Source organism: Marinovum sp., from assembly GCF_034669705.1.
GTDB lineage: Bacteria > Pseudomonadota > Alphaproteobacteria > Rhodobacterales > Rhodobacteraceae > Marinovum.
Genome location: NZ_JAXMOR010000014.1, coordinates 57,672 through 114,132, shown reverse-complemented (window position 1 = coordinate 114,132; position 56,461 = coordinate 57,672). Strand labels below are relative to the sequence as shown.

The 56,461-nt window shown below is 66.8% G+C and carries 52 protein-coding genes and 1 tRNA gene (2 of these 53 only partly in view); 35 read left to right on the top strand and 18 right to left on the bottom strand.

Features of this window, described 5'->3' with window-relative positions:
• The 5 genes in view from VOI27_RS11930 to VOI27_RS11910 are tightly spaced (at most 52 nt apart) and all read left to right on the top strand, a layout consistent with a single transcriptional unit that may run on beyond the window.
• On the top strand, positions 1–1,058 hold the 3' portion of the coding sequence (locus tag VOI27_RS11930; protein WP_323765573.1) for a peptide ABC transporter substrate-binding protein. Its footprint begins 565 nt before the window's first position; 1,058 of the gene's 1,623 nt are visible here — the last part of the coding sequence; the start codon falls outside the window, past its left edge; the stop codon is at positions 1,056–1,058.
• Positions 1,059–1,110: 52 nt separating this feature from the next.
• Positions 1,111–2,034 (top strand): oligopeptide ABC transporter permease OppB, encoded by a 924-nt coding sequence (gene oppB, locus VOI27_RS11925; RefSeq protein WP_323765572.1) that lies wholly within the window; start codon positions 1,111–1,113, stop codon positions 2,032–2,034.
• 4 nt (positions 2,035–2,038) lie between these two features.
• On the top strand, positions 2,039–2,992 hold the full coding sequence (locus tag VOI27_RS11920; RefSeq protein WP_323765571.1) for an ABC transporter permease subunit: 954 nt from the start codon (positions 2,039–2,041) through the stop codon (positions 2,990–2,992).
• Between the two features lies 1 nt (position 2,993).
• Entirely contained in the window at positions 2,994–3,971 is a 978-nt protein-coding gene (locus tag VOI27_RS11915) for an oligopeptide/dipeptide ABC transporter ATP-binding protein (RefSeq protein ID WP_323765570.1), read from the top strand.
• On the top strand, positions 3,968–4,984 hold the full coding sequence (locus VOI27_RS11910) for an oligopeptide/dipeptide ABC transporter ATP-binding protein (RefSeq protein ID WP_323765569.1): 1,017 nt from the start codon (positions 3,968–3,970) through the stop codon (positions 4,982–4,984). Before VOI27_RS11915 ends, VOI27_RS11910 begins: the two co-directional genes overlap by 4 nt.
• On the opposite strand, the gene VOI27_RS11905 is transcribed toward VOI27_RS11910, so the two are convergent.
• A complete protein-coding gene (locus VOI27_RS11905; protein WP_323765568.1) occupies positions 4,981–6,150 on the bottom strand; it encodes a pyridoxal phosphate-dependent aminotransferase in 1,170 nt (389 codons plus the stop codon). The genes VOI27_RS11910 and VOI27_RS11905 overlap by 4 nt on opposite strands.
• Positions 6,151–6,356: 206 nt before the next feature.
• On the opposite strand from VOI27_RS11905, the gene VOI27_RS11900 reads away from it, so the two are divergent.
• The 4 genes from VOI27_RS11900 to VOI27_RS11885 all read left to right on the top strand — a co-directional run bounded on the left by VOI27_RS11900 (position 6,357) and on the right by VOI27_RS11885 (position 10,827).
• Complete coding sequence (locus tag VOI27_RS11900) at positions 6,357–7,514, top strand: CoA transferase (protein WP_323765567.1); 1,158 nt, start codon at positions 6,357–6,359, stop codon at positions 7,512–7,514.
• Between the two features lie 89 nt (positions 7,515–7,603).
• On the top strand, positions 7,604–9,649 hold the full coding sequence (locus tag VOI27_RS11895; protein ID WP_323765566.1) for an ASKHA domain-containing protein: 2,046 nt from the start codon (positions 7,604–7,606) through the stop codon (positions 9,647–9,649).
• Between the two features lie 241 nt (positions 9,650–9,890).
• Positions 9,891–10,643 carry an outer membrane protein gene (locus VOI27_RS11890; protein ID WP_323765565.1) on the top strand — a complete coding sequence of 251 codons (753 nt, stop codon included), beginning with the start codon at positions 9,891–9,893 and terminating at the stop codon, positions 10,641–10,643.
• A gap of 110 nt (positions 10,644–10,753) precedes the next feature.
• Positions 10,754–10,827 (top strand) — tRNA-Gly (locus VOI27_RS11885).
• Here the strand turns inward: VOI27_RS11885 and VOI27_RS11880 are convergent.
• Complete coding sequence (locus VOI27_RS11880) at positions 10,816–11,940, bottom strand: acetoin utilization protein AcuC (RefSeq protein WP_323765564.1); 1,125 nt, start codon at positions 11,938–11,940, stop codon at positions 10,816–10,818. The two genes, VOI27_RS11885 and VOI27_RS11880, sit on opposite strands and share 12 nt — an antisense overlap.
• A 99-nt stretch (positions 11,941–12,039) precedes the next feature.
• Here VOI27_RS11880 and VOI27_RS11875 point away from each other — a divergent pair, with 99 nt between their 5' ends.
• Positions 12,040–13,116 (top strand): AbrB family transcriptional regulator, encoded by a 1,077-nt coding sequence (locus tag VOI27_RS11875; RefSeq protein ID WP_323765563.1) that lies wholly within the window; start codon positions 12,040–12,042, stop codon positions 13,114–13,116.
• A gap of 54 nt (positions 13,117–13,170) precedes the next feature.
• Here the strand turns inward: VOI27_RS11875 and VOI27_RS11870 are convergent, their stop codons facing one another.
• From VOI27_RS11870 to VOI27_RS11860, 3 genes are all read right to left on the bottom strand, one after another.
• Positions 13,171–14,979 (bottom strand): ABC-F family ATP-binding cassette domain-containing protein, encoded by a 1,809-nt coding sequence (locus VOI27_RS11870; protein WP_323765562.1) that lies wholly within the window; start codon positions 14,977–14,979, stop codon positions 13,171–13,173.
• A 142-nt stretch (positions 14,980–15,121) separates the two neighbouring features.
• Positions 15,122–15,853 carry a GNAT family N-acetyltransferase gene (locus VOI27_RS11865; protein ID WP_323765561.1) on the bottom strand — a complete coding sequence of 244 codons (732 nt, stop codon included), beginning with the start codon at positions 15,851–15,853 and terminating at the stop codon, positions 15,122–15,124.
• Positions 15,854–15,977: 124 nt separating this feature from the next.
• Positions 15,978–16,436, bottom strand: a complete 459-nt coding sequence (locus VOI27_RS11860) for an outer membrane protein assembly factor BamE (protein WP_323765560.1) — start codon at positions 16,434–16,436, stop codon at positions 15,978–15,980.
• 88 nt (positions 16,437–16,524) lie between these two features.
• Here VOI27_RS11860 and VOI27_RS11855 point away from each other — a divergent pair, with 88 nt between their 5' ends.
• Positions 16,525–17,094 (top strand): DUF177 domain-containing protein, encoded by a 570-nt coding sequence (locus tag VOI27_RS11855; protein ID WP_323765559.1) that lies wholly within the window; start codon positions 16,525–16,527, stop codon positions 17,092–17,094.
• Positions 17,095–17,441: 347 nt separating this feature from the next.
• Here VOI27_RS11855 and VOI27_RS11850 read toward each other — a convergent pair whose 3' ends face one another.
• A complete protein-coding gene (locus VOI27_RS11850; RefSeq protein ID WP_323765558.1) occupies positions 17,442–17,840 on the bottom strand; it encodes a cell division protein ZapA in 399 nt (132 codons plus the stop codon).
• On the bottom strand, positions 17,840–18,355 hold the full coding sequence (locus tag VOI27_RS11845; protein WP_323765557.1) for a hypothetical protein: 516 nt from the start codon (positions 18,353–18,355) through the stop codon (positions 17,840–17,842). Before VOI27_RS11845 ends, VOI27_RS11850 begins: the two co-directional genes overlap by 1 nt.
• 249 nt (positions 18,356–18,604) lie before the next feature.
• On the opposite strand from VOI27_RS11845, the gene tkt reads away from it, so the two are divergent.
• Entirely contained in the window at positions 18,605–20,626 is a 2,022-nt protein-coding gene (gene tkt, locus VOI27_RS11840; protein ID WP_323765556.1) for a transketolase, read from the top strand.
• Between the two features lie 122 nt (positions 20,627–20,748).
• Positions 20,749–22,011 carry a cation:proton antiporter gene (locus VOI27_RS11835; protein WP_323765555.1) on the top strand — a complete coding sequence of 421 codons (1,263 nt, stop codon included), beginning with the start codon at positions 20,749–20,751 and terminating at the stop codon, positions 22,009–22,011.
• 4 nt (positions 22,012–22,015) lie between these two features.
• Here VOI27_RS11835 and VOI27_RS11830 read toward each other — a convergent pair whose 3' ends face one another.
• Together VOI27_RS11830 and VOI27_RS11825 are read right to left on the bottom strand one after the other, a co-directional pair.
• Entirely contained in the window at positions 22,016–22,981 is a 966-nt protein-coding gene (locus VOI27_RS11830; RefSeq protein WP_323765554.1) for a DUF808 domain-containing protein, read from the bottom strand.
• A 1-nt stretch (position 22,982) separates the two neighbouring features.
• Positions 22,983–23,399: a DoxX family protein gene (locus VOI27_RS11825; protein WP_323765553.1), complete on the bottom strand. Its 417-nt coding sequence runs from the start codon at positions 23,397–23,399 to the stop codon at positions 22,983–22,985.
• A gap of 202 nt (positions 23,400–23,601) precedes the next feature.
• Here VOI27_RS11825 and gap (VOI27_RS11820) point away from each other — a divergent pair, with 202 nt between their 5' ends.
• The 3 genes from gap (VOI27_RS11820) to VOI27_RS11810 all read left to right on the top strand — a co-directional run bounded on the left by gap (VOI27_RS11820) (position 23,602) and on the right by VOI27_RS11810 (position 25,967).
• The gene (gap, locus tag VOI27_RS11820; RefSeq protein WP_323765552.1) at positions 23,602–24,606 is read left to right on the top strand and encodes a type I glyceraldehyde-3-phosphate dehydrogenase; all 1,005 of its coding nucleotides are present in this window, start codon (positions 23,602–23,604) and stop codon (positions 24,604–24,606) included.
• Positions 24,607–24,811: 205 nt separating this feature from the next.
• Entirely contained in the window at positions 24,812–25,432 is a 621-nt protein-coding gene (locus VOI27_RS11815) for a cytochrome b/b6 domain-containing protein (protein ID WP_323765551.1), read from the top strand.
• Positions 25,368–25,967 (top strand): helix-turn-helix transcriptional regulator, encoded by a 600-nt coding sequence (locus VOI27_RS11810; RefSeq protein WP_323765550.1) that lies wholly within the window; start codon positions 25,368–25,370, stop codon positions 25,965–25,967. Before VOI27_RS11815 ends, VOI27_RS11810 begins: the two co-directional genes overlap by 65 nt.
• Here VOI27_RS11810 and ggt read toward each other — a convergent pair.
• Complete coding sequence (gene ggt / locus VOI27_RS11805) at positions 25,879–27,669, bottom strand: gamma-glutamyltransferase (RefSeq protein ID WP_323765549.1); 1,791 nt, start codon at positions 27,667–27,669, stop codon at positions 25,879–25,881. The two genes, VOI27_RS11810 and ggt, sit on opposite strands and share 89 nt — an antisense overlap.
• On the opposite strand from ggt, the gene VOI27_RS11800 reads away from it, so the two are divergent.
• The 3 genes from VOI27_RS11800 (at position 27,668) to VOI27_RS11790 (ending at position 29,437) form a co-directional block, all read left to right on the top strand.
• Positions 27,668–27,943 (top strand): hypothetical protein, encoded by a 276-nt coding sequence (locus tag VOI27_RS11800; RefSeq protein WP_323765548.1) that lies wholly within the window; start codon positions 27,668–27,670, stop codon positions 27,941–27,943. The genes ggt and VOI27_RS11800 overlap by 2 nt on opposite strands.
• Before the next feature lie 108 nt (positions 27,944–28,051).
• Positions 28,052–29,053, top strand: a complete 1,002-nt coding sequence (gene gap / locus VOI27_RS11795; RefSeq protein WP_323765547.1) for a type I glyceraldehyde-3-phosphate dehydrogenase — start codon at positions 28,052–28,054, stop codon at positions 29,051–29,053.
• A gap of 219 nt (positions 29,054–29,272) precedes the next feature.
• Entirely contained in the window at positions 29,273–29,437 is a 165-nt protein-coding gene (locus VOI27_RS11790; protein ID WP_323765546.1) for a hypothetical protein, read from the top strand.
• A gap of 57 nt (positions 29,438–29,494) precedes the next feature.
• On the opposite strand, the gene coaD is transcribed toward VOI27_RS11790, so the two are convergent.
• The 3 genes from coaD to VOI27_RS11775 all read right to left on the bottom strand — a co-directional run bounded on the left by coaD (position 29,495) and on the right by VOI27_RS11775 (position 31,631).
• On the bottom strand, positions 29,495–29,989 hold the full coding sequence (gene coaD, locus VOI27_RS11785; RefSeq protein WP_323765545.1) for a pantetheine-phosphate adenylyltransferase: 495 nt from the start codon (positions 29,987–29,989) through the stop codon (positions 29,495–29,497).
• Between the two features lie 234 nt (positions 29,990–30,223).
• Positions 30,224–30,661 (bottom strand): CBS domain-containing protein, encoded by a 438-nt coding sequence (locus VOI27_RS11780; RefSeq protein WP_323765544.1) that lies wholly within the window; start codon positions 30,659–30,661, stop codon positions 30,224–30,226.
• A gap of 73 nt (positions 30,662–30,734) precedes the next feature.
• Positions 30,735–31,631 (bottom strand): LysR family transcriptional regulator, encoded by an 897-nt coding sequence (locus VOI27_RS11775; protein ID WP_323765543.1) that lies wholly within the window; start codon positions 31,629–31,631, stop codon positions 30,735–30,737.
• Between the two features lie 105 nt (positions 31,632–31,736).
• Between VOI27_RS11775 and VOI27_RS11770 the strand changes: the two genes are divergently transcribed.
• The 9 genes from VOI27_RS11770 (at position 31,737) to VOI27_RS11730 (ending at position 40,728) form a co-directional block, all read left to right on the top strand.
• A complete protein-coding gene (locus VOI27_RS11770; RefSeq protein WP_323765542.1) occupies positions 31,737–33,236 on the top strand; it encodes a CoA-acylating methylmalonate-semialdehyde dehydrogenase in 1,500 nt (499 codons plus the stop codon).
• 286 nt (positions 33,237–33,522) lie between these two features.
• Positions 33,523–33,924, top strand: a complete 402-nt coding sequence (locus VOI27_RS11765; protein WP_323765541.1) for a hypothetical protein — start codon at positions 33,523–33,525, stop codon at positions 33,922–33,924.
• 88 nt (positions 33,925–34,012) lie between these two features.
• Positions 34,013–35,140, top strand: a complete 1,128-nt coding sequence (locus VOI27_RS11760; RefSeq protein ID WP_323765540.1) for a carboxylate-amine ligase — start codon at positions 34,013–34,015, stop codon at positions 35,138–35,140.
• Positions 35,137–35,787 carry a DUF2161 domain-containing phosphodiesterase gene (locus tag VOI27_RS11755; RefSeq protein ID WP_323765539.1) on the top strand — a complete coding sequence of 217 codons (651 nt, stop codon included), beginning with the start codon at positions 35,137–35,139 and terminating at the stop codon, positions 35,785–35,787. The genes VOI27_RS11760 and VOI27_RS11755 overlap by 4 nt, the downstream gene beginning before the upstream one ends.
• Positions 35,788–36,130: 343 nt before the next feature.
• Positions 36,131–37,273, top strand: a complete 1,143-nt coding sequence (locus tag VOI27_RS11750; protein ID WP_323765538.1) for an acyl-CoA dehydrogenase family protein — start codon at positions 36,131–36,133, stop codon at positions 37,271–37,273.
• The gene (locus tag VOI27_RS11745) at positions 37,270–38,310 is read left to right on the top strand and encodes an enoyl-CoA hydratase/isomerase family protein (RefSeq protein ID WP_323765537.1); all 1,041 of its coding nucleotides are present in this window, start codon (positions 37,270–37,272) and stop codon (positions 38,308–38,310) included. Before VOI27_RS11750 ends, VOI27_RS11745 begins: the two co-directional genes overlap by 4 nt.
• Positions 38,310–39,182 (top strand): 3-hydroxyisobutyrate dehydrogenase, encoded by an 873-nt coding sequence (gene mmsB, locus VOI27_RS11740; RefSeq protein WP_323765536.1) that lies wholly within the window; start codon positions 38,310–38,312, stop codon positions 39,180–39,182. Before VOI27_RS11745 ends, mmsB begins: the two co-directional genes overlap by 1 nt.
• A gap of 99 nt (positions 39,183–39,281) precedes the next feature.
• Positions 39,282–40,382, top strand: a complete 1,101-nt coding sequence (locus VOI27_RS11735; protein WP_323765535.1) for a hypothetical protein — start codon at positions 39,282–39,284, stop codon at positions 40,380–40,382.
• Position 40,383: 1 nt separating this feature from the next.
• A complete protein-coding gene (locus VOI27_RS11730; RefSeq protein ID WP_323765534.1) occupies positions 40,384–40,728 on the top strand; it encodes a hypothetical protein in 345 nt (114 codons plus the stop codon).
• Here VOI27_RS11730 and uvrA read toward each other — a convergent pair whose 3' ends face one another.
• Positions 40,729–43,605 carry an excinuclease ABC subunit UvrA gene (uvrA, locus tag VOI27_RS11725; RefSeq protein WP_323765533.1) on the bottom strand — a complete coding sequence of 959 codons (2,877 nt, stop codon included), beginning with the start codon at positions 43,603–43,605 and terminating at the stop codon, positions 40,729–40,731. It lies immediately after the preceding gene.
• Positions 43,606–43,770: 165 nt separating this feature from the next.
• Here uvrA and VOI27_RS11720 point away from each other — a divergent pair, with 165 nt between their 5' ends.
• On the top strand, positions 43,771–46,212 hold the full coding sequence (locus VOI27_RS11720) for a vWA domain-containing protein (protein WP_323765532.1): 2,442 nt from the start codon (positions 43,771–43,773) through the stop codon (positions 46,210–46,212).
• A gap of 22 nt (positions 46,213–46,234) precedes the next feature.
• On the opposite strand, the gene VOI27_RS11715 is transcribed toward VOI27_RS11720, so the two are convergent.
• Positions 46,235–47,407, bottom strand: a complete 1,173-nt coding sequence (locus tag VOI27_RS11715; RefSeq protein ID WP_323765531.1) for an FAD-dependent monooxygenase — start codon at positions 47,405–47,407, stop codon at positions 46,235–46,237.
• A gap of 90 nt (positions 47,408–47,497) precedes the next feature.
• The gene (gene dksA, locus VOI27_RS11710) at positions 47,498–47,920 is read right to left on the bottom strand and encodes an RNA polymerase-binding protein DksA (RefSeq protein ID WP_323765530.1); all 423 of its coding nucleotides are present in this window, start codon (positions 47,918–47,920) and stop codon (positions 47,498–47,500) included.
• Positions 47,921–48,102: 182 nt separating this feature from the next.
• Between dksA and VOI27_RS11705 the strand changes: the two genes are divergently transcribed.
• The 5 genes from VOI27_RS11705 (at position 48,103) to VOI27_RS11685 (ending at position 52,495) form a co-directional block, all read left to right on the top strand.
• Positions 48,103–48,942, top strand: coding sequence for a MoxR family ATPase (locus VOI27_RS11705; protein WP_323765529.1), 840 nt, complete (start codon positions 48,103–48,105; stop codon positions 48,940–48,942).
• A 310-nt stretch (positions 48,943–49,252) separates the two neighbouring features.
• Complete coding sequence (locus tag VOI27_RS11700; RefSeq protein ID WP_323765528.1) at positions 49,253–49,717, top strand: GNAT family N-acetyltransferase; 465 nt, start codon at positions 49,253–49,255, stop codon at positions 49,715–49,717.
• Between the two features lie 3 nt (positions 49,718–49,720).
• Entirely contained in the window at positions 49,721–51,094 is a 1,374-nt protein-coding gene (locus VOI27_RS11695) for a DUF2927 domain-containing protein (protein ID WP_323765527.1), read from the top strand.
• 38 nt (positions 51,095–51,132) lie between these two features.
• A complete protein-coding gene (locus tag VOI27_RS11690) occupies positions 51,133–51,300 on the top strand; it encodes an apolipoprotein acyltransferase (protein ID WP_323765526.1) in 168 nt (55 codons plus the stop codon).
• Between the two features lie 10 nt (positions 51,301–51,310).
• Entirely contained in the window at positions 51,311–52,495 is a 1,185-nt protein-coding gene (locus VOI27_RS11685) for a VWA domain-containing protein (RefSeq protein WP_323765525.1), read from the top strand.
• Here the strand turns inward: VOI27_RS11685 and VOI27_RS11680 are convergent.
• Together VOI27_RS11680 and VOI27_RS11675 are read right to left on the bottom strand one after the other, a co-directional pair.
• Entirely contained in the window at positions 52,492–53,718 is a 1,227-nt protein-coding gene (locus VOI27_RS11680) for a sigma-54 dependent transcriptional regulator (RefSeq protein ID WP_323765524.1), read from the bottom strand. The genes VOI27_RS11685 and VOI27_RS11680 overlap by 4 nt on opposite strands.
• Entirely contained in the window at positions 53,715–55,403 is a 1,689-nt protein-coding gene (locus VOI27_RS11675) for a sensor histidine kinase (RefSeq protein WP_323765523.1), read from the bottom strand. Before VOI27_RS11675 ends, VOI27_RS11680 begins: the two co-directional genes overlap by 4 nt.
• Before the next feature lie 121 nt (positions 55,404–55,524).
• Between VOI27_RS11675 and VOI27_RS11670 the strand changes: the two genes are divergently transcribed.
• Positions 55,525–56,461 carry the 5' portion of a cytochrome P450 gene (locus VOI27_RS11670; RefSeq protein ID WP_323765522.1) on the top strand. The gene runs 248 nt beyond the window's last position, so only the first 937 of its 1,185 coding nucleotides appear in the window; it begins with the start codon at positions 55,525–55,527; its stop codon lies off the right edge, out of view.

The window sequence follows — 56,461 nt, the reverse complement described above, 5'->3', positions numbered from 1 at the left end:
TGATGCCGACCCACCAGGCCACCATCGAGGAACACGGCAACGACTGGACCGACCCCGAGAACATCGTCGTCAACGGCGCCTACAAGCTGGCCGAGATCGCGGTAAACGAGTTCTTCCGGCTCGAGAAGAACCCGGAGTACTGGGGCGCCGAGGATGTCATCATCGAAGAGGTGGTGGGCTATGTCATCAATGACGCCAACCAGGCGCTGAGCCGTTTCCAGGCCGGCGAATTCGACATGATGGACGACCTGCCGGTCGGCTCCTACCCCGACCTCGAGGAAGAGAGCCCCGAGACCGCCCACGCGGTGCCGCGGCTCTGCTCGTACTACTATACCGTCAACCAGTCCGAGAGCGGCCATGAGGCGCTGAAGGATCCGAACGTCCGCAAGGCGCTCTCCTACGCGGTGCGCCGCGAGGTGATCGTCGACCAGATCCTGCAGGCCGGACAGGCGCCCGCCTACAGCTTTACCCATTGGGCGACCGCCGATTTCGAACTGCCGACCATCGACTATTCCGAGTGGTCGCAGGACGAACGGATGCAAAAAGCGATGGAGTTGATGAAAGAGGCGGGCTACGGCCCGGACAACCCGCTCGATCTCGACCTGATCTACAACACCTCGGAAAACCACAAGCAGATCGCCATCGCGGTCAGCCAGATGTGGAAGCCGCTGGGCGTCAACATCACCCTGTCGAACTACGAATGGCAAAGCTATCTCGACATCCGCGGCAACCAGCAGTTCGACCTCGCGCGCTCGGCCTGGTGTGCGGATTACAACGAGGCCTCGACCTTCCTCGACCTGCTGTCCTCGAACAACGCCAACAATGACGGCAAGTACGTCTCGGAAGAATTCGACACGCTGCTGGACGAGGCGGCCAAGGCCGACGATCCGCAGCCGCTCTATACCCAGGCCGAAGAGGTGCTCGCCCGCGACATGGCGATCATCCCGATCTATCACTACACCCAGAACTTCGTGCTGGACCCGACGATCAAGAACTGGTCGATGGAGAACGCCGAGAACAATTGGTACGTGAAAGACATCTACCGGGTTGCCGAGTAATCGGGGCTTTCGGGGCGGGTGACTTTGCCCGCCCCGGCGCTACATCCATATCATGATAGCCTTCATCCTTCGCAGACTGCTGTTCGCGATCCCGGTCCTGCTGATCCTGATCGTGCTCACCTTCGTCCTGATGTACACCGCGCCGGGCAGCCCCTTTGCCTCCGATCGCGGCGTGCCGCCCGCCGTGCTGGCCAACCTCGAGCGGGAATACGGGCTCGACCGTCCCTTCCTTGCCCAGATCGGCACCTATATCTGGAACATCGTCACCCAGTTCGATTTCGGCCCCTCCTTTCAGTACCGCGACCAGGACGTGAACGACCTGATCGAACAGGGTTTTCCGGTCACGCTGACCTATGGCTTCTGGAGCTTTCTCGTCGCCGTCGTTGCCGGTGGCACCCTCGGCATCGTCGCGGCGATCCGGCAGAACACCTGGCTCGATTACTTTGCCGTCGGCATCTCGATCGGCGCGCAGGTGCTGCCCAACTTCGTGATGGCGCCGATCCTCGTGCTGATCTTTACCGTCTGGCTCGGCTGGCTGCCCGGTGGCGGCTGGCAGGGCGGGCAGATCGAATACCTGATCATGCCGGTGATCGCGCTCTCGACCTCCTTCATGGCCTCGATCGCGCGGATCGCCCGCGCCTCGATGCTGGAGGTGATGACCTCGAACTTCATCCGCACCGCGCGGGCCAAGGGCCTGCCCGGCCGCACCATCGTGCTGCGCCACGCGCTGAAACCGGCGCTCTTGCCGGTGATCTCCTATCTCGGGCCGGCGTTTGTCGGCATGATCACCGGCTCGGTGGTGATCGATCTCTATTTCTCCACCGGCGGCATCGGCCAGTTCTTTGTCGCCTCGGCGCTGAACCGCGATTACGGCGTGATGATGGGGATCACGGTGTTGCTTGGCGCGCTCACCATCCTGTTCAACCTGCTGGTCGATATCCTCTACGCGTGGATCGACCCCAAGATCCGGTACTGACGCGATGGTTGTTTCCCGTTCCCAATCCGCCGCCCTCGCCGCCTCGGCGCCGATGGGCCCGCCACGCTCGCTCTGGGCCGATGCCCGGGCCCGCTTCTTCCGCAACCGCGCCGCCGTCGGCGGGCTGGTGGTGCTCGGCCTCGTCGCCGCCTTTGCCATCTTCGGCCCGCTGGTGGCGCAGCATTCGATCGAGGAAATCAACTGGAACCTCCTCGGCAAGGTCGATGACGCCGGCGGCCCCTGTTTCCTCTCCGGTCCGTCGAACGAGATCCCGCCCTGCTCGGAAACCGGCCATTGGTTCGGCACCGACGCCCAGGCCCGCGACCTCTTTGCCCGCACCGTGCAAGGCACGCAGATCAGCCTGATGGTCGGCGTCGTCGGCGCGCTGATCGCGGTGCTTGTCGGCACCATCTATGGCGCGGTCTCGGGCTATTTCGGCGGCAGGCTCGACAACGTGATGATGCGCGTGGTCGATGTGCTGATGTCCGTTCCCTACATGTTCGTGCTGATCCTGCTGCTGGTCGTCTTCGGCCGGTCGATCCTGATGCTCTTCATTGGCATCGGGTTGATCTCCTGGCTCGACATGGCGCGGATCGCCCGTGGCCAGACCCTCTCGCTCCGAGGTCGCGACTTCATCGAGGCCGCCATTGCCACCGGCGTGCACCCGTTCCGCATCATCCTGCGCCACATCGTGCCCAACCTTTTGGGCGTGGTGATCGTCTATGCGACGCTCCTGGTGCCCTCGATGATCATCTACGAAAGCTTCATCTCCTTCCTCGGGCTCGGCGTGCAGGAGCCGCTGACCTCCTGGGGGGCGCTGATCAACGAAGGCGCGGACCAGATGCGCCAGGGACTTTGGATGCTTCTGATACCGCTCTTCTTCTTTGTCGTCTCGCTCTTCGGCTTCTTCTTTGTCGGCGACGGGCTGCGCGATGCGCTCGACCCGAAGGATCGCTGAGATGACCGGCCCGCTTCTCTCTGTCAGTGACCTGACGGTCAGCTTCGACACGCCAGACGGCACCGTGCGCGCGGTCAACGGCATCTCCTTCGACCTCGACCCGCGCGAGACGCTGGCCATCGTCGGCGAAAGCGGCTCTGGCAAGACCCAGCTGGCCTTTGCCATGCTCGGCCTGCTGGCCCGCAATGGCCGCTCCGAGGGCTCGGTGAAGATCGAGGGTCAGGAAATCCTCAACCTGCCGGAGGCCAAGCTCAACAAGGTGCGCGCCGAACGGGTGGCGATGATCTTCCAGGACCCGATGACCTCGCTCAACCCGTACCTCAAGATCGGCACGCAGATGGCTGAAGTGCTTCAACTTCACCTTGGCAAGTCGAAACGCGAGGCGATGAAGGACGCGGCCCGCATGCTCGACGCGGTGCGCATCCCCGATGCCGAGCGGCGGCTGGGGATGTACCCGCATGAATTCTCCGGCGGCATGCGGCAGCGGATCATGATCGCCATGGCGCTGCTTTGTCGTCCGGCGCTCTTGATCGCCGACGAGCCGACCACCGCGCTCGACGTCACCGTGCAGGCGCAGATCATGGAACTGCTGACCGAGGTGCGCGAGGAGTTCGGCACCGCGATCATCCTGATCACCCATGACCTTGGCATTGTCGCCGACAGCTGCGAACGCACCATGGTGATGTACGGCGGCCGGGTGATGGAGACCGGTCCGACCGAGAAGCTCTTCGAAGAACCGTCGCATCCCTATACCCTCGGCCTGCTGGCCGCGGTGCCCCGGCTCGACATCCCGCAGGAGGACCTGCTGACCATCCCCGGCGACCCGCCCGACCTTCTGGGCCTGCCCGCCGGCTGTCCATTCACGCCGCGCTGTCCGCTGGCGCATGAGCCCTGCCCGCTGCGGATGCCGGAGCTGGTGCAATTCGACGGCGACCGCCACCGCGCCTGCCATGCCGCAAGGGAGGATGTGCACCGATGAGCGACGTATTGCTGGAAACCCGCGATCTCGATGTCACCTTCGACATCGCCAAACGCGGCGCAATGCCCTGGACCGCGCCGGACAAGCTGCAGGCGGTGTCAAAGGCCAACCTCACGGTCAACCGCGGCGAGACGCTGGGCCTTGTCGGCGAAAGCGGCTCTGGCAAGTCGACGATGGCGCGCGCCATCGTCGGCACGGTGAAGCCCACCGGTGGCCAGGTTCTGTGGAAGGGCAAGGACATCACCGGGCTGCGCCCGGCCGAACGCCGCGCCCATGGCCGCCATGTGCAGATGGTGTTTCAGGATCCGCTGGCCGCACTCGACCCGCGGATGAACGTCGGTCAGATCATCGCCGAGCCGCTGAAGACCCATCGCGGCGACCTTGACGTCAAGGAACAGCGCCGCCGCGTCGGCGAGATGATGGAACGCGTGGGGCTCTTGCCCAACCTGCAGAACCGATATCCCCACGAGTTCTCGGGCGGCCAGTGCCAGCGCATCGGCATCGCCCGCGCGCTGATCACCGAGCCCGAGCTGGTGATCTGCGACGAGCCGGTCTCCGCGCTTGACGTATCGGTTCAGGCTCAGGTGGTAAACCTTTTGAAAGGCTTGCAAAAGGACATGGGGCTGAGCCTGATGTTCATCGCCCATGACCTCTCGGTCGTGCGCCATATCTCGACCCGGATCGACGTGCTTTACCTTGGCCGGATCGTCGAGACCGGCACCGCCGCCGAGGTCACCGGCGACCCCAAGCATCCCTATACCCGGGCGCTGATCTCGTCCGTACCGATCCCCGATCCCAAGCTCGAGAAGCGGCGCAACCGGCCGGTGCTCAAGGGCGAGTTGCCCTCGCCGATGGACCCGCCCTCGGGCTGCGTCTTTCGCACCCGCTGCCCGATCGCCCGCGAGGTCTGCGCCGAGGCACGCCCGCCGCTGCTCGAGGCGGCGCCGGGGCATTGCGTCGCCTGCCCGTTTCACGAGGAAGCGACAGAGATGGGCGGCGCGGTGACCGCCTAGAGAATGGCGCGGATGCGGTCGATGGCCTTGTGGATGTTCTCCTCGGAATTGGCGTAGGAGAACCGCAGGTAGCCTTCGCCCATCGCGCCGAAGGAGGTGCCGGCAACCGTGGCCACCCCGGCCTCGTCGAGAAAGCGGTTCTGCGCCTCCATCGCGCTCATGCCGGTGCCCTCGATGTTGGGGAACGCATAGAACGCCCCGCCCGGATCGCTGCAGCGCACGCCGGGCAGATCGTTCAGCGCCTCGACGATCACCGCGCGGCGGCTGTCGAACTCGGCCACCATCGCCGTGACCGCATCCTGCGGTCCGGTCAGCGCGGCGAGACCGGCATATTGCGCCGACGCGTTGACGCAGGAGTGGTCGTTGATGCAGAGCCGCGTGACATGGTCGACCGCCGCGTCTGGCCAGACCGCAAAGCCCAACCGCCAGCCGGTCATCGCATAGGTCTTGGACCAGCCGTCGAGCAGGATCAGCCGGTCGCGGATCTCGGGATATTGCAGCAGGCTGACATGTTCCTGACCGTGGTAGAGCATCTGCGAATAGATCTCGTCGGACATCAGCGCCACATGCGGATGCTCCATCAGCCCGGCGACCAGCTTGTCGATCTCCTCGCGCGGGGTGACGCCGCCGGTGGGGTTGGCGGGCGAGTTGATGATGATCAGCCGCGTCCTGTCGGTGATCTGGCCCAGCACCTCTTCTGCGGAGAAGGCGAAGCCATTGTCTTCGCGCAGCCGGATCGGCACCGGGGTGGCACCGGAGTACTTGATCACCGACTCGTAGATCGGGAAGCCCGGGTTGGGATACATGATCTCGGTGCCCGGCTGGCCGAACATCAGCACCGCAAAGAACATCGTCGGCTTGCCGCCGGGCACGACCACCACGTTGTCGGGGTTCACGTCCGCGCCGTGGCGCTTGTGCAGGTCCGCCGCCACGGCCTCGCGCAGCGCCGGCAGGCCGTTGGCCGGGGTATAGCCGTGATGGCCGTCGCGCAACGCCTTGATGCCGGCCTCGACGATATGCTCGGGCGTCTGGAAATCCGGCTGGCCGATGCCGAGGTTGATGATGTCCCGGCCCTCTGCCGCCAGTTTCGAGGCGCGCGCCAGCACCATGAAGGCGCTTTCGGTTCCCAGCCGCGAGAGGCTGTCGGCAAAGATCAGGTCGGACATCAGAGAGCGTTCCTTCGGGGCAGGCAATGGGTTCGGCGGATGGTATACCAGAGGCGGCGCCATCCGAAAGCCGGTTTCTCTGCCCGATTTCAGGGCCGCGCCGGCGGGCGCTTGGCCGATTTCAGCCGGGCTCCGCCTGCCGCCTTGCCGAGCGGGGTGAATTCACGGCCATACTGCCCAAGACCACCTTTGCCGGGGAATCGTCCATGCCCAATCCGCTTGCCAATGTGACCGTGCTTGACCTGAGCCATGTGCTGGCCGGCCCCTTTGCCACCATGACGCTGGCCGATCTGGGGGCAAAGGTGATCAAGGTCGAACGGCCCGGCACCGGCGATGACACCCGCGCCTATCCGCCGTTCAAGGACGGCAAGAGCGCCTATTTCGCCGCCCTCAACCACTCCAAGACAAGCATCGCCCTCGATCTCAAGGCCGAGGCCGACCGTGCGGTCTTTGACCGCCTGCTCGAGCGCGCCGACGTGATCGTCGAGAACTTTCGCCCCGGGGTGATGGAGCGGCTGGGCTATGGCTGGCCGGATCTGCACGCGGCCTTTCCGCGCTTGATCTACGGCGCGGTCTCGGGTTTTGGCCACACTGGCCCGGATGCCAGGCGCCCGGCCTATGACATGGTGGTGCAGGCGCGCGGCGGGGTGATGTCGATCACCGGCGAGAAAGGCCGCGAGCCGGTGCGCGTCGGCGCCTCGGTCGGCGATCTGATGGCCGGCATGTACCTGACGCAGGGGGTGCTGGCGGCGCTTTATGACCGCGAGAGCACCGGCCGCGGGCGCAAGATCGATATCAGCATGCTCGACAGCCAATTGGCGATGCTCGAACATGCCATCGCGATCACCACCGCCACCGGCACGCCGCCGGGCCGCACCGGCGCGCGTCATCCGTCGATCACGCCGTTCGAGACCTTTCATGCCTCCGACGCGCTGTTCGTGATCGCCGCCGGCAACGACGCGCTGTTCGAGAAACTCTGCGTCTGTCTCGACCTGCCGATCGCCGAGGATCCGCGCTTTGCCACCAATCCCGAGCGCTGCAGGAATGTCCGGCTCCTCAAGCGCCTGATCGAGGCGGTGACGCTCGACAACACCGCCGCGTTCTGGATTGCCAAGCTTGCCGCGGCGGGCATTCCCACGGCACCGATCCAGGACGTGGCGCAGGTGCTCAAGGACCCGCAGATCGAGGCGCGGCGGATGGTGGTCGACGTGCTCGACCGCAACGGCCGCCACGCCTTTACCGCCGCCGGCAACCCGATCAAGCTCTCGGGCATGGAGGACCGCACCACCCGGCGCCCGGCCCCGGATCTCGACGGCAACCGCGGTGAAATCCTGCATTGGCTCGACGCGGCCCCGGCGCGCTGACGCATCCGCCGCCAAGCCTGCCGCTTGTGGGCCTTTCGCTCAGGGCTGTCGTGCCTATAGTCGCGCGAAACGCGTGAAAAGAGAATCCCATGGCCTCCCAAGACCCCCTCGTCGTCTTCACCCCCTCCGGCAAACGCGGCCGCTTTCCGGCCGGCACGCCGATCCTGACCGCCGCCCGGAAGCTGGGGGTCGATCTCGACTCGGTCTGCGGTGGCCGCGGCATCTGTTCCAAGTGCCAGATCACGCCGGGCGTCGGCGAGTTCTCCAAGCACGGCGTCACCGTCGCACCCGATGCGCTGTCCGAGTGGAACGCGGTCGAGGGGCGCTATGACCAGAAGCGCGGGTTGAAACCCGGGCGGCGTCTGGGCTGCCAGGCACAGGTGCAGTCCGACGTGGTGATCGACGTGCCGCCCGAGAGCCAGGTGCACAAGCAGGTGGTGCGCAAGGCCGCCAGCGCCCGGGTGATCGTGATGGACCCGGCGACGCGCCTCTATTTCGTCGAGGTCGAGGAACCCGACATGCACGAACCCACCGGCGATTTCGAGCGGTTGAAACGCGCGCTTGAAAAGCAGTGGGAGGTCAAAGGGCTGCGCGCCGATCTTAGCCTGATGGGCAAACTTCAGAAGGTTCTTCGCAAGGGCAAGTGGACGGTCACCGTGGCGCTGCACCGCGACCACCAGGCCGAGAAATCCACCGTCATCGACATCTGGCCGGGGCTGCATGAGGCCGGGCTCTACGGTCTGGCGATCGACCTCGGCTCGACCACCGTCGCGGCGCATCTGACCGATCTCGAGACCGGCGAGGTCAAGGCGTCCTCTGGCATCATGAACCCGCAGATCCGCTTTGGCGAGGACCTGATGAGCCGGGTCTCCTATGCGATGATGAACCCCGGCGGCGAGGCCGAGATGACGGCGGCGGTGCGCGAGGCGCTCAACACCCTGTTCGAGGAGATCGCCAGGGAGGCCGGGATCGACCCGGCGCTGATCGTCGAGACGGTCTTTGTCTGCAACCCGGTGATGCACCACCTGCTTCTGGGGATCGACCCGGTCGAGCTGGGTCAGGCGCCCTTTGCGCTGGCCACCTCCAACGCGCTGCGGCTCGATGCGAAAGAGCTCGACCTCACCGCGATCAACCCGCGCGCCAAGACCTATGTGCTGCCCTGCATCGCCGGCCACGTCGGCGCCGATGCCGCTGCGGTGGCGCTGTCAGAAGAGCCCGGCAAATCCGAGGATCTGGCGCTGATGGTCGATGTCGGCACCAATGCCGAGATCCTGCTCGGCGACAAGAGCCGGGTGCTGGCCTGTTCCTCGCCCACCGGCCCGGCCTTTGAAGGGGCGCAGATCTCCTCGGGCCAACGTGCCGCTCCCGGCGCCATCGAGGCGATCCGCATCGACCCCGAGACCAAGGAGCCGCGCTTTCGGGTTATCGGCTGCGATCTCTGGTCAGACGAGGACGGGTTCACCGAGGCCACGGCGGCAACCGGCATCACCGGCATCTGCGGCTCGGGCATCATCGAGGCGGTGGCCGAGATGCGGCTGGCCGGGCTGGTCGACGCCTCTGGCCTGATCGGCGGCGCCGACAAGACCGGCACCGAACGCTCGGTGCCCGAGGGGCGGACGCATGCCTATCTGATCCATGACGCCAGCGCCGAGGGCGGTCCGCGCATCACCGTGACCCAAGGCGACATTCGCGCCATTCAACTTGCGAAATCAGCACTTTACGCCGGCGCTCGGTTGTTGATGGACACCCGCGGCGTGGACAAGGTTGACCGCGTCGTGCTGGCCGGGGCGTTCGGCGCGCATATCTCGCCGCTGCATGCCATGGTGCTGGGCATGATCCCCGACGTGCCGCTGGACAAGGTGACCAGTGCCGGCAATGCCGCCGGCACCGGCGCGCGCATCGCGCTCTGTAATGTCGCCTCGCGCAAGGAGATCGAGCGCGTGGTGCGCCAGATCACCAAGGTCGAGACCGCGATCGAGCCGAAGTTCCAAGAGCATTTCGTCAACGCCAACGCCATCCCCCACGCCACCGATCCCTTTCCAGAGCTGCTCAAGCTGGTCACCCTGCCCAAGGTCAGCTTCAACACCGGCGGAGACGAGGGCGACGGCGGGCGCAGACGGCGGCGGCGGCGCTGAGCCCCGCCGACCCGTCAAAGCAGGCCCCTTGTGACAAGGCCCTCCGACCCAGTGTGACGTCAGGGCAACGCATCGCAGTCAGTAAAAAAATGTGATCACCTTCACACGCATGAGTCGTGTTGAATGGAGATCCGACTCCCCGTCCGAAGACCGTCCCGCTCCGCGCGTGTCGGCCCGAGGCAGTCGACCCAGGGATGCCGCGGCCTGACGTTCTCCATGCACACAAGATTAGGATCCTGACATGACTTCCCGACTTTCACGCATTCCCCTCGGCGCGCTTCTTGCCGCGCTTGTCTGTGCCGGCGGCGCCCAGGCCGCGGGCCTCGACCCGACGCCCCCCGTGGCGCCGATCCCGATCCCGATCCCGGCCCCGCAGGTTGCCGACTGGAGCGGGTTTCACGGCGGCCTCAGCGCCAATTACGCCCGCGGCCACCTGGACTGGGAAGACAACAACGGCGGCTTTTTTGCTTTTGCCCCCGGCGACGACTTCGATGTCGAGATAGAGCGCGGCGCCGCCGGCATGCAACTGGGCTACAGCTGGCAGACATCCAACAATCTGGTGCTCGGCCTCGAGCTGAGCGGCATGGTTCTTGACCTCGAGCATACCGCGGACAGCCCGTATTTCGGCTCTGACGAGTTCTCCGGCCGGATCCGCAATCCGCTGGCGCTGACCGGTCAGGTTGGCCTGGCGCGCGGGCGCTGGCAGCCCTATGTCGAGGCCGGTGTCGCCAGTGCGCTGGTCGGCATCAATCACACCGACAACGTTCTCAACGAAGAGTTCGACAGCGAAGAACAGCGCACCGGGTATGTCGCCGGTGTCGGCTTGGGCTACAAGATCTCTGACCGGTTTTCGGTCGGTATGAACTATCGCCATTTCGATTTCGGCACTATGGAACATGACGGCTCCAGCTCGCCCAGCAACTTCAACGAATCCTTTGACGTCGATGCCAGGATGGGTGTCGTCTCGGTCTACTGGAACTACTACCTGAACTGAGCCTTGCCGGCCGGGCCTCCGGGTCCGGCCGACGCGGCATTTCTGCCCGCAGCGCCGCGCCATGCCTCTTGCGGATCGCCAAAGGCTGCGCTATTTCCAGCCCCCAGAGCGCGGGTATGGTGAAAAGGTATCACGCGAGCTTCCCAAGCTTAAGTTACGGGTTCAATTCCCGTTACCCGCTCCAGTCCCAATCCTGCGCCATCCCTGCCGCCACCTCGGCCAGCGTCTCGATCTCCGGCCTCACTGGCCCGTCGCGCCGCGCGTCCAGCAGCGTCTCGGTCAGATAGCCCGGCACCGCCCCGCGCTGGCGCACCCAGCGCAGGCCGCGCAGCACCTCGGCCGCCTCGCCGCTCAGCCGGTCCGGCAGGTCCTGACCGCTCAGCACGCCCCAGACCCCGGTCCAGAGCCGCCCGACGCTCCAGGGGTTGTAGCCGCCACCGCCCAGCACCAGAAGCCGCGGCGCCGCGCCCAGGAGCCGCGCCACCAGGTCGAAATGCGCCCGGTTCGACAGGCACAGACGGGCCAGCGGATCCTCGGCCACCGCGTCAGCCCCGCATTGCAGCACGATCGCCTGCGGATCGAGCCGGTCGATCGCCGGCAGGATCACCCGGTCGCGCAGTCGGGCAAATTCGCTGTCATTGAGCCCCCGCGGCACCGGCAGGTTGAGCGCCGCGCCCCCGGCCCGGTCCGCCAGCGCGCCGGTGAACGGCCAGCGCTTCGCCTCATGCACCGAGATCATCCGGATGTCCCCGGCCCCCGCCAGCGCCGCCTCGACGCCGTCGCAATGATGCGCGTCGACATCGAGATAGAGGATCCGCGTCAGCCCCTGCGCCCGGAAGGCCTGAAGCGCCAGCACCGGATCGTTGAGATAGCAGAACCCCGCCGCCCGGTCCGCCATGCCGTGGTGGGTGCCGCCGCCGGGGTTGAAGACCACGCCGCCATCGCGCAACAGCGCTGCCCCCAACAGCGAGCCGCCGGCAGCGGTGGCGGGACGCCGAAACATCTCGGCGTAGACCGGGTTCGACAGCGTGCCCAGACCGTGCGCCGCGCGCGCCTCGGCGCTGACCGCCTGCGCCGTCTCGGCCGCCTGCAGCGCGGCGATATAGCCCGGTGTATGAAAGCTCTGCAGCGCCACCGGCTTGGCCCGTGGCGAGACCCGGTAGCGCCCCGGCGGCAGCCAGCCCAGCGCGCGCGAGAGGTCGATCACCGTCGGCACCCGCGGGATGCTCAGCGGATGCAGCGCGCCGTAGGTGGAACCGCGATAGATGCCGGACCCGATGAAAACCGCCTCTGTCATGGCCCCACTCTGACGGGTTTCGCGCCCGGGCGCGAGCCCATCGCAACTTCTGCGCCACCGGCCTTCACCTTCGCTCGGACGCGCGATAGAAGCCGGGGGATGACCCCGCGCAACGCCGCCCTCACGCTTCTCCTGCTTTTGTTCTGTGGCGCCACCGGTGGGCTGGCGGCCTGGCTCGGCCTGCCGATGCCCTGGATGATCGGCGCGCTGATCGGCTCGGCTCTGGCGGTGATCGGCCTGCAGACCGGCCCGCTTGCGGAGTACAATTTCCCGATGCCGCTGCGCACCGGCTTCATCACCCTGATCGGCGTGATGATCGGCACCCAGGCCACGCCAGAGCTGCTGGACCAACTGCAATACCTGCCGCTCACCCTGACGGCGCTGGTGGTCTTCATCCTCTGCGCCCATGCCGGCAACACGCTGATCTTTCGGCGCATTGGCGGGTTTGACCGCACCACCGCCTTCTACAGCGGCACCCCCGGCGGGCTGATGGAAAGCATCCTTCTGGGCGAATCTGCCGGCGCCGACATCCGCCTGCTGACCCTGCAACAGTTCCTGCGGATCATCGTCGTGGTGACGCTGGTGCCGGCCGGGCTGTCGCTCTGGATCGGCCATCCGGTGGGCAGTGCGGCCGGGGCGCTGCCCGGCGAGCCGGCGCAGGTCCGGCCGGCCGAGCTGCTGCTGGTGGTCATCGCCGCCGGTGTCGGTCTGGCGATGGCGCGGCTGCTGCGCCTGCCCGCCGGCCAGATCACCGGGCCGCTGGTCCTTACCGGCGCGCTGTCACTGGCGGGCTACATCGATCTGCACGTGCCGTTCTGGATGATCGCCACGGCGCAAGTGGTGGTGGGCGCCAGCCTCGGGCTGCGGTTCAAGGGCGTCACCGCGCGCATGCTGCGCCGCTCGGTCGGCCTGTCGCTGCTTTCGGTCGGCTTCATGCTGGCCCTCGGCGCCGGTCTGGCGAGCGCGCTGCACCTGGCCAGCGGGCTGCCCGTCCTGGTGCTGCTGATCAGCTTTGCGCCCGGCGGGGTGACCGAAATGTCGATCATCGCCCTCAGCCTCGCCGCCAGCCCGGCGCTGGTCAGCCTGCACCACGTGCTGCGCATCCTGCTGACGGTGATCGAACTGAGCTTGGTGCACCGCTTCCGGCCGCCTCAGCGCGCCCCTCGCCAGCCCTGAGCGCCCGTCGGTCAGACCGAAACACCGCCTTGGGCCTGACCCGGGGCCTCTGGCTCAGCCCGCCTTTTCCTCCAAGGTCAGCCATTCCTCTTCGGCCGCGGCCAGCTTCTCCTGCCGCTCGACCAGCGCCTCGGTGGCCTTCTTGAACTTCATCGGCTCGCGGGTGAACAGCGCGGGGTCAGCCAGCAGCCCCTCGAGCTTGCCGATCTCCGCCTCAAGCCGCTCGATCACCGCCGGCAATTCCTCCAGACGGTGCTTTTCGGTAAAGCTCAACCCATTCGATGGCGGTTTCGCCTGCTGCTTCACCTTTGGCTTCGAAGATCTTGGCTTCTCTGCCTTTTCCTCAGTTCCCTCCGGCTGCTTCTGGGCCTGATAATCGCTCCATCCGCCGGCATAGGCGGTGACCTGGCCATCGCCTTCCATGGCGATCGTCGTGGCCGCCACCCGGTCAAGGAAATCGCGGTCGTGGCTCACCAGCAGCACGGTGCCGTCATAGTCGCCCAGCAGATCCTGCAACAGGTCCAGCGTCTCGACGTCAAGATCGTTGGTCGGCTCGTCGAGCACCAGCAGGTTGCTCTCGCGCGCCATGATCTTGGCCAGCAGCAACCGTGCCCGCTCGCCCCCCGACAGCGACGAGATCGGCGCCCGCGCCTGGCGTTCGTCGAACAGGAATTCCTTGAGATAGCCCACCACGTGTTTCGGCTGGCCGCGCACCATGATCTGGTCGGCCTTGCCAGAGACCCGCATTTCCGGATCACCGGTCAGGTTGTCCCAGAGCGTGGCACTCAGGTCGAGCCGCGCCCGCGCCTGGTCGAAGACCGCCGGCACCAGATTGGTGCCCAGCGACACCTCGCCGGCGTCCGGTTCGATCTCCCCCAGAAGGATCTTGAGCAGCGTGGTCTTGCCGACGCCATTGGGGCCGACAAAGGCCACCCGGTCGCCGCGCTGGATCCGCAGCGAGAAATCGCGGCAGATCAGCTTGTCGCCGTAGGTCTTGGTGATGCCCCTGGCCTCGATCACCTTGCGGCCCGATTTCGGCCCGGCCTCGAGCGCCATCGCCGCGGTGCCGGCGCGGCGGATCATCGACGAGCGCTCCGCCCGCAGATCGCCAAGCGCCCGCACCCGGCCCATGTTGCGCTTGCGCCGCGCGCTGATCCCCTCGACGGCCCAGCGCCCCTCGGACTTGATCTTGCGGTCAAGCTTGTGGCGCGCCTGGTCCTCTTCCTCCCAGACCTTGTCGCGCCAGGCCTCGAAATCGACAAATCCCTTCTCCTGCCGCCGCGTCATGCCGCGGTCGATCCACAGCGTCGCCCGGGTCAGCGCGTTGAGAAACGCCCGGTCGTGAGAGATCAGCACGAAACCCGCCCGCGTCGCGGACAGCTCGCGCTCCAGCCAGCCGATCGCCTCGATATCGAGATGGTTGGTCGGCTCGTCGAGCAGCATCAGGTCCGGCGCCTCGGCCATCAGCTTCGCCAGCGCCGCGCGCCGCCGCTCGCCGCCCGACGCGGTCTCGATCGGCCGCGCGGGATCGAACTTCAGCCCTTCGCCGGCACGTTCCACCTTGTAAAGCTCGCCCGGCTCCAGCCCGCTGGCGGCGAAATCGCCGAGCGTGGCAAAGCCCGCCATCTCGGGCTCCTGCTCCATGTAGCCCACCGAGACGCCCGGCGGCACCACGCGGGCGCCACGGTCGGGCTCGACCAGCCCGGCCATCACCTTCATCAGCGTCGACTTGCCGGACCCGTTGCGCCCGACCAGCGCCACCCGGTCGCGCTCATGCACCACCAGATCAAGCTTGTCGAACACCGGATCGCCGCCAAAGGTCAGGGAAATATCGGAGAGTTGCAAAAGGGGAATCTGTGCCATGGCCCGCAGCTAGAGAGCCATCGCCCGATGGTCAAGACCCCGCCGCTCCTGCCTTCATCTTGCCAGATAAACCTCCGGGGGTGAGGCCGAAGGCCGAGGGGGCTGGCCCCCTCTCCTGCGTCCCCACAGACCGCGCCGGGCGCTACCCGGCCACCGCCCTGAGCAGCTTCTTGCGCGCCGGCGGGATGCGGCCGATCTCGACCCCGGTAAAGACATGCAGCGTATTCATCTGGCGGTCCACCACCGCGTGGTCCGAGACCCAGCCGCCCATCATCAGGTAGGTCCGCAGCAAGGGCGGCATCCGTCGCATGGCGAGCTTCATGTCGGGCTTGCGCCGCAGCCGCGCGGCAAAGCGAAAGACATTGGGCGCCTTGACCTTGGGCAGCCAGCGTTTCGGCCCGAGATGACGCTCCTTGAGCATGGCGAAGGCATCGTAATACTCGCGCGCCTCGGTGCCCCGGAAGGAGGCACAGCCAAACAGCAGCTCGACCGCATTGTCATCCACATAGGCGGTCATCGCCCCCCAGGCCACCCGCAGCACATCGGCGTCCGTGACCTCGGGGTGGATGCAGAACCGGCCCATCTCGACCATCCGCCCCTCGAAGGCGGCCAGCGCCGAGAGCTCGTAGTATTGCGCCGAATAGCTGCGGGCGATTTCCGAGCCGCCGGTGAGCGGCAGGATGCGGAAACAGCAGACCAGCCGGCCGTCGCGCCGGTCCTCGATCAGGATATGGCTGCAGGCCGCGTCATAGGCATCGGCATCGCGCCCGGCCGAGCCGTGAAACGCCAGGTGGCGCAACGCCTGGGCGGCCTCGACGTCCTCGGGGGTTTCGGCGATCCGCGAGAGGTAGCGGCCCTTGATCACTGCTTTCATCACCGTCTTCCGCCTGTCTGTCCCCGAAAGCTGCGCCGCTTCCTGCTGTCAGACAAGTATGACGGCGTGATGACCATGCGTCACGCGCAAGCTTGCCAGAAACCGACGTGACCGGTGGGACCGGTCAGCCGCCGCCGATGCCGCCGAGGTTGATGCCGCCGATATTGCCGAACAGCTGGCGGATGAAGCCGATGTCGCCGTCTCCGGTCACCGTCACCCGCCGGGTCAGCATCACCACCTGGCCATCCTCGAGCCCGTAGCGGGTGATGTTGCGCACCACGCCCGTGGCGTCGAATTCCACCGCGACGATCTCGCGCTCGATGATTTCCGGCGGGAAGGCGCCGTAGTGGCGCACCCGGCTGCCGACGTAATAGTAGTTGCCCTGGTCGAGCACCCCGCTGGTGCCCGGCACGCCGATGGTCTCGGCGACGCTGTCGCGGGTGTCGACGCCGACCAGCACATCGGCCAGATCGGCGTCACTGGGCAGGTAGCCGTGATTGCGGTACTGTGCCACGCAGGCCGACAGGACGACCGTGCAGGCCAAGGCAATGACCACGCGCATGGCTTTGGTTCTGCCTGTCATTTCTGCCCTCTTGCTTTGCACCCACCGTACTTTATATCCCGCTTACAGAAGGTTGCCCCGTGGTTCAAGAAAGGATGCGCTCAGGCTCATGTCACAGAAGATCGATACCAGCCGCCATGCGCTCGCGGTCTCGGGGCTGCCCCAGAACCGGCCGCATGACTTCGCCCTCACCCCGGATGATCCCGCCCGCAAGGCGCTGGCCCGCGAGCTGGACGTGACCGCCCTGCGCAAGCTGCGCTTCGACGGCGAGATCCGCAGCACCGGCAAACGCGACTTCGTGCTGACCGGACGGCTGGGCGCCACGGTGGTGCAGCCCTGCGTGCAGACGCTCGAACCGGTGACCACGCGGATCGAGGCCGAGATCGAGCGCCGTTACCTCTCGGACTGGGAGGAGACCGCGCAGGAGGGCGCCGAGACCGAGATGCCAGAGGATGTGACCTCGGAGCCGCTGGGCAGCCACATCGACCCCTGGGCGGTGATGGTCGAGGCGCTGGCGCTGCACATCCCCGACTACCCCCGCGCCAAGGATGCGCCCCCCCTGGGCGAGATGGTGGTGACCGAGCCCGGCAAGACGCCGCTGCGCGACGAGGACACCAAGCCCTTCGCCGCCCTCGCCGCGCTCAAGGGCAAGCTGGCGGATGGCGACGGCGAGGCCTGAGCCCGCCGAACGAGCCCCCGCGTGACCCCGCCCCGGACCTGATCAGGGGCCTCCCCCTCGCCCTGACCTCCCGCCGCCAGAACCCGGTAGCGCGCCCGCCCCGGACTTGATCCGGGGCCTCTCCATTGGTCCATTGACATGCCGTGCCGAAGGTATTCCGGCAGTTGGAGCAGGTGCAATGACCGGTGAGGTCCCGGACCAAGTCCGGGACGGCAGGTGCGGGGCATTTGGCCAAGGGTGAGGTCCCGGATCAGGCCCGGGACGGCGGGGACGAGGCATTTGGCCAAGGGTGAGGTCCCGGATCAGGTCCGGGACGCCAGGGACGTTTCGGGGGCAAGGGCGCGGTGCTAGTCTGACCGCGCCTTGGCCTCGACCTGATCTGCCGCAGCCTCGGCCCGCGCCGCGAGCTCGGCCAGGGTATCGACCACGGCGCCGGGGACCACCGGCACTTCGATGCGCTCGGGCTCGGGTGCGGGCACGTTGCGCAGGCCCTCGGCCTCGGCGCCAAGCTCGGTCACCCGGTCCTCGAGCTCGCGCACCTTGTCCTCGAGACCGGCGGTCTTGTCGGCCAGCATCAGCCCGGCCATCAGCAGCATCCGCGATTCCGGCAGGCGGCCGATCTGATCCGAGAGCACCCGCGCCTCGGCGTCGAGCATGCCGGCGGCGGCGTGCAGGAAATGCTCCTCGCCGGGTTGGCAGGCGACATCGAAACTGCGGCCACCAATGGTGATCGTGACTTCGGGCATCAGGCGTCCTCCCTTGGGGCGTCACCGGGCAAGAGCTGCTTGAAGGCCGCGGCGATTGCCTCGGCCTCGGCGGTTTCGGCGGCACGGGCGGCGTTGAGCGCCTCGAGCTCGGCGATCATGCCGGTGTTGATCAGATGCGGATCGGCCAGACCCGCCTTGTTGGCCTCGCGCAGGGCACGGTTGTTGTCACGCAGCTGCGCATTGGCCTTGCGCAGGCGCTGCAGCTCGAGATCGACCTGCGCCGTCGCCTCGGACTGCGCATCCATCCGCGCCTTCATGGTGGCCTCGGCATCCTCGAGCTTGGCGTGCAGCGTCTTGATCCGTTCCTCGCGCTGACGACCGGCAAGGCGCTCTTCCTCAAGCGCCGCCTGGCTCTCGTCCAGCCTGGCCTGCAATGCCTCGAGATCGCCCGGGTCCACGGGCGGCGCGCCGGTAGCGTCGAGCTGCTCCACCCCTTTTCCAATCCGGTCGATCGCAGCGGTCAACCTGCGCTGCAACTCCTCGATGTCGGCCATTCGTCCTGCCTTTCCTTTCTGCCGCCTGTCCTTTGCGCCGGTCTTCCCTGCGCGGGGTCCGGGCGGCACCGTGTCACCGTCCCGTCGCGAATCATCGCGCGGGGTCATTCCGGGCGAGTTTAGCCAACCCTGTGGGAAATTGCGCCCCGATTGACATCAAGCACTTACACGCCACTGTTCACGCCGCCTTGAACTCTTTGGCCCGGGTGCTATTGAGCATCCAACCACAGCTCAGGAAGGAACGGCCCCTTGGACATCGACGCGCTGAAATCTGCCCATCCCGACCATTGGAAGAAAGCGGCTGCGATCCGTGCCCTGACGCTCGACGCGGTGCATGCGGCCAACTCCGGCCACTCCGGCATGCCGATGGGCATGGCCGATGTCGCCACCGTATTGTTCGAAAAGCACCTGAAGTTCGACGCCGCCGCCCCCACATGGCCCGACCGCGACCGCTTCATCCTCTCGGCCGGTCATGGCTCGATGCTGCTCTATTCGCTGCTCTATCTCACCGGCGACGCCGAGATCACCCTCGACCAGGTCAAGAACTTCCGCCAGCTCGGCTCGAAAACCGCGGGCCACCCCGAGAACTTCCTCGCCACCGCGATCGAGACCACCACCGGCCCGCTGGGTCAGGGCCTTGCCAATTCGGTGGGCTTCGCGATGGCCGAAGAGAACCTGCGCGCCCGGTTCGGCAACAAGCTGGTCGATCACCACACCTATGTCATCGCCGGCGACGGCTGCCTGATGGAAGGCGTCAGCCATGAGGCCATCGGCCTCGCCGGCCGGCAGAAGCTGTCGAAGCTGATCGTCTTCTGGGACGACAACAACATCACCATCGACGGCAAGGTCGAACTCTCTGACCGCACCGACCAGAAAACCCGCTTCGAGGCCGCCGGCTGGCACGTGCAGGAGATCGACGGCCACGACCCCGAGGCGATCGACGCCGCGATCACCGCCGCCAAGTCTTCCGATCTGCCCTCGATGATCGCCTGCAAGACCCATATCGCGCTGGGCCATGCCGCGCAGGACACCTCCAAGGGCCATGGCGCGCTGACCGATCCCGAGCAGCTCAAGGCCGCCAAGGAGGCCTATGACTGGCCCTACGGCCCCTTCGAAGTCCCCGGCGACGTCAAATCCGGCTGGGAAGCGATCGGGTCGCGCGGCGCCTCGGCCCGCGAGGCGTGGCAACAGCGCTTCGACGCCGCCTCCGGCACCAAGCAGAAGGAATTCGAGCGCCAGCAGGCCGGCGAGGCCCCCAAAAAGCTCTCGGCCACCATCAAGGCGCTGAAAAAGCAGGTCAGCGAGGAAAAGCCCAAGGCGGCCACCCGCAAGAGCTCGGAAATGGTGCTCGAGGTGATCAACCCGATCATGCCCGAAACCATCGGCGGCTCGGCCGACCTGACCGGGTCGAACAACACCAAGACCGGCGATCTCGGCACCTTCGACGTCGACAACCGCGCCGGCCGCTATGTCTATTACGGCATCCGCGAGCATGGCATGGCCTCGGCGATGAACGGCATGGCGCTGCATGGCGGCGTGCGCCCCTATGGCGGCACCTTCATGTGCTTCACCGACTACGCCCGCCCCGCGATGCGGCTCTCGGCGCTGATGCAGCAGCCGGTGGTCTATGTCATGACCCATGACAGCATCGGCCTTGGCGAGGACGGCCCGACCCACCAGCCGGTCGAGCATCTGGCGATTTCCCGCGCCACGCCCAATACGCTGGTGTTCCGCCCCGCCGACACGGTGGAGACCGCCGAAGCCTGGGAGATCGCACTGACCCAGCAGAAGACGCCGTCGGTGCTGTCGCTGACCCGTCAGGGCCTGCCCACCGTGCGCACCGAGCACAAGACCAAGAACATGGTCTCGCAAGGCGGCTACGTGCTGGCCGATGCCGAGGGCAAGCGCGAAGTGATCCTGATCGCCACCGGCTCCGAGGTCGAGATCGCCATGCAGGCACGCGAGACGCTGCAGGCCGAGGGCATCGGCGTCCGCGTCGTCTCGCTGCCCTGTATGGAGCTTTTTGCCCAGCAGGATGAGAGCTATCGCAAGCGCGTGCTGCCGGGTGGCCCGGTCCGCGTCGGCATCGAGGCCGGTCTGCGTGCCGGCGGCTGGGATCGCTGGCTTCTGGGCGAGCGTGGCCGTGAGGCCAAGGCCGGCTTCATCGGCATGGAGGGCTTCGGGTCCTCGGCCCCCGCGGACGAGCTCTTCGAGCATTTCGGCATCACTGCCGAGGCCGTGGTAGCCAAGGTCAAGACGCTGCTCGGCTGATCGCCGATCCTTTCCGGCCCTGCGCGGGCCGGCAGATCTTTTCACGGGCCGGGGGCGGCGCAGGGAACTGCTAACGCCTCCGGCCCGTTCTCTATTCAGCCCGCCGCATGAGGACAGACCAGATGAGTGACGCCGCCTTCTTCGGTCTTTCCGGCTACCACGTCCTTCTGACCGCCATCGGCGGGGTGATCATCCTTGCCCATTGGCTGCCCCGCTGGGTCAGCCGGCATGAGCCCGCGGCGCCGGGGCTGATGATCCTGCTGGGCATGCTGGCCTATGCGGTGATGCCGGGCCTGCCCGCCCTGCCCGACCCGCGCCTGCATCCGCACCCTTGGGAGATCGTGGCCGAACTGACGGTGATTATCGCGCTCTTTGCCACCGGCATCAGGATCGACAACCTTTCGTCGCTGCGCCGCTGGGCACCGACCATCCGGCTGCTGGCAGTGGCAATGCCGCTGACCATCCTTGCGGTGGCCCTCATGGGTCATGTCTTTGCCGGCATGACCGTGGCCGCCGCGATCCTGCTGGGGGCTGTGCTGGCGCCGACCGATCCGGTGCTGGCCGGCGGCGTGCAGGTCGGCCCGCCACTTGAAGGCGGCGAGCACCCGGTGCGCTTTGCCCTGACCACCGAGGCGGCGATGAACGACGGGCTGGCCTTTCCCTTCGTCTACCTTGGCCTCGCGGTGGCCGCGCAGGGCACGCTGTTCGGCGACTGGGGGCTGCAGTGGCTGGCGCAGGACGTGGCTTGGCGCATTGCCGCCGGCGTTGCCATGGGCGCGGCCGGCGGCTGGGCGCTGGGACAGGTGCTCTTCGTGCTGCCGCGCGGCGCGACCCTGGCGGACACCGCCTCGGGCGTGGTGGCGCTGGCCGGGGTACTGTTGTGCTACGGCAGCACCGAGCTGGTCGAGGGCTACGGGTTCATCGCCGTCGCCGTCATGGGGCTGACCCTGCGGCGGATCGAGGCGGGTCACGACTTTCACCGCCGGCTGCATGATTTCACCCAAGCGCTGGAGCACGCGCTGACCGCGGTGCTGCTGGTGGCGCTGGGGGCGGTGCTGCCGGCACTGCTCACCGGCCTGAGCTGGACCGACGCCGGCATCGTCCTGGCGCTGATCCTGCTGGTGCGGCCGCTGATCGGCTGGCTGTCTCTGATCGGCACGCGGATCAAGGGCCGCGACCGCTGGGTGGTGGCGATTTACGGGGTGCGGGGGATCGGTTCGATCTATTACCTCGCCTATGCCGCCGGCAAGATCGAGTTTCTCAACGAAGAGCGGCTCTGGGCGCTGGTCGGGTTCACCATCCTGATCTCGACCCTGCTACATGGCTTCACCTCGGCCATGGCAATCCAGGACCTGTCGCAGGAGGTCGAGGAAAGCGAGGCCTGAGGCCCTATCCCCGGTTGAAGACCCGGTGCCAGAGCGGCGCGATCAGCTTGGTGCCGATGGGGATCAGCACCACGCCAAGCGCCAGACCGAGGATGCCGTCGAGCGCCGCCTTGCCGCTCCATTCCAGCGCGCCGCGCCAGGTGTCCGGTCCGAGGTTGGCCAAGGCCACCGCGTAGTGATGGATCACCTCTTCCGGCGCGTGCCAGCCCATCTCGGCAAGGCCATGCACGATGATCGAGCCGCCGACCCAGAGCATGGCGGCGGTGCCAACGATCATCAAGAGCTTCATGAAGGTGGGCATCGCCGCGACGATCCCCCGGCCCACGGCGCGGGTCAGGCCGAGCCGGCCCTTGGCCGCCATCAGCAGCCCGAGGTCGTCGGCCTTCACGATCAGCGCCACCGCGCCATAGACCGCAAGGGTAATCCCCACTGCCACCGTGGCCAGGGTCGCGGCCTCGATCCAGAAGGTGCTGGTGGGGATCGCCGAAAGGGCGATGGTCATGATCTCGGCCGAGAGGATGAAATCGGTCTTGATCGCACCCTTGATCTTTTCCTCCTCGAGATGCGCCGGATCGGTGTTGAGGTGGCTGCCGTCCGGCCCGCCGTGATCGGCGCCGAAGCCCAGCGCATGGGCGATCTTCTCGGCCCCTTCGAAACAGAGGTAGGCTCCGCCCAGCATCAGCAGAGGTGCGATCAGCCAGGGCGCAAAGGCCGAGAGCGCAAGCCCGGCAGGCAAGAGGAAGACCAGCTTGTTGATCAGTGAGCCGCGGGCGATACGCCAGACGATGGGCAGTTCGCGCGCCGGCTCGAAGCCGGTGAGGTACTTCGGCGTCACCGCGGCGTCGTCGATCACCGCGCCGGCCGCCTTGGCGCCGGCCTTGGCCGCCTGGCCGGCAATGTCGTCGACCGAGGCCGCCGCCACCTTGGCAATCCCCGCCACGTCGTCCAGCAGCGCCAGCAATCCGCTCATGTCATTCTCCCGAAAGCCCTATGCGGCAATGTAGAGGCCGGCGGTCAGGCTGCAAGGCCCATCGCCCGGCCCCATGGGCCGCCAGCACGAGGCAGCCCCCGGCAATCGCCCAGTTCTTCACGAAGATCGTCATCTGCCAAGGGTTCTCGGGCAGGAAGTGAAACAGCGAGGTCGCGCCGCAATAGACCGCGAGCAGCAGCGCCACCGGCCGCACCCAGACCCCCAGAACCAGCGCAATCCCGGCCAGCGCGTTGAACGCCAGCGCCGGCCAGATCAGCCAGAGCGGCAGCTGCCAGTCGGCCAGCAAACCGGTGGCTCCGGCCGGGCTCTGCCACTTCTGCAGCGCGCCTCCGACGAACAGCGCAGCGATCAGCAGCCGGCCGGCGAAGACCGCTGCATGGTCAAGGTTTCGCTTCATCGACGACAACCTAGCGCCGCGATGACAAAGTTCCGCCATCGGTGTTATCGCCACCATGCGCAGATAGCGCAAACAGGTTAGCGCAACCATCGGGAAACCAGCCACGGTTAACGCTATCACATTGGAAATGTTGGCATTTCCCTTTGACATGCTGCGCCTGCTCGGTATCACCACGGCCAAGGAAACGCGCAGGAGAAATCGGATGACTGTCACGCTCGGGATCAACGGATTTGGCCGCATCGGCCGCTGCACGCTGGCGCATATCGCCGAGGCGGCGCGCAATGATGTGCAGGTGGTCAAGATCAACGCCACCGGCCCGCTCGAGACCTCGGCGCATCTGCTGCGCTACGACAGCATCCACGGCCGCTTTCCCGGCGAGGTCAAGATCGGCGATGGCACCATGGACCTCGGCCGCGGCCCGATGGAGATGTTCTCGACCTATGATCCGCAAGAGCTCGACTGGTCGGGCTGCGACGTGGTGCTGGAATGCACCGGCCAGTTCAACGACGGCGACAAGGCCGGGGTGCATCTGGAGCGCGGCGCGAAATCGGTGCTGATCTCGGCGCCGGCCAAGAACGTGCAGAAAACCGTGGTTTACGGCGTCAACCACCGCGACCTTGTGCCCGGCGATACGATGATCTCGAACGGGTCCTGCACCACCAACTGCCTGGCGCCGCTGGCCAAGGTGCTGGACGAGGCGATCGGCATCACCCGCGGCATCATGACCACGATCCACTCCTACACCGGTGATCAGCCGACGCTGGACCGCCGCCACAACGACCTCTACCGCGCCCGCGCCGCCGCCATGGCGATGATCCCCACCTCGACCGGCGCCGCCAAGGCGCTGGGTGAGGTGCTGCCGAACCTCAAAGGCAAGCTCGACGGCACCGCGATGCGCGTGCCCACCCCGAATGTCTCGGCGGTGGACCTGACCTTCGAGGCCGGCCGCGATGTCACCGTCGAGGACGTCAACGAGGTGGTCCGAGAGGCCGCCGCCGGCCACATGGGCGCGGTGCTCTCCTATGACCCCGAGCCCAAGGTCTCGGTCGATTTCAACCACACGCCGCACAGCTCGATCTTTGCCCCCGACCAGACCAAGGTGATCGGCGGCCGCACCGTCCGCGTGCTGGCCTGGTATGACAACGAATGGGGCTTTTCCGTGCGCATGGCCGATGTCGCCGCTGCCATGGGCCGCCTGCTGCACTGAGCCGTCCCTCGGCCTGCACCTCTTGCGCCCGCCGGGGGTCCGGCGGGCTTTTCGCGTGGCGCAGGGGCCGGGTCGGCCCTGAACCAAAGTTGCAAATGAGAAATTTGCCGCGCTGTTGCGCCTTTGGTGGATGCCTCACGAAACCGTCACACGGCACTGTCAGAGCTGCGTCGAACCTGTTTCGACCTTGCCTCAGGGAGCGCCCATGTCTTACCCGATCTCGTCCGACCGCCAGTCTCCCGCGCCTCCCGCCTATCGCAGTTGCGACCCGGTGCTGCATGCCCTGCACTGGGCGCTGGCGGTCTGCTGTCTCGCCGCCCTCGCGACGGAAGGAGGGGGGCATCTGCTGGCCGGGGCGCTTATCGGGCTGGTGCTGATCGTCCGCCTCGTCTGGGGCGTGATCGGGCCACAGAGCGCGCGGCTTGCGGCGCTCGCGCCGAGCCTGCCGGATATTGCGTTGCAGGTCTCTGATCGGCTGCACGGCGAAAAGCGCTATGACCTCGCGCCGTCGCCCATCGCCGCGGTGATGGCGCTCAACCTGTTGTTGAGCCTGAGCCTGCTGGTGCTCACCGGCGCCGCGCTGCCCGCCACCGGCTCGGCCCAGCTAGCCGAGGCGCATGAGGCGTTGGTGGTCTGGCTCAATGTCTCGGTGGCCGCCCATCTGGCCGGCGTGGTCTGGGCCAGCCTGCACTACCGGGTCAACCTTGTCTGGACCCTGCTGAGCGGTATCAAACCCCTGCCCGATGACCTATACTGGCGCGATGACCCGCAGTCTCCCGCAGCAGCCGCGCCGCCTTGCGCTGGCGATTCTGGCGCAAACCCTTAGCGCGGGATATTTCGTCGGCGACATCCTATATGACATGCTGACCGAGGGCTGGGCCGCCCCCGAAGACGCCGACCTGATCCCCGAGGCACTGATCACCCTGACGCTGGTGGTGGCGATCTTCTTCCAGCTGCGCTACCTGCGGATGCTCTTGCGACGCGAGACCGCGCTGACGCGGCAGGTCAGCATCGCCGCCGGCGAGCTGCAGCAGGTGATGACGCGTTATTTCGAGACCTGGGGGCTGACGCCGGCCGAAAGCGACGTGGCGCTCTTTACCCTCAAGGGGCTGACCATTCCCGAGATCGCCGGCCATCGCGGCTCGGCCGAGGGAACGGTCAAATCACAGCTCAACGCGATTTATCGCAAGGCCGGTGTCGCGGGACGCGGTGCGCTGCTGAGCCTTCTGATCGAAGACCTGATGCGCGCACCGCTGCTGGACGGCGCCGGGCCTATTGCCCCAGCGCAATCCCCTCCCGCCGCGGATCCGCCCCGCCAGACAGGCCGTCGCCCAGCGAAATCGCATGCAGGCCTGACGTAAGCCCGCGGGCATTGACCTCGAAGCCCATCTCCTCGAGCGGGCCCGCCAGTTCGGCGGCCGTGGTGCCCTCTTCGACGTCATAGGTGCCGAACCGGTTGACCAGATGCGGCATCGCGACAGCCTGCTGGACATCCATCCCCCAGTCGAGCACCGCGATGACCGATTGCGCCACATAGCCGATGATCCGGCTGCCACCGGGGCTGCCGGTGACCAGAACCGGCGCGCCGTCCTTGAGCACGATGGTCGGCGCCATCGACGAGCGTGGCCGCTTGCCGGGCGCCACCCGGTTGGCGATCGGCAGGCCGTCGGCGTGGCTGCGGAAGGAAAAATCGGTCAGCTCGTTATTGAGCAGGAAGCCGCGGACGAACAGCCGCGAGCCAAAGCCGTTCTCGATGGTGGTGGTCATCGACAGCGCATTGCCGGCGGCATCGACGATCGAGATATGCGAGGTCGAGGGCAGCTCGAGGCTCTCGTCATCGGCCCAGAGGAAGGCGTGGTCATACTCCGGGGTGCCGGGGCTGACCTCCGGCAGGGCATCGTCGCCCGACAGCAGCTCTGAGCGCTGCTTCAGGTAGGGCGCGGCCACCAGCCCCTCGACCGGCACCGGCACGAAATCGCTGTCGGCCATGTAGCGGCCCCGGTCGGCAAAGGCGAGACGCGAGGCATCGCCGATCAGCCGCCAGGCCTCTGGTGATTGCGGCCCGAGGGCGGCGAGGTCGTGGTGATCGAGCATCCCGAGGATCTGCCCCACGGTCAGCGCGCCGGACGACGGCGGCCCCATGCCGCAGACCTCGTGGGCGCGGTAATCCACACAGACCGCCGGCCGCTCCTTGACCTGATAGAGCGCCAGATCAGTGGTCGACAGCACGCCGGGATTGCCCTCGGCGCTGCGCACGGTGGCGACGATATCCTCGGCCACCGGGCCGCTGTAGAACGCCCCGCTGCCGCCCTCGGCGATCAGCCGCAGCACCTCGGCGTAATCGGGATTGGTCAGCGTATCGCCCTCGGCAATCGCGGCGCCATCGGGGAAGAAATAGCTGGCGGTGGCCGGGAACCGTTGCAGCCGGTCGGCGTCATCGGCCACCAGCCCGGCAAGGCGTGGCGAGACGGCAAAGCCCTCTTCGGCCAGCGCGATGGCCCGGTCGAAGAGTCCGCCCCAGTTTGCCTGCCCCCAGCGGCGGTGCGCCTCTTCCATCAGCCGGGGCGTGCCCGGCGTGCCCACCGAGAGCCCGCCGACCACCGCGTCAAAGAAGCCCAGCGGCTCGCCGCTCTCGTCCTGGAACAGCCGCGGGGTGGCGGCCAGCGGCGCGGTTTCGCGGCCATCGAGCGTGGTGACCGATCCGCTCTCGGCATCGTACCAGACCAGAAAGGCGCCGCCGCCCAGGCCCGAGGATTGCGGCTCGACAAGGCCCAGAACCGCCTGCACCGCGACCATGGCATCGGCGGCGCTGCCACCGGCGGCCAGCACCTCGGCCCCGGCCTCGACCGCCAGCGGGTTGGCGGCGGCGACCATCCACTCCTGCGCCTCGACCGGCCGGCCGGCGGCCTTGGCCTCGAGCGCCGCCTGCGCCTCGGCGCCAAGCGCCTCAAACGCCGCCGGCTGGCCGATCTCGGCCTCGGGCGCGACACTGTCGGTGACCTGCTGCGCCAGCGCCGGCAGGGCCAGCGCGGTCAGCACCATCAAACCAAAGACATATCTCATGGCGGTCTCCTCTCCTCCTCAAATCTACCGGGAAGGGTGCCACCGATCCGGCTACAGGCAAAGCCTGAATTTGCCGGTTGCCCCGCGCCGCGCGCTGCGGCAGGCTGTGGCCAAATCGGAGCCCGCCGTCATGACCAACCGCATCGCCCTCTATCTGGGATTGGCCATTCTGATCGCCATCGGCGCGAGTTACGCGATGTCGGGCACCCAAAACTTCCTGTTTCTGGCCAAGAAATTCCTCGTCCTGCTCGACTGGGTCGCCTTCTGGCGCTGAGGGCGGCGATTGACTTTCGCGGTCAGATACGTTTGTTAGCGATAACGAAAACCGGAATCGTCGGATGACCCTGCTGGTCGTCCCGAGTGCGCGAAATAGGAGAAGATCATGGCTGTTAAAGTTGCCATCAACGGATTTGGACGCATCGGCCGCAACGTTCTGCGCGCCATCATCGAAAGCGGCCGCACGGATATCGACGTCATCGCGATCAACGATCTGGGTCCAGTCGAAACCAATGCGCACCTGCTGCAATTCGACTCGGTGCACGGCCGCTTCCCGGCCGAGGTGACCACCGGCGACGACTGGATCGACGTCGGCCGCGGCAAGATCCGCGTCACCGCCGAGCGCAACCCGGCCGACCTGCCGTGGAAAGACGTCGACGTGGTGCTGGAATGCACCGGCATCTTCACCTCGAAAGAGGCCTGCCAGGCGCATCTCGAGAACGGGTCGTCGCGGGTGCTGATTTCGGCACCGGGCAAGGATGCCGACAAGACCATCGTCTATGGCGTCAACCATGACACGCTGACCGCCGAGGACCTGATCGTCTCGAACGCGTCCTGCACCACCAACTGCCTGTCGCCGGTGGCCAAGGTGCTGAACGACGAGATCGGCATCACCCGCGGCTTCATGACCACGATCCACAGCTACACCGGCGACCAGCCGACGCTGGACACGATGCACAAGGACCTCTACCGCGCCCGTGCCGCGGCGCTGTCGATGATCCCGACCTCGACCGGGGCCGCCAAGGCCGTGGGCCTTGTGCTGCCGGAGCTAAACGGCAAGCTCGACGGCGTGGCGATCCGCGTGCCGACGCCGAACGTCTCGGTCGTCGACCTCACCTTCGAGGCCGCCCGCGAGACCTCGGTCGAGGAGATCAACAACGCGATCCGCGCCGCCGCCGATGGCCCGCTCAAGGGCATCCTCGGCTATACCGACCGTCAGCTGGTGTCGTCGGACTTCAACCACGACCCGCATTCCTCGATCTTCCACACCGACCAGACCAAGGTCATGGAAGGCACCATGGTGCGGATCCTGAGCTGGTATGACAACGAATGGGGCTTCTCCAACCGCATGGCCGATACCGCCGTGGCGATGGGCAAGCTGATCTGAACCTGAGCGTCCTGCAACAGGATCGACGCCCCCGCAGCGATGCGGGGGCGTTTTTCATTGCGACGAACAAGAATTTCCGTTTCACGTCATACACTTGGAGATCTGCACCGGCTGCATGGCGGCTCTGACGGTATCGGCGTTGTCCGGCGCGGGCACGGCCCCATATTCCTGCTGTGACCGGGGCAATGACGCACCGGGCAACAAACCAGAGGAACGGATATGACCCATTCGAAGATGACCCTGCGAGACCGCCTGCAGAAACACGCCGCCTATCGCCGCACCGCCAAAGAGCTGCGCAGCATGCCGCTCAGCACGGCGATCGACCTCGGCCTGTTTCACGACGATGCAGAGAAGATGGCGGCGCGGGCAGTTTACGGCGCCTGAGGCGTCGGTCCGCACAGCGTAGAGACCCCGCGCCCCGGATGACCCCGGGGCGTTTTTTTATCTGCCGAAGCGTTGGGTCAGCGCCGCATGCACCGCCGGCGTGACGAACTTGCTGACATCTCCGCCAAGACGGGCGATTTCCTTGACCAGTTTCGATGCGATCGCCTGATGCCGGGCTTCGGCCATCAGGAAGACGGTCTCGATGGAATCGTCGAGCGACCGGTTCATGCCGACCATCTGGAACTCGTATTCAAAATCCGCCACCGCGCGCAGGCCGCGGATGATGACGCCGGCGCCGACATCGCGGGCGCAGTCGATCAGCAGGTTCTCGAAAGGATGCACCACGATCTCGGTGCCGGTCTGCTCGGCAAGATGACCGCATTCACTCTCGATCATCGCCACCCGCTCCTCGAGCGAGAACAGCGGCCCCTTGTCGCGGTTGATCGCCACGCCGATGACCAGCCTGTCGACCAGAACGGTCGCGCGGCGAATGATGTCGAGATGACCTTCGGTGATCGGGTCGAAGGTGCCGGGATACAGGCCGATGCGCATGGGCAATTCCGCTTTCGGGTCGTGACTGTTGCCGGTGAATGCCGCGCCACGGGGCACAGTGTCAACCATGTCGTCAATGGGTTCGGGCGACCAAGTGGGCCATCGGGCGATACATCATGCCGCAAAAGGTGAAGGCTCACGCCCCTTGAGGGCCAACGCCCATGACCCTCCGCGGCACAGAGCCAACGCCCATGACCCTCCGCGACACAGAGCCAACGCCCATGACCCTCCGGGTCAATGCCCCATTATCATCCCTTCGAGCGCGTCCTTCTCCATCGACAGTTCAGACAGCCGCGCCTTGACCACGTCGCCGAGCGTGATCAGCCCGACCAGTTGGCCGCCCTCGATCACCGGCATGTGGCGGAACCGGCCCTCGGTCATCCGGGCCAGCACGGTGTCGGCCTGTTCGTCGCGGGTGGTGGTCTCGAGATCGCTGGTCATGTGATCCTCGACCTTGTCGGTGAGGCAGGACGGACCGTTCTTGGCCAGTTCACGCACCACGTCGCGCTCTGACAGGATGCCGGCGGCGGTCTTGCCGCCGTCAGACGAGATGATCACCGTGCCGATGCGCTTTTCGGCGAGGATCGCCACCGCCTCTGAGACAGGTGTGCCGGGTTTCACGGTGAAGACCGTCGCGTCTGCCTTGGACTTGAGAATTTGCTGCACCAGCATCGCGTGCTCCTTGCCTTGCTTCTATCGGTCAGCTTTCCCCCATGGCCTGCTTGTGTCAAGCAATCCAAAGGACTTATTCTGCCAAGCTCTCCAGTCTGGCCACTTCGTCACGCATTTCCGCAACCAGGGCGGCAGCAAAGCGGTTCATCCGGTCGAGCCGCCGGTCATCGGCGTGGCGCACCAGATAGAAGGCGCGGGTCAGCGAAATCTCGCGCGACAGCACCTTGCGCAGCTCCGGTGCGAAGGGCAGCGCGAAATCATGCACGATGCCGACCCCGCCGCCCTGTCGCAGCCAGTTGAGCTGCACCGAAACGGAGTTCGACGCGAGGTGTACCCGATCGAGCCCCATTTCCGACAGGTAGTCGAGCTCGCGGTCGAAGATCATGTCGGAGATATAGCCGACGATGCGATGCGCACCGAGATCGGCGGGCACGGAAATCGGCGGCTTCGAGGCGAGGTAATCCTGCGCCGCGGCGATGTGCAGGTGGTAGTCGGCGATCTTCTGCACGCTCAGCCTGCCGGCCGTTGGCGGGCTGACCGAGATCGCCAGATCGGCCTCGCGCTTTGACAGGTTGACCACCCGCGGCTGGCTGAGGATCTGAATCTCGAGCGCGGGATTGTCGCGCGACAGCCTGGCGCAGACCTGCGGCAGCAGGAAATTGGCACAGCCGTCCGGCGCGCCGATGCGGATCTGTCCGGTCAACCCCTCGGCCGCGCCCGCCAGCGCCTCCACGGCCCCTTGCGTGGCCTGTTCGGCCTGTTCCGCATGCGGCAGCAGCCGCTGGCCGGCCTCGGTGAGCGCGTAGCCCTGCGGCGACTTGGCAAACAGCGGCTGGCCCAGCCGCTGCTCAAGCCGGGCGATGCGCCGCCCCACCGTCGCCGGGTCGATCCGCAGCGCGCGACCGGCCGCTGACAGGCTCTCCTGCCGCGCCACGGCAAGGAAGACGCGAAAATCATCCCAAGGGTCCATCGGTCCAAACCTTTGCAGAAATGCAAAACATCTTTGGGACATTGCGCCTACCCACAGCGAATTTGCAAGACTAAGCTGCGGGCAACGAACCCCGAGGAGGATCCCATGAACGTGATCAAGAACTATATCGACGGCGAGATGGTCGAGAGCAGCTCGAGCCGCACCGCCGATGTGATGAACCCCGCCACCGGCGAGGTGCAGGCGCAGGTCAAGCTGTCGAGCAAGGCCGAGCTTGACGATGCGGTCGCACGTGCCGCCGAGGCGCAGAAGGCCTGGGGCGCCACCAACCCGCAGCGCCGCGCGAGGGTGATGATGAAGTTCGGCGAACTGATCAACGCGCATATGGACGAACTGGCCGAGCTGGTCAGCCGCGAACACGGCAAGACCCTGCCAGACGCCAAGGGCGACGTGCAGCGCGGTCTCGAAGTGATCGAGGTCTGCATGGGCGCGCCGCATATGCTCAAGGGCGAATACACCAATGACGGCGGTCCGGGCATCGACCTCTATTCCATGCGCCAGCCGCTGGGCGTGGTCGCCGGCATCACCCCGTTCAACTTCCCGGCGATGATCCCGCTGTGGAAGATGGGACCGGCGCTCTCCGCCGGCAACGCGATGATCCTGAAGCCGTCGGAACGCGTGCCCTCGACCTCGCTGCGGCTTGCCGAACTGCTCAAGGAAGCCGGCCTGCCCGACGGCGTGCTTCAGGTGGTCAACGGTGACAAGGAGGTGGTCGACGCCATCCTCGACAACGACACCATCGCCGCGGTGGGCTTTGTCGGCTCGACCCCGATCGCGCAGTACATCTATGGCCGCGCCTGCACCAACGGCAAGCGCGCGCAATGCTTCGGCGGCGCCAAGAACCACATGATCATCATGCCCGACGCCGATCTCGACAAGGCGGCCGATGCGCTGGTCGGCGCCGGCTATGGCGCGGCGGGCGAACGCTGCATGGCGATCTCGGTCGCGGTGCCGGTGGGCAAGGAGACCGCCGATGCGCTGATGGAGAAGCTGGTACCGCGCGTCGAGAAGCTCAAGGTCGGCCCCTACACCGCCGGCGACGACGTCGACTTCGGCCCGGTGATCACCGCTCAGGCCAAGGACCGGATCAACGGGTTGGTCGACAGCGGTGTCGAACAGGGCGCGACCCTGGCCGTGGACGGCCGCGGCTTCAGCCTGCAGGGCTATGAGGATGGTTTCTTTGTCGGCCCGTCGCTGTTCGACAACGTCACCCCGGAGATGGACATCTACAAGGAGGAAATCTTTGGCCCGGTGCTGAGCCAGGTGCGGATGGAGACCTATGAGGACGCGCTCAACCTGATCATCGACAACGATTACGGCAATGGCACCGCGATCTACACCGCCGACGGCGATACCGCGCGCGACTTTGCCCACAGGGTCAATGTCGGCATGGTCGGCATCAACTTTCCGATCCCGGTGCCGCTCAGCTATCACAGCTTCGGCGGCTGGAAGAAATCCGCCTTCGGCGATCTCAACCAATACGGCCCCGATGCCTTCAAGTTCTATACCAAGACCAAGACCGTCACCGCGCGCTGGTTCTCCGGTATCAAGGAAGGCGGAGAGTTCAACTTCAAGGCCATGGATTGATCCGCGGAAGTAGAGATTGCAGAGACGTTTGCGGTGGGGCGGCCTTTGGGTCGCCCTTCCTGTTTATAGCGCTTCGATAACGCTCGAATTGCGATAGACTACCGGGAGTCAAAGCCAGATGTTCACAAAATCGTTATCCCCGCTAACTTGGGCAAACTAAACTTATGTTTTAATGAACTATTTGCACAAGGGTTTCGAGGGCGTTGCAATGACACCTCGTTTTCACCCCGGCCTGCGCTCGAAAAAAATCCCGTTTCATGCCACAAGAGACTGTCGGGGGACATTAATGAGTTACCGATATGTGTTTGATGAGACCGGGCGTCTCTTTCTCCTTCGGCTGGGGGGTCGGATCGGACCGCAGGACCTGGCAGACTTGTTTGCCGCGCTTGCAGCGGATCCGGCCCGTACCCCCGACCAGCATGTCTATTGCGACCTGTCCGGCCTTGAAAGTGCCGATCTCAATTTCACTCAGGTGATGAGCGTCACCCGCGCACGCGCGGCCTTTTACCAGCAGAGCCGGGATATCCGGGTGGCGGTCTGGGCACCGGGCGACATCGGCTTTGGCATGGCGCGGATGTACCTGGCGATGATGCAGGGCTTCAAAGGCGTCGCGGCCGAGGTGTTCCGCGACCGGGCCGCGGCGGCGCGGTTCCTCGGGGTGGAGCAGGCGCAGCTGCAGATTCCCTGACCGCCGGCGCGCGCGGCAGATTGCGCCCCGCCGCCGGGTTGTGGCAGGCTGGCGCAACGCGCAGCAGCCGGGCAAAGGGACCGACGCAATGGCCACACCCGAGTTCACCATCGGCATCGAGGAAGAGTACCTGCTGGTCGACCGCGACAGCCTGGCCCTGGTCGAGGTGCCCGACGCGCTGATGGCCGATTGCAAGGCGGCGCTGGCCGACCAGGTGAGCCCGGAATACCTGCAATGCCAGATCGAGATCGGCACCGGCGTCTGCAAGACCGTCGCCGAGGCGCGCGACGACCTGCGCCACCTGCGCGCGACGATCTCCGACTGCGCGGCGCGCTACAACGCGGCGCCGATTGCCGCCTCCTGCCACCCGTTCGCCGACTGGAAGACCCAGCATCACACCGACAAGGAACGCTATCGCCAGCTGCGCGAGGATATCGGCGGGGTGATGCGGCGGATGCTGATCTGCGGCATGCATGTGCATGTCGGCCTTGATGACAACGCCCTGCGCGTCGACCTCTTGCGTCAACTGAGCTATTTCCTGCCGCATCTGCTGGCGCTTTCCACCTCCTCGCCGTTCTGGCAGGGCGAGGACACCGGCATGGGCTCTTACCGGATCTCGGTCTTCGACACCCTGCCCCGCACCGGCCTGCCGCCGCAGCTCACCTCCTGGGATGAATACGAGCGCTCGGTCGATGCGCTGGTCGAGCTGGGGCTGATCGAGGACAGCACCAAGATCTGGTGGGACCTGCGCCCCAGCCACCGCTTCCCGACGCTGGAGACGCGGATCTGCGACGTCTGTCCGCGGATGGAGGACACGCTGGCGATGGCGGCGGTGATCCAGTGCCTGCACCGGATGCTCTGGCGGCTGCGGACCCGCAACCAGCGCTGGCGGATCTACGACGGCTTTCTGATCTCGGAAAACCGCTGGCGGGCGCAGCGCTATGGCATCGAGGAAGGGCTGATCGATTTCGGCCGGGGCGAGATCGTGGCGATGGGCGAGCTGACCGAAGAGCTGATCGATCTGCTCTCGGAGGATGCCGAGGCACTGGGCTGCGTGGACGAGCTGGCGCATCTGCGGGTCATTCTCGACCGCGGCACCTCGTCGATGCGGCAGCGCGCGGTGCGCGCGGCGGCCGAGGCGGCAGGCGCCGATCACGACACCCAGATGCGCGCCGTGGTGAGCCATCTGATCGAGGATTTCCGGGCCGACCTGTGAAGGAAACCGATCTCTACCCGCATGTGAAAGCGCTGCTCGAGAGCCAGGGCTATGACGTCAAGGCCGAGATCGGCGCTGCCGACGTGGTCGCCCTGCGCCCCGGCGACGACGATCCGGTGATCGTCGAGCTCAAGACCGGTTTCGCGCTGACCCTGTTTCATCAGGCGATCGCGCGCCAGTCCGTGACCGACTGTGTCTACGTCGCGGTGCCGCGCCTTTCCGGCAAGCGCTTTCTGCGGGCGCTGAAGGAGAACAAGGCGCTCTGCCGGCGGCTGGGACTCGGGCTGATCACCGTGCGGCTGAGCGACGGCCACACCGAGGTGCATCTCGACCCCGCGCCCTTCACCCCGCGCAAGCTCAAGACCCGCCAGACCCGCCTGCTGCGCGAGTTCGCCCGCCGCGAGGGCGACCCGAACCTTGGCGGCGCGGCGCGCACCGGTCCGCTGGTGACGGCCTATCGGCAGGACGCGGTGAAAATCGCCCTGCACCTGCAGACCCACGGCCCGTCAAGGGGCGCCGAGGTCCGCGCCGCCACCGGCGTTGTCACCGCCACTCAGATCATGGCCGCCGACCACTACGGCTGGTTCGAGCGGGTGAGCCGCGGCGTCTATCGGCTGACCCCTGTCGGGGTGAAGGCGGCGGAGTGAGCGGGGCGTGAGGTCCCGGATCAGGTCCGGGACAGGGTTTGCAGAATTTCCGGGCGTGGTCATGCTGTCTCGGGCGGGAGGTCCCGGATCGCGTCCGGGACGTGGGGCCTTGAGCCTCGCCCGCCCCGGCCCCCGCGCCGGGGCCTCTTGGTCGACACCAGAGCACCGGCGATGGATCACGGCCAAATGCGTCGCCCCAAACCTCGCCGCCCCCCCGCCGGGGCCTCTCGGTTGACACCGGCGCCATGCCGCGGCCGACGCTCCAATTGTGACTTGCATGGCGGCCAGTGTTCCGCGATAATTGAACATGCATTCAATTCACGGCAAGGGGGAGCGCCGCGGCATGGACTTTGCACTCACCGACGAACAGACCGCCATCTTCGACATGGCACATGCCTTCGGGCAGGAGCATATCGCGCCAAACGCCCGGGCGTGGGAGGCCGAGGGCTGCATCCCAAAGGCGCTCTGGCCGCAGATCGGCGAGCTGGGCTTCGGCGGGCTCTACGTCTCGGAAGAGAGCGGCGGATCTGGCCTCTCGCGGCTTGACGCGACGCTGGTTTTCGAGGCGCTGAGCATGGCCTGCCCCTCGGTGGCGGCCTTCCTGTCGATCCACAACATGTGCGTCAAGATGATCGACACCTTCGGCTCGGACGACCTCAAGGCCCGCGTCCTGCCCAAGGCGCTGTCGATGGAGACGGTCTATTCCTACTGCCTGACCGAGCCCGGCTCGGGATCCGACGCTGCTGCGCTCAAGACCCGCGCGACGCAGACCAACGAGGGCTACCGCCTCACCGGCACCAAGGCCTTCATCTCCGGCGGCGGCTATTCCGATGCCTATGTCGTGATGTGCCGCACCGGCGATGAGAGCCCGCGCGGCATCTCGGCGATGATTGTCGAGGATGGCGCCGAGGGGCTGAGTTTCGGCGGGCTCGAGGACAAGATGGGCTGGAAGAGCCAGCCCACCCGGCAGGTGCAGTTCGACGACTGCCTTGTGCCGGCGGAAAACCTGTTGGGCGAGGAAGGCCAGGGCTTCAAATACGCCATGGCCGGGCTTGACGGCGGGCGGCTCAACATCTCGGCCTGCAGCTTGGGCGCGGCGCAGACCGGGCTGAACCTGACGCTCGACTATATGGGCGAGCGCAAGGCCTTCGGCCAGCCGATCGACCAGTTCCAGGCGCTGCAGTTCCGCCTTGCCGATATGGAGATCACCCTGCAGGCCGCCCGCGTCTTCCTGCGTCAGGCGGCGTGGAAGCTCGACAGCGGCGCGCATGACGCCACCCCGCATTGCGCCATGGCCAAGAAATTCGTCACCGAAGCCGGAAGCGAGGTTGTGGATCAGTGCCTGCAACTGCACGGTGGCTATGGCTATCTGGCCGATTACGGAATCGAGAAGCTGGTCCGCGACCTGCGGGTACACCAGATCCTCGAAGGCACCAATGAAATCATGCGCGTGATCGTCGCGCGCCATCTGCTGAAGAACCGATGACCGACATTTCCATCCGCAAGACCGGCCGCACCGGCCGCATCACCCTCACCCGCCCCAAGGCGCTCAACGCGCTGAGCTACGAGATGTGCATGGCGATCGACGCCGCGCTCAAGGACTGGGCCGGCGATCCGGACGTCGCGATGCTGGTGATCGACGCCGAGGGTGAGAAGGCCTTCTGCGCCGGCGGCGACATTGCCGAGATGTATGCCACCGGCACCGCCGGCGACTACGCCTACGGCCGCCGGTTCTGGCGCGACGAGTACCGGATGAACGCCCGGCTCTTCGACTTTCCCAAGCCGGTGGCGGCCTTCATGCAGGGCTTCACCATGGGCGGCGGTGTCGGCGTCGGCTGTCACGGCTCGCACCGCGTGGTCTGCGACAGCTCGCGCCTCTCGATGCCGGAATGCGGCATCGGCCTTGTGCCTGACGTCGGCGGCAGCCTGATCCTCGCCCGCGCCCCCGGCCGGCTGGGCGAATACCTCGGGCTCACCGGTGCGCGCATGGGGCCCGGCGACGCGATCCATGCCGGTTTCGCCGATCTCTATGTGCCGGAAGCCGATTGGCCGGCGCTGATCGCGGCGCTGGAAGAGAGCGGCGACTGGACGCTGATCAACGCCGCCGGCCAGACCCCGCCAGAGAGCCCGCTGGCCGCGCTCCGGCCCGAGATCGACGCCACATTCGGCGGCGAGACCCTGCGCGATGTGATCAATGCGCTGGACCATGCCGGCAGCGATTTTGCCGGCGAGGCGCTGAAGACGCTCGAACGCAACAGCCCGCTGTCGATGGGCGCGGCGCTCGAGATGATCCACCGGCTGCGCCCCACCGGCACCATCGCCCGCGCGCTGGAGACCGAGTACCGGTTTACCTATCGCGCAATGGAGCACGGCGATTTTCTCGAGGGCATCCGCGCGGCCATCATCGACAAGGACAGACGCCCAAAGTGGCGCGATGACCTGCGCGGCCTGAAACCGCCGCGGGTGATGCAGATGCTGCAACCGCTGGGCGACGACAAGCTGACATTCGGGGAGGATGCGTGATGAAGATCGGGTTTATCGGATTGGGCAACATGGGCGGGCCGATGGCCGCCAATCTCGCCAAGGCAGGCCATGAGGTTGCGGGCTTCGACACCGCCGGCGTCGCAATCGCCGGCGTGACGCAGGCCGGCTCCGCCTCTGATGTCGCCAAGGGCGCGCAGGTGGTGATCACCATGCTGCCCAACGGCGCGATCCTGCGCGCCGTCGCTGACGAGATCATCCCGGCGATGGACAAGGGCGCGGTCTTTCTCGATTGCTCCACCGTCGATGTCGAAAGCGCCCGCGCGGTGGCCGATCAGGCGCAGGCCGCCGGGCTCGAGCCGCTCGACGCACCGGTCTCTGGTGGCGTCACCGGGGCGGCGGCCGGTACGCTGACCTTCATGGTCGGCGGATCCGACATGGGGTTCGCCGCCGTGCAGGAGCTGTTCGACGTGATGGGCCAGAAAGCGGTGCTCTGCGGGCCCTCTGGCAATGGCCAGGCCGCCAAGATCTGCAACAACATGATCCTCGGTGTCACCATGATCGCCACCTGCGAGGCCTTTGCGCTGGCCGACAAGCTGGGCCTCGACCGGCAGGCGATGTTCGACGTGGTCTCGACCTCGTCGGGCTACAGCTGGTCGATGAACGCCTATTGCCCGGCGCCCGGCATCGGCCCGAAGAGCCCCTCTGACAACGGCTATCAGCCGGGCTTCGCCGCCGAACTGATGCTCAAGGACCTGCGGCTGGCGCAGCAGGCGGCCGAGGCCGTCGATGCAGACACCCCGATGGGCCAAACGGCGCGCGATCTCTACGCCGCCTTCGTCGAGCAGGAAGACGGCAAGGGCCGCGATTTCTCGGCCATGCTGCCACGTTTCGAGAGCCGTCACCGCGGGTGACCGCGCTGGACCCCGGCGCAAATCCGCCGGGGACCGTGGCCGCCCGGAACCCACGCCGCCACAGCGGGTTGCTTTGTCAGGCAACCAGGCGAGGCTTCCATGCACCGTACGATCACACCGCTCATTCTCGCGGCGGCTCTGGGCTTTCCGGCCCAAGGCAGCGCCGCGCCGGTCCACATGACATTGGCCACCCCCGAGGCGCAGGCGCCCGCCGAGGGCCTGTTGGTCGAGGTGAAATCCGACAAGAAGACCAAGCCGAAGAAAGCCAAGAAAGCGGCGAAGAAGAAAGCCAAGGCCGCAAAGAAGGCGTCCAAAGCTGAGGGTCACGGCAAGGCCAAGGTCAAGGCCAAGGTCAAGACCGGCAAGGGCAAGGCCGAGGAAAAGATCGACACCACCGTCAAGGACATCGCCGACACGCTCAAGGCCGACATCCAGGAGGGCCGGATCACCCTTGGCAACGGCGGCACGTTGGCCGCGCTGGCTGCACCCCTGGCAGCGCTCGGCACTGCCGGCCTTGCCGAAGTGCTGATCAACTGCCCGCCGGGGCTGGCAAAGAAAGCCGTGCCCTGCGTGCCGCCGGGTCAGGTCGACCGCCAGGCCACGGCGCAGGAATGGACCTCGCGCGACGAGGCCGAACTGCGCGCCGCACTGACCGAGTCTCAGCGCAGGCTCGACAGCGCGTATGAGGCGCAGGAGGTTGAGCTGATCTCTCTCGAAGAGCTCGATGCGATCGAATACGACGACGCCGCTCAGAGCGAGACCGTGACCGGCCGCGACACCGCTACCGACCCCGCCGAGCCCGACGCCGAGGAAACCCGAGAGATCAACGAGCGAATCCTTCGGCTGACTCAGGAAGAGATTGTCAGACTGTTCGATCTCGATCCGGCGCCGGCGGGGTCGAAATATGTGGTGATCGACGGCCGCCCGGTGCTGCTTGACGAGGAGAACTACGTCCGCATCCGGTCGCTGCGCCATCTCGAAGAGGTCGATATCTTCGAGGTCGAGGTCGCGGACCTGACCGAGGTGATGGGCCATACCGAGTTGGTCGAGACTTACGACCTGCCCGAACCCGGCGCCGACCGGTTTTACGCGCTGCTCGACGGCGAGCTTTTGCTGATGCCGGTCGAGGGCTACGAGCTGCTGCAACTGCTGCGCGTCGTGGCGCTGGCGCCCTCGCTGACCGTTGCGCAGGCCGAATGAGGTGAGAGCCTGCCTGACGCTCGCGGCGGCGCTCAGCCTCGCCGCCGCCCTGCCCGCCGCCGCCGGCTGTCGCATCGCGGTCGGAAAATGCGTGACCGCCGGTTCAGGCCTGACCGGCGGCACCGCCGGCCATTTCAGCAAGGCCCGCGTCGCGCCGCCGAAAGTTGCCGTCGGAGAGACCCTGCCGGAGGGCCACCACGTGATGATCAACACCCGCCGCTATGGCCTGCCGCCGGTCACCGACGGCGCGCTTTACTTCCGCGTCGAGCGACGGGTCTACCGGGTCGACAGCGCGACCCGGGAGATCCTCGAAGACGTCACCCACCTGACCAACCGGGCCTTCTGATCACTCCGCCGCCACCTTGCGCTGCTTGAGCATCGGCGCGAGGTAATGGCCGGTGTGGCTAACCCTCGACCGCGCGACCTTTTCCGGTGTGCCGGTGGCGACGATCTTGCCACCGCCGTCCCCCCCCTCGGGGCCGATGTCGATGATCCAGTCGGCGGTCTTGATGACGTCGAGATTGTGCTCGATCACCACCACGGTATTGCCGCTCTCGACCAGCTCGTGCAGCACTTCAAGAAGCTTGCGGACATCCTCGAAATGCAACCCGGTTGTCGGCTCGTCGAGGATGTAGAGCGTGCGCCCGGTCGAGCGTTTCGCCAGTTCCTTGGACAGTTTCACCCGCTGCGCCTCGCCGCCTGACAGTGTCGTTGCCTGCTGGCCGACCTTGATGTAGCCGAGACCGACGCGCATCAGCGCATCCATTTTGTCGCGGATCGAGGGCACCGCCTTGAAGAACTCCTGCGCCTCTTCAACCGTCATATCAAGAACGTCGGCTATGCTCTTGCCCTTGAACTTGATTTCCAGAGTCTCGCGGTTGTAGCGCGCGCCCTTGCAGGTCTCGCATTCGACATAGACATCCGGCAGGAAGTGCATCTCGATCTTGATCACGCCATCGCCCTGGCAGGCCTCGCAGCGGCCGCCCTTGACGTTGAACGAGAACCGCCCGGGCTTGTAGCCGCGCGCCTTGGCCTCGGGCAGCCCGGCAAACCAGTCGCGGATCGGGGTGAAGGCCCCGGTGTAAGTGGCCGGATTGGACCGCGGAGTCCGCCCAATGGGCCGCTGGTCGATGTCGATCACCTTGTCGAGGTGCTCGAGGCCCTTGATGGTCTCGCAGGGCGCGGGCGTCTGGCGCGCGCCGTTCAGCCGCATCGAGGCGGTCTTGAACAGGGTCTCGATGGTCAGCGTCGACTTGCCGCCGCCAGACACACCGGAAACGCAGACGAACTTGCCCAGCGGGAACTCGGCGGTGACCTTGCGCAGGTTGTTGCCCGTCGCCTTGACCACGGTCACCGACTTGCCATTGCCCTCGCGCCGTTCGGCCGGGACCGAGATCTCGCGCTGGCCGGACAGGTACTGGCCGGTGACCGATTTCGGATCGGCGGCCACCTCGGCCGGCGTGCCGTGGCTGACCACCTCGCCGCCGTGCACCCCGGCGCCGGGGCCGATGTCAAAGACGTAATCCGCCTCGCGGATCGCCTCTTCGTCATGCTCCACCACGATCACCGTATTGCCTTGGTCGCGCAGGTTCTTCAGCGTGCCGAGCAGCCGGTCATTGTCGCGCTGGTGCAGACCGATCGAGGGCTCGTCGAGCACGTAGAGCACGCCGGTCAGCCCCGAGCCGATCTGCGAGGCCAGACGGATCCGCTGGCTCTCGCCGCCCGACAACGTGCCGGCATTGCGCGACAGGGTCAGGTATTCGAGGCCGACGTTGTTGAGGAAACCCAGCCGCTCGCGGATCTCCTTGAGAATGGCGCGGGCGATCTCGTTCTTTTGCGGGCTGAGGTGTTTCGGCACCTCGTTGCACCAGTCAAAGGCCTCGCGGATCGACATCTTGACCACCTGACCGATGTGCAGCAGCTCGCCCTCGGCCGAGCCGATCTTGACCGCCAGTGCCTCGTCGCGCAGCCGGTAGCCGCCGCAGGCATGGCAGGAGCGGTTGTTCTGGTAGCGCTCGAACTCTTCCCGGATCCAGTTGCTGTCGGTCTCGCGGTAGCGCCGTTCCATGTTGGGAATAACGCCCTCGAAGACCCGGGAAATCTGATAGACCCGACCGCCCTCGTCATAGCGGAACTCGATCTCCTCGTCGCCCGATCCATGCAGGAAAACCTGCTGAATATGGGCTGGCAAGTCCTTCCAGCGGGTGTTCTTGTTGAACTCGTAATGCTTGGCCAGTGCCTCGATGGTCTGCAGGAAATAGGGCGACTTTCCCTTGCGCCAAGGCGCCAGCGCGCCGTCGTAGATCTTCAGCGTGGCATCCGGCACAACGAGGCGTTCGTCGAAGAACAGCTCCATCCCCAGCCCGTCGCATTCCGGGCAGGCGCCGAAGGGCGCGTTGAACGAGAACAGCCGCGGCTCGATCTCGGGGATGGTGAAGCCACTGACCGGACAGGCGAAATTCTCGGAAAAGGTGATCCGCTCGGGATCTTCGTCGTCGCGCGGCGCGGTCTCGAGGATGGCGATGCCGTCGGCGAGGTCGAGCGCGGTGCGGAACGAATCCGCCAGCCGGGTCTCCAACCCCTCGCGCACCACGATCCGGTCGACCACCACGTCGATGTCATGGCGGTACTTCTTGTCGAGCGTCGGCGGCTCGTCGAGCTCATAGAAGGCGCCGTCGACCTTGACGCGCTGAAACCCCTGCTTGCGCAGTTCGAGGAATTCCTTGCGGTATTCGCCCTTGCGGTCGCGGATGATCGGCGCCAGCAGATAGCCGCGGGTGCCCTCCTCCAGCGTCATGACACGGTCGACCATGTCCTGCACCTGCTGCGCCTCGATCGGCTTGCCGGTGGCCGGCGAATAAGGCGTGCCGGCGCGGGCATAAAGCAGCCGCAGGTAGTCGTAGATCTCGGTCACCGTGCCGACGGTCGAGCGCGGGTTCTTCGAGGTTGTCTTCTGCTCGATGGAAATCGCCGGGCTGAGGCCGGTGATGTGATCGACGTCGGGCTTTTCCATCATGTCGAGGAACTGGCGCGCATAGGCCGAGAGGCTCTCGACATAGCGGCGCTGCCCTTCGGCATAGATCGTGTCAAACGCCAGCGAGGATTTGCCGGAGCCCGACAGCCCGGTGATCACCACAAGCTGATCGCGCGGGATATCGACGTCGATGCCCTTGAGATTGTGCTCGCGCGCGCCGCGCACCTCGATGTGTTTCAGTTCCGGCATGAGACCCCCTTCGGCAGTGGTTAACACATAGGGGATGGCTGCGGTTTCGCCAATGGAAAAATGAGAACACAAAGCGAACATTGGCCGAGGCAGGGAAATCCAAGGTTGATCGCCGTCCGCGCATTCCGCAGGGTTGGGACATTCAGATGATCTTTGGGGGCCGATATGTCATTTCTCCGTGTGTTTGTTTTCACCCTGCTGGCGCTGCCGGGGCTGGTTTCGGCCCAGAACAGCCCGCGCATCATCCTCGTGCTCGATGGCTCGGGCTCGATGTGGGGCCAGATCGACGGCACCGCCAAGATCGAGATCGCGCAGAAGGTGATGGGCGATCTTCTGGCCGCCCTACCCGCCGATCAGGAACTGGGGCTGACCGCCTATGGCCACCGGACCAAGGGCGATTGCAGCGATATCGAGACGCTGGTCTCCCCCGGTGCCGGCACCCGCGAGGCGATCTCTCAGGCGGTCAACGGCATCCAGCCGCGCGGCAAGACGCCGATGACCGATGCCGTCGTCGCCGCCGCCGAGGCGCTGCGCCACACCGAAGAGAAGGCGACGGTGATCCTGGTCTCTGACGGCATCGAGACCTGCAACCCCGATCCCTGCGCCGCTGCCCGCGTTCTGGAACAGACCGGCGTCGATTTCACCGTGCATGTGGTGGGCTTTGACGTGAGCGATCCCGAGGCGCTGAAGCAGATGCAATGCCTGGCCGACGAGACCGGCGGCCGTTTTCTCAGCGCCGCCAATGCCAGCGAGCTGGGCGAGGCACTCACCGAGGTCGCCGCCGCCCCGGAGCCCGTGCCGGTGACCGTCGATTTCCTCGCCACCGAGGGCGACGGCGGGCCGCGCATCGAGACGCCGCTGATCTGGAACCTGTCGCAGGGCGACAGCGCGATCCTCGATTTCGAGCGTGGCGCGACGGTTCAGGCCGACCTGCTGCCGGGCGACTACCTGGTGTCCGTGCTGCGCCCCGAGGACGAGGCCAGCGCCGAGCTGACCTTTACCCAGGCCGAGGCGGCACAGACCGTCACGCTGGTACTGCCCTCGCTTTTGCCGCCGGCGCACCTTGACGCCGCCGACAGCGCGCCGGCCGGGTCGACCCTGCCGGTGCGCTGGGAAGGTCCGGACGCCAAGAACGACTATATCTCGGTCGCGTTGCCCGAGGATGCCGGCTACGAGAGCTATGTCTACACCCGCAAGGGCACGCCCGGCGAGCTTCTGATGCCGGCACGGCCGGGCCGCTTCGAACTGCGCTATGTCCTCGCCGATGGCCGCAAGACGCTGGCCACCCGCCCGATCACCGTCACCGAGGTGACCGCCAGCCTCGATGCCGAGGGGACGACGGTGGCCGGCGCCACGCTTGCCGTCAGCTGGGACGGGCCGGATTATGCCAACGACTACATCTCGGTGGCGCGCGTCGGGGACGATGGCTACGAAAATTACGTCTATACTCGCAAGGGCAGCCCCGGCGCGCTGTTGATGCCACCGGTGCCCGGCGACTACGAACTGCGCTACGTGATCTCACAGGACCGCACCGTATTGGCCACCCGCAAGGTCACGGTGGCCGAGGCGACCGCCACGCTCGCCGCCGATGACACCGCGGTGGCCGGGGCCACCCTGCCGGTCACCTGGGAGGGGCCGGATTATGCCAATGACTACATCTCGGTCGCCCGTCTCGGCGACGATGGCTATGAGAACTACGCCTACACCCGCAAGGGCAGCCCGGCCGAGGTGGTGATGCCGACGGTGCCCGGCCACTACGAGCTGCGCTATGTGATGTCGCAGGACCGCACGGTGCTGGCGACCCTGCCGATCGAGGTGGTCGAGATCACCGCCACGCTCGAAGCGCCGTCAGAGGCGGCGGCGGGACAGCCGCTGGACGTGAGTTGGACCGGACCGGATTACGCCAACGACTACATCGCCATCGCACGGCCGGGCGATGGCGGTCACGAGGCCTATGCCTTTACCCGCAAGGGCACGCCGGTTGCGGTCACCATGCCGCTGGTGCCGGGCAGCTACGAGCTGCGCTACGTGATGTCCCAAGACCGCACGGTTCTGGCGACCCTGCCGATCGAGGTGCAGGACGTCCAGGCCAGGCTCGACCTCCCCGAGACCGCTCGCGCCGGTGCCGTGATCGTGGTGGACTGGGACGGCCCCGGCTACGATCGGGACTACATCTCGATCGCGCGCCCGGGCGACACCCGCCATGACGCCTATACCTACACGCGGACCGGTGCACCGCTGCTGCTGCGCACCCCGGCGGTGCCGGGCACCTACGAGGTGCGCTACGTGGCGGCCAGCAACGGCACCGCAATCCTCGCCCGCAAGGAGATCACCCTGACCGAGGTGAGCGCCGAGGTGAAGGCCGCCGAGCGCGGCGCGGCCGGCGGCAATCTCGCGGTCGACTGGGAGGGGCCGGATTTCAAGGACGATTACATCGCGATCGCGAGGGCGCAGTCCTCCGACGACGAATACGAGAGCTATGCCCGCACCAGCGAAGACAGCCCGCTGATCCTGAAGCTGCCGGAGCAGCCCGGCGCCTATGAGCTGCGTTACGTGATCGGTCAGAACCGCAAGGTGATCGCCCGCCAGCCTTTGACGGTCGACTGAGCGCCACGGCGCCTGCGCGACCTCAGACCGCGCGGGTCACGTCATAGCCGTAGAGCCAGTCGAATTGCCCGAGCGCCCGAGCCGGCGCCAGCCGCGCGCCCAGCCGCAGCGCGGTATGCGCCGCCAGCCGCAGCGGCCCCGGCCGCAGGTGGTATTTCCAGGCATTGCCGGTGGCGGTCTCGACGATCCGCCGGCAGCGGTCGCGTCGGGCCGATTGATAGGCGGCAAGCCCGGCGGCACTGTCGTCATGCCCGGCAAGACAGGCGCCAAGCGCCCAGGCATCCTCGAGCGCCATATTGGCCCCCTGCGCGAGGTAGGGCAGCGTCGGATGGGCCGCATCGCCCAGCAAGGCGCAATTGCCGCCGACCCAGCGGGTCGCCACCTGATGGCGGAACAGGCCCCAGAGATTGACCTCCCCGACCGCGCCCAGCATCCGTTGCACCGGCGGGGAAAACCCCGAGAAGGCCGCCCGCAGGTTGGCCGGATCATCGCCATGCTGCCAGCCCTCGGCGGCCCAGGCCTTGCGCTCCTGCGCCGCGACGAGGTTGAGCCGGCCATCGCGCAGCGGATAACACACCAGGTGGCGCCCCGGCCCCATGTGCACCTGCACCTCGGCGCCCTGGTCGGTGACATTCGGGATCACCGCGCGCCAGGCGACCTGGCCGGTGAACTTCGGCGCGGCCGCGCCGTTGAGCGCCGGGCGCAGCCGCGAATGCAGCCCGTCGGCGCCGATCACCAGATCGGCGGTGCAGGTATCGCCGTTGGCCATCACCAGTTCGGGCCGCGCGCCGGGCTGCACCTCGGAGACCTGCTGCAACAGCCGGAACCGCACGCCGCGCGCCCGCGCCTCGCCGGCCAGCAGGTCGATCAGATCGGCACGATGGACAAAGAAATAGCGCTGGTCCTCTGGCAGCAGCCCGAGATCGAGCCGCGCCACCTCATCGCCCTGCCGGAAATCGCGCAGCGAGACCGCACGCCCCCGCATCGACCGCGCCGCGAGATCCGCCGCCAACCCCAGCGCCTCGATCACCCGCAGCCCGTTGGGACTGATCTGCAGCCCGGCGCCGGTGTCGCGGATCGCCTCGGCCTGTTCCAGAACCGTGACCTGCGCGCCGCGGCCGCTGAGACAAAGCGCCGCCGCCAGCCCGCCGATGCCGCCGCCGATGATGCGGATATCGAGACCCAATAGGCTCATGTCGTGCTCACAGCCGAAATCATCCCCGCTGACAAAAACGCCGGAGCAAGCGCCCCGGCGTTTTTTTAAGTTTTCCTGAACGCCCGCGGCTCAATCGTCGCGGTGCACCTTTTCGCGGCGTTCGTGACGCTCCTGGGCCTCGAGGCTCATGGTGGCGATCGGCCGCGCGTCGAGACGCTTGAGCGAGATCGGCTCTCCGGTCACTTCGCAATACCCGTATTCGCCCTCTTCGATGCGACGCAGCGCAGCATTGATCTTGGCCACCAGCTTACGCTGACGGTCCCGGGTCCGAAGCTCGATGGCGCGGTCAGTCTCCTCACTGGCGCGGTCGGCGACGTCGGGAATGTTGCGGGTGCTTTCCTGAAGGCCCTCGAGGGTGTCCCTGGTTTCGTCCAGCAACTCGTTCTTCCAGGTAATCAACTTGCGGCGGAAATATTCAAGCTGCCGCTCGTTCATGAATGGCTCGTCCTCCGCAGGACGATAATCATCGGGTAGAAACGATTCTTGTTTCATATCCGCTCCCTTTTTCTGGCCAGCCTGAGATGAAATCAATTTTGAAAGCTCCTTTCGACCGGCAACCCCTGCGCGCTCCGATTACTCCCTGAGCACGACAATGTCACTACACAAAGCGCTGTATTGCGGCGAATTCTCGGTATCGATAGGGTCCGCGCGAGACGCCTAAACAAGGAGCAGGCATGAAATTCCAGGGCACCGAAAGCTATGTGGCGACCGACGATCTCACGTTAGCGGTAAACGCCGCGGTCACGCTCGAACGGCCGTTGCTGGTCAAGGGCGAGCCGGGCACCGGCAAGACCGAGCTGGCGCGGCAGGTGGCCGATGCACTCGGCCTCAGGATGCTGGAGTGGAACATCAAGTCCACCACCAAGGCGCAGCAGGGGCTTTACGAATATGACGCGGTCTCGCGCCTGCGCGACAGCCAGCTTGGTGACGCGCGGGTGCACGACGTGCGCAACTACATTCGCAAGGGCAAGCTCTGGCAGGCTTTCGAAGCCGAGGAAAAGCTCGTGTTGCTGATCGACGAGATCGACAAGGCCGACATCGAGTTCCCCAACGACCTGCTGCAGGAACTCGACAAGATGGAGTTCCACGTCTACGAGACCGGCGAGACCATCAAGGCGCGCCAGCGCCCGATTGTCATCATCACCTCGAACAACGAAAAGGAACTGCCGGACGCCTTTCTGCGGCGCTGCTTCTTCCATTACATCCGCTTCCCCGACGAGGCGACGATGCGCAAGATCGTCGAGGTCCATCACCCCGGCATCAAGGAGGCGCTGCTCTCGACCGCGCTGACCCAGTTCTACGAGATCCGCGATCAGGCCGGGCTGAAGAAGAAACCCTCGACCTCCGAGGTGCTCGACTGGCTCAAGCTGCTGCTGGCCGAGGACCTGACGCCGGAGGATCTTGCCCGCGATGGCGCCAGCGCCCTGCCCAAGCTGCACGGAGCGCTGCTCAAGAACGAGCAGGACGTGCATCTCTTCGAACGCCTCGCCTTCATGGCCCGTCGCTCGCGCTGAGCGGCCAAGGGCCCTATCCGACCTGCCTCCTTCTCCGGGTCTGCACATATCCCGGGGGAGGCCGCAGGCCCGGGGGCCACGCCTCGGCCTGGTCGACACCCCACCACATCTGGTGTGCCTCCGCGCACGGCCCACAAGTCAACCCGGTGATCGGGCTGAATTGCAACGGTTTTCGCCGGCCACGCCACCCTGTCCGAAAGCCGCTTAGTTTTTCGGCACCCTGCCTTATACTCACCGTCAGAGGCGAAAACGCCCAAGGCGGATGTTGCAGCATCCCGACGTGCAGGCAGAACCACAGGCAGACGACCCCATGTCCAAAGAGGCACCGGAGCTATCCGTGACCATCCGACCGCCGCGGCCCTCTGACCGGGCCGAATGGCAGGCGCTGTGGCGGCAGTATCTCGCGTTCTACGAGACCGAGCTGCCGGATCAGGTCTACGACACCACATTCGCGCGACTGCTGGGCGATGATCCGCGCGATTTCAACTGTCTGCTGGCCGAGGTCGCGGGCAAACCGGTCGGTCTGACCCACTATTTGTTTCACCGCCACGCCTGGAAAGAGGCCGAGGTCTGCTACCTGCAGGATCTCTTTGCCGCTCCGGAGTTGCGCGGTCGCGGGATCGGTCGCGCGCTGATCGAGGCGGTCTATGCCGCCGCCGATGCCGAGGGCGCGCCCACGGTCTATTGGCTGACACAGGAGTACAACCACACCGCCCGCGATCTCTATGACCGGATCGGCGTGCTGACCCCGTTCATCAAGTACCAGAGGGGCTGAGCGATGCGCCGCCGCCTCACCCTGCCGGCCTGCCTGCTGCTGTTGTCGGGCTGCATGCCGGCCACCCCCGGCGACACGCCCACCCGCGCCGCCAGCCTGCAATCGGCGCTCCCGGTGATGAAGACCTTCTCGGTGCCGCGGCCGAGCATGGCGACGCGGTCCAACGCCGATATCGCCCGCGATTTCATCGACCTGCACTTCCAGCTCGAGAGCGGCCGCGCCCTGCCCCGGTTGTCACGCTTCGAAGGGCCGATCGGGGTGCGGGTGATCGGCACCGCGCCGGCGCAGCTCGACCGGGACCTCTCGGGCCTTCTGCAACGGCTGCGCAACGAGGCCGGGCTCGACATCCGCAAGGTGGCGCCCGACCGGACCGCGCAGGTGACGATCCAGGCGATCAGCGCCGCCGAGATCCGCCGTGCCCTGCCGATGGCCGCCTGTTTCGTGGTGCCCAACGTCACCTCGCTGGCCGACTACAGGCGCAAGCGCCGCTCGCGGCTGCTGAACTGGGCGCAGCTGGAGACCCGCACCTCGGTGGCAATCTTCCTGCCCAACGACTCCACCCCGCAGGAGATGCGCGATTGCCTGCACGAGGAACTGGCACAGGCGCTGGGGCCGCTCAACGACCTCTACCGGCTGCCGGATTCGGTGTTCAACGACGACAATGTGCACACTGTGTTGACCGGCTTTGACATGCTGATCCTGCGCGCCACCTATGACCGCGCGCTCAGCTCGGGCATGGGGCGCGCCGAGGTGGCCGCCCGCCTGCCGGCGATCCTGGCGCGGCTGAACCCGGACGGCCAGCGCATTGGCCCCAACCCGCAGACCGGCACGCCGCGGGATTGGATCGAGGCGGTGCAGGAGGCGCTCGGCCCCGGCACCCGCCATGCCCAGCGCCGCGCTGCCGCCACCCGGGCGCTGCAGATCGCCGCCGGCATCGGCTGGCAGGACCACCGCCGCGCCTTTTCGCATTACGCCATGGGCCGCATCCTGCTGTCGACCGAGCCCGACCGGGCGCGCGCCGAGTTCGAGACCGCGGGGCATTTCTATCGCCAGAGCCCGGCCACCGACCTGCACCTTGCCTATGTCGCCTCGCAGCTCGCCGCGCTCGAACTGGCGCGCGGCCGCCCCGAGCAGACCCTGGCGCTGGTGGCGCCGCATCTCGACACTGCCGCGCGCCACGAGAACGCCGCGCTGCTGAGCACGCTGCTGCTGTTGCGGGCCGAGGCGCTGGGCCTGACTGGCCGGGTGTCAGAGGCGCGCGAGGTGCGGATGGACTCTCTGGGATGGGCGCGCTACGGCTTTGGCGCGGATTGGGCGGTGCGCGCGAAACTGCGCGAGATCGCCGCGCTCAACCCGCTCAGGGGCCCGCGCGGATAAACCCGGCGGCGCCCGCGCAGGCAGAAGGACGAGAGCAGATGCTGGTCATCATCGGCGCCATTTTCGGCGCAGTCATCGGCGGCACGATCGCCAAGCGGCGCGGCGGCAAGACGCTGGACGTGGTGCAATACGTGGGCGTCTACGCTCTGGCCTTCGCGCTGCTCGGCATGATCGCCACGCTGGTGGTGCATCGCCTCGCGCTCTGAGGCGCGGCGGATGTTCGTACCCTTCTTCGAGACCCTGCGCCGCGTCGGCGTGCCGGTGTCCCTGCGGGAATACCTCAGCTTTCTCGAAGGCATGAGCGCGGGTCTGGCGACCTATGACGTCGATGCCTTCTATTACCTTGCCCGCACCGCCATGGTGAAGGACGAGCGCAATCTCGACAAGTTCGACCGCGCCTTCGCCCACAGCTTCAAGGGGCTGGAGGCGGTCTCGGCGCAGGATGTGCTGAACGCGGTCGACCTGCCCGAGGAGTGGCTGCGCAAGATGGCCGAGAAGCATCTCAGCCCCGAGGAAATGGCCGAGATCGAGAGCCTCGGCGGATTCGACAAGCTGATGGAGACGCTGAAGCAGCGGCTTGCGGAGCAGAAGGGCCGCCACCAGGGCGGCAGCAAGTGGATCGGCACCGCCGGCACCTCGCCCTTCGGCGCCAATGGCTACAACCCCGAAGGCGTCCGCATCGGTCAGGACAAGAGCCGCCACCAGCGCGCGGTCAAGGTCTGGGACAAGCGCGAGTTCCGCAACCTCGACGACCAGATCGAGCTGGGCACCCGCAACATCAAGGTGGCGCTGAAGCGGCTGCGCAACTGGGCACGCACCGGCGCCAATGACGAGCTCGACCTCGACGGCACGATCCGCGCCACTGCCGAGCATGGCTACCTCGACGTCAAGACCCGGCCAGAGCGGCACAACGCGGTCAAGGTGGTGCTGTTTCTCGATGTCGGCGGCTCGATGGATGCGCATATCCGGGTGGTGGAAGAACTGTTCTCGGCCGCGCGGTCCGAGTTCAAGCACCTCGAATACTACTACTTCCACAATTGCCTTTACGAAGGGGTCTGGCGCGACAACCGCCGCCGCTGGTCAGAGGTCACGCCGACCTGGGAGGTGCTGCGCACCTACGGCTCGGACTACAAGTGCATCTTTGTCGGCGATGCCAGCATGTCGCCCTACGAGATCGCTTATGCCGGCGGCGCCAACGAGCATTGGAACGAGGAGGCCGGGCAGGTTTGGCTGCAGCGCGCCCGCGATCAATGGCCTGACAGCCTCTGGATCAACCCGGTGCCCGAGGCGCAGTGGCAGTATACCCAGTCGATCGCCATGATCCGCGAGATCTTCGAGGGCGCAATGGTGCCGATGACGCTGCAGGGGCTGGAGCGCGGCATGAAGGCGTTGGCGCGCTAGCGGCGGTAGGCCTCGGGCTTGATGCCGTAGCGGGCGAGCTTGTCGTAGAAGGTCTTGCGCGGCAGTTTCAGCTGCTTCGCCGCCTCCGAGGCGCGACCGTTCTGCCGGCTGAGCGCGGCGATCAGCAGCGAGCGTTCGACCTGCGCCATCTGTTCGGCCAGCCCCAGCTCGGCATTGCGCGCCGCCTCTTCCGGCATCCCCAGCACGAAGCGCATCGCCGCCGACATCAACGAGCGGGCATTGCCCGGCCAGCTCTGCGCCATCAGCGCGGCGGCATGATCGGGGCTGATCTCCGGGGCGGCGACGCCGGCCTGTTCGGCGGCCTGGTCGACGTAGTGACGAAACAGCACCGGGATGTCCTCGGGCCGCTCAGACAGCGCCGGCAGCCGCACCACGTGGACGTTGAGCCGGTAGTAGAGATCGGCGGTCACCCGGCCCTCGGCAAAGGGATCATCCAGCCCGTCGACCGCGCCGGCGATCAGCCGCACCCCCTGCCCCGAGTCGAGCAGATCGAGCAGCGCCAGCTGGCTGTCGGCCGAGAGCTCGGCGATGCCGTCGAGAAACAGCGCGCCCCCTTCGGCGCGGGTAAAGACCTCGCGCAGGCCCGCCGGGTCGAGGCCACGGGCGGCGCGTTTTTCGAACGGCATCTTGGCGCGCGGCGAGGACAGGTGGATGACCTCGGCCACCTTGGAGATGCCGGACCCCTGCGGCCCGATGATCAGCGCATCCGCCGTCGTGACCGCCACCTGCCGCACCTGCGTCCGCAGCGCCTCCGACAGCGCCGAGGTGCCGAAGAGCATCCGCGCCGCCGGGTCGCCAGACTCCATCTGGCTCTTGAAGCGGCGGTTTTCCAGCACCATGGCGCGGGATTTCAGCGCCCGGTCGAGCACCTTGAGCAGGTCGTCGGTGGCGCAGGGTTTCTCGAGAAAGGCAAAGGCCCCGGCGCCGAGCGCGCGCACCGCCATCGGGATGTCGCCCTCGCCGGTGAGCAGGATCACCGGCAGGTCCGGGTCGACCTGCTGGGCATGGTCGAGCAGGTGAAACCCGTCGCGCCCCGGCATGCGGATGTCGCTCAGGATCACCCCCTCGAACCCCGGCGTGATGTGGTCCTTGGCGACCACGAAAGAGCCCGCCGGCACCGGCTGGTAGTCGGCCAGTTCCAGCGACTGGCACAGCGCCTCGCGCAGGCCCGCGTCGTCATCGACCAGCAGCACCCGCCTCATGCCGCCGCCTCCTGCGCGTCGCTCCATTGTTCCAGTTCGACGGTAAAGACCGCGCCGCCGCCGGGCACGTTGGCGCCGCGGATGGTGCCGCCAAAGCTTTGCACCAGACCGTAGGAGATCGACAGGCCGAGCCCCATGCCATCCGGCCCGCCGACCTGCTTGGTGGAATAGAACGGGTCGAAGATGCGGTCGGGGTCGGCAATGCCGGGGCCGGTGTCGGCCACCGTCACCACCGGGCGGGGCCCTTCCGTCAGGGTGAGGGTCAGGGCGCGGCGCGGCGCTGCCTCCATGGCGTCGGCGGCGTTCGAGATCAGGTTGACGAAGACCTGCCCCAGCCGCACCTCGCCGCCCCAGACCCAGACCGGGCCCTCGGGGCGCTGCCAGTCGAGCGTCACCCCGCCCTGACGCAGCCGCGGCTCGGCCAGCTCGATGGCGCTGTCGATCACCGCGACGATATCGACCTTGCCCATCGGCTCGCTTTCGTTGCGAGCAAAAGCTCGCAGGTTCTTGATGATCCGCGCCATCCGCCGCGCCATGGTGGCGATCCGGCCGAGGTTCTCGCGCGCGGTCTCGGGCCTGTCACGGTCGAGGAAGGCCTGGGCGTTCTCGGCATACTGCTGGATTGCCATCAGCGGCTGGTTGAGCTCGTGGCTGATGCCTGCCGACATCTGCCCCAGCGCCGAGAGCTTGCCGGCCTGCACCAGGTCGGCCTGGGCGCGTTTCAACGCCGCCTCGGCCTCCTGGCGCTCGCGCACCTCGTGGCGCAGCGCGGTGTTGGTCTGCGACAGCTCGGCGGTGCGCGCGGTCACCCGGCTCTCGAGCCGCGAGTTGACCAGCGCCAGCGCCCGCCGGCGTGCCCCGGCAAGAAACAGCAGCGCCCCGAAGGTGGCCATCAGCGCCGCCACCGCCGCCGCCTGCCAGAGCGCCATGCGCAGCGCCGGGCCGGTGTCGAGCAGCGCCTCGGCGCGCATCCCGATCACCGGCAGGTCCTGGCTCAGATGCAGCGCCCGGCGCGGCACATAGGGCGACCAGTCGAGCCACCAGACCTCATGCGCGCCCACGGCCACCGCCCGCGGCCGCTCGCCCGCCGGCGTCTCGAGCCCCACGGCCCCCGGCGGCTGGTGCCAGAACAAGAGCTCGGAGCGGTTCGAGATGAAGACCCGGCCGCCCTCGTCGAGGAAATAGATCGCCGGGCGGTCGCCGCGCCAGTTCTCTTCCAGCCGGTCGATGTCGACCCCGAGGATCAGCGCCCCGCGCACCTGCCCGCCTGCGTCGAAGGTCGGCGCGGCAAAGAACCAGGCGCGCACTCCGAAGGTCTCGCTCACCACATGCGCCGAGCCCAACGCGCCCTGCAGCGCACGGCGGAAATAGGCGCTCTCGGCCAGGGCTTCGGGCGTGCGCGGCCCCGAGGCCGCCAGCACCCGGCCCGCCGCATCAACATAGAGCATGGTCAGCGCCGAGGTCTTGTCGGCCACGTCGAGCAGCAGCGCCTCGGCCTCTGCCCGGTCGCCGCCGTCGTGCAGCGCTGCCAGCGCCGGGTGATCGGCGCTCAGCACCGCCACCTCGGCATGATGCTGCAGCTGCGCGGTGAGTCGGTCGGCGGCCAGCGACAGCCCGGCCTCGCCGCGCCGGGCGATCTGATCGAGCCCTTGGGTGAAGCCGGTGTGCCAGACGCCGGCGCTCACCGCCGCTATACATGCGATGTAGAGGACCGCGAGACCGCGAAGTGAGGAAGATTTCGACGACATGGCCTCAGTTTAGCGCGTCCCCCCTTGCAATGGAAAGCCAGCCGGTGAGGATGTTATCATGGCCGAGCTTTCGCAATCTCCGACCGATCCGGGTTTTGTCCAGAACCCCTATCCGTTCTATGCGGAGGCGCGAGCCAGAGGCGCGGTGCACCATTGGCGCGACTATGGTCTCGATTGCGCCTTCTCCCATGCCGCCGTCAACGCCGCCCTGCGCGATGGCCGGCTGGGCCGCGAGGCGCCCGACGAGTTGAAGGAACCGCACCCCGATCACCTGCGCGATTTCTATGCCGTCGACGACAATTCCATGCTCGAGCTCGAGGGCCCGCGCCACATACGCCTGCGCAAGCTGGTGCTGCATGCCTTTACCGCCCGCGGCATCGCCGGTCTCGCCCCCGAGATCGAGGCGCTCTGCCACAGGCTCATCGACGCGGTCCCGGAGGGTGATTTCGACCTGCTGCCACACTATGCGGCGAAGCTGCCGGTGATCGTGATCGCGCGGCTGCTGGGCGTGCCGGACGACAGGGCCGACCAGCTGCTGGCGTGGTCGAACGCCATGGTGGCGATGTACCAGGCCCGCCGCGACCGAAGCATAGAGGACACCGCAAACCAGGCCGCGCGGGAGTTCTCGGCCTTCCTCGCCGATCATGTCGCCCGCCGCCGCAAGACCCCGGGCGACGACCTGATCACCCGGCTGATCGCCGCCGAGTCAGACGGCGAGACGCTCAGCCCGGACGAGCTGATCGCCACCTGCGTGCTTCTGCTCAACGCCGGCCACGAGGCGACGGTGCACAGCCTTGGCAATGGCGTGAAGGCGATGCTCGAGACCGGGATGCAGCCGGAGTGGACCTCTGACGACAGGATCGACGCCACGGTCGAGGAGATCCTGCGCTTCGATCCGCCGCTGCACATGTTCACCCGCTGGGCCTACGAAGAGGTCGAGATCGGCCGCAGCCGGCTCAGGCGCGGCGACCGCATCGGGCTTTTGCTGGGCGCGG

Coding starts and splice junctions, on each gene's coding strand:
- oppB (WP_323765572.1), top strand. CDS start 1,111: ATGATAGCCTTCATCCTTCGCAGACTGCTGTTCGCGATCCCGGTCCTG.
- VOI27_RS11920 (WP_323765571.1), top strand. CDS start 2,039: ATGGTTGTTTCCCGTTCCCAATCCGCCGCCCTCGCCGCCTCGGCGCCG.
- VOI27_RS11915 (WP_323765570.1), top strand. CDS start 2,994: ATGACCGGCCCGCTTCTCTCTGTCAGTGACCTGACGGTCAGCTTCGAC.
- VOI27_RS11910 (WP_323765569.1), top strand. CDS start 3,968: ATGAGCGACGTATTGCTGGAAACCCGCGATCTCGATGTCACCTTCGAC.
- VOI27_RS11905 (WP_323765568.1), bottom strand. CDS start 6,150: ATGTCCGACCTGATCTTTGCCGACAGCCTCTCGCGGCTGGGAACCGAA.
- VOI27_RS11900 (WP_323765567.1), top strand. CDS start 6,357: ATGCCCAATCCGCTTGCCAATGTGACCGTGCTTGACCTGAGCCATGTG.
- VOI27_RS11895 (WP_323765566.1), top strand. CDS start 7,604: ATGGCCTCCCAAGACCCCCTCGTCGTCTTCACCCCCTCCGGCAAACGC.
- VOI27_RS11890 (WP_323765565.1), top strand. CDS start 9,891: ATGACTTCCCGACTTTCACGCATTCCCCTCGGCGCGCTTCTTGCCGCG.
- VOI27_RS11880 (WP_323765564.1), bottom strand. CDS start 11,940: ATGACAGAGGCGGTTTTCATCGGGTCCGGCATCTATCGCGGTTCCACC.
- VOI27_RS11875 (WP_323765563.1), top strand. CDS start 12,040: ATGACCCCGCGCAACGCCGCCCTCACGCTTCTCCTGCTTTTGTTCTGT.
- VOI27_RS11870 (WP_323765562.1), bottom strand. CDS start 14,979: ATGGCACAGATTCCCCTTTTGCAACTCTCCGATATTTCCCTGACCTTT.
- VOI27_RS11865 (WP_323765561.1), bottom strand. CDS start 15,853: ATGAAAGCAGTGATCAAGGGCCGCTACCTCTCGCGGATCGCCGAAACC.
- VOI27_RS11860 (WP_323765560.1), bottom strand. CDS start 16,436: ATGACAGGCAGAACCAAAGCCATGCGCGTGGTCATTGCCTTGGCCTGC.
- VOI27_RS11855 (WP_323765559.1), top strand. CDS start 16,525: ATGTCACAGAAGATCGATACCAGCCGCCATGCGCTCGCGGTCTCGGGG.
- VOI27_RS11850 (WP_323765558.1), bottom strand. CDS start 17,840: ATGCCCGAAGTCACGATCACCATTGGTGGCCGCAGTTTCGATGTCGCC.
- VOI27_RS11845 (WP_323765557.1), bottom strand. CDS start 18,355: ATGGCCGACATCGAGGAGTTGCAGCGCAGGTTGACCGCTGCGATCGAC.
- VOI27_RS11835 (WP_323765555.1), top strand. CDS start 20,749: ATGAGTGACGCCGCCTTCTTCGGTCTTTCCGGCTACCACGTCCTTCTG.
- VOI27_RS11830 (WP_323765554.1), bottom strand. CDS start 22,981: ATGAGCGGATTGCTGGCGCTGCTGGACGACGTGGCGGGGATTGCCAAG.
- VOI27_RS11825 (WP_323765553.1), bottom strand. CDS start 23,399: ATGAAGCGAAACCTTGACCATGCAGCGGTCTTCGCCGGCCGGCTGCTG.
- gap (WP_323765552.1), top strand. CDS start 23,602: ATGACTGTCACGCTCGGGATCAACGGATTTGGCCGCATCGGCCGCTGC.
- VOI27_RS11815 (WP_323765551.1), top strand. CDS start 24,812: ATGTCTTACCCGATCTCGTCCGACCGCCAGTCTCCCGCGCCTCCCGCC.
- VOI27_RS11810 (WP_323765550.1), top strand. CDS start 25,368: ATGACCCGCAGTCTCCCGCAGCAGCCGCGCCGCCTTGCGCTGGCGATT.
- VOI27_RS11800 (WP_323765548.1), top strand. CDS start 27,668: ATGGCGGTCTCCTCTCCTCCTCAAATCTACCGGGAAGGGTGCCACCGA.
- ggt (WP_323765549.1), bottom strand. CDS start 27,669: ATGAGATATGTCTTTGGTTTGATGGTGCTGACCGCGCTGGCCCTGCCG.
- gap (WP_323765547.1), top strand. CDS start 28,052: ATGGCTGTTAAAGTTGCCATCAACGGATTTGGACGCATCGGCCGCAAC.
- VOI27_RS11790 (WP_323765546.1), top strand. CDS start 29,273: ATGACCCATTCGAAGATGACCCTGCGAGACCGCCTGCAGAAACACGCC.
- coaD (WP_323765545.1), bottom strand. CDS start 29,989: ATGCGCATCGGCCTGTATCCCGGCACCTTCGACCCGATCACCGAAGGT.
- VOI27_RS11780 (WP_323765544.1), bottom strand. CDS start 30,661: ATGCTGGTGCAGCAAATTCTCAAGTCCAAGGCAGACGCGACGGTCTTC.
- VOI27_RS11775 (WP_323765543.1), bottom strand. CDS start 31,631: ATGGACCCTTGGGATGATTTTCGCGTCTTCCTTGCCGTGGCGCGGCAG.
- VOI27_RS11770 (WP_323765542.1), top strand. CDS start 31,737: ATGAACGTGATCAAGAACTATATCGACGGCGAGATGGTCGAGAGCAGC.
- VOI27_RS11765 (WP_323765541.1), top strand. CDS start 33,523: ATGAGTTACCGATATGTGTTTGATGAGACCGGGCGTCTCTTTCTCCTT.
- VOI27_RS11760 (WP_323765540.1), top strand. CDS start 34,013: ATGGCCACACCCGAGTTCACCATCGGCATCGAGGAAGAGTACCTGCTG.
- VOI27_RS11750 (WP_323765538.1), top strand. CDS start 36,131: ATGGACTTTGCACTCACCGACGAACAGACCGCCATCTTCGACATGGCA.
- VOI27_RS11745 (WP_323765537.1), top strand. CDS start 37,270: ATGACCGACATTTCCATCCGCAAGACCGGCCGCACCGGCCGCATCACC.
- mmsB (WP_323765536.1), top strand. CDS start 38,310: ATGAAGATCGGGTTTATCGGATTGGGCAACATGGGCGGGCCGATGGCC.
- VOI27_RS11735 (WP_323765535.1), top strand. CDS start 39,282: ATGCACCGTACGATCACACCGCTCATTCTCGCGGCGGCTCTGGGCTTT.
- uvrA (WP_323765533.1), bottom strand. CDS start 43,605: ATGCCGGAACTGAAACACATCGAGGTGCGCGGCGCGCGCGAGCACAAT.
- VOI27_RS11720 (WP_323765532.1), top strand. CDS start 43,771: ATGTCATTTCTCCGTGTGTTTGTTTTCACCCTGCTGGCGCTGCCGGGG.
- VOI27_RS11715 (WP_323765531.1), bottom strand. CDS start 47,407: ATGAGCCTATTGGGTCTCGATATCCGCATCATCGGCGGCGGCATCGGC.
- dksA (WP_323765530.1), bottom strand. CDS start 47,920: ATGAAACAAGAATCGTTTCTACCCGATGATTATCGTCCTGCGGAGGAC.
- VOI27_RS11705 (WP_323765529.1), top strand. CDS start 48,103: ATGAAATTCCAGGGCACCGAAAGCTATGTGGCGACCGACGATCTCACG.
- VOI27_RS11700 (WP_323765528.1), top strand. CDS start 49,253: ATGTCCAAAGAGGCACCGGAGCTATCCGTGACCATCCGACCGCCGCGG.
- VOI27_RS11695 (WP_323765527.1), top strand. CDS start 49,721: ATGCGCCGCCGCCTCACCCTGCCGGCCTGCCTGCTGCTGTTGTCGGGC.
- VOI27_RS11690 (WP_323765526.1), top strand. CDS start 51,133: ATGCTGGTCATCATCGGCGCCATTTTCGGCGCAGTCATCGGCGGCACG.
- VOI27_RS11685 (WP_323765525.1), top strand. CDS start 51,311: ATGTTCGTACCCTTCTTCGAGACCCTGCGCCGCGTCGGCGTGCCGGTG.
- VOI27_RS11680 (WP_323765524.1), bottom strand. CDS start 53,718: ATGAGGCGGGTGCTGCTGGTCGATGACGACGCGGGCCTGCGCGAGGCG.